Here is a 55428-nt window from a genome sequence, read left to right as displayed (position 1 = left end):
GTGGGATTCCTGACCGGCGCCGTTCCCGGCAGACTGACGGCGTGACGCGCCTGAGGAAGCATTGGCTCTGGCCGCTCGTGATCAGCGTGCTCGCGCTCGGCGCCTTCGCCGGACTCGGCCTGCTGACCCGGGCGGTGCTCGGCTCGCGAGGCAACCGGGCGCTGGCCGACACCGGCGGGTTCGGTGTGTGGTCGATGCTCATCGGGGCGTCGGTGGTGTTGTTCGCCTTCCTGTTCGCGCATTCGATCCACCTCACGGCCTGGCGTCGCCTTGCCGGGGTCGCGGTCTGGAAACCGGCGCTGGCGTACGGGATCTTCGCGGCGATCCTTTTCGCTTTCCAGTGGAAGGCCGGTTCGCCGATCGGCGAACTCAAACCCACGACGGCGATCGGGGTGTCGCGGACCCTGCTCGCCCTCGGCCTGATCGCGGCGGCGCCCGCGGTGCTGGGCCTGTGGCTCAACCACACACGCCTCCGCCGCATCTCGCGGGTGTTCGACGGCGAGACCAGGGAGCAGGCCGTCGACGTGCTCGGCGAACTCCTCGAATGCAAGCGCGCCAACGGTGCCTGTCTCGCGGTGCTGGCGCTCATCGTGTCCACGGCGGTCATCGACGCCGGGGCCCAGCGCCGGGCGTTCCTCGCGACAGGCACCCCGAAAGAGGCGTTCCCACCGGAAAGCGTGCTGCTCTACGGCGCGTTGTTCACCGCGATCTCGCTCCTGCTCTACGTCCCGGTGTTCCTCGCGTGGAAGACCCGGTGCCTGCGGCTGGTCGACGAGATCTACCCGCTGCCGCCCGACGCGCGGCCCGGCGAGGACTGGCTCGCCGGACGCGCCCGGCTGACGCAGGTTCTCGGCACCGACACCACGGTGGGCAAGACCGTCACGGCGGCGTTCGGGATCCTCGCGCCGCTGGCGGCGAGCGTCCTCAGCATCGTGCTGCCCGGGCTCAAGTAGGGGCGTTGATCGGCCGCAGCCGTCGCGGCCCGGTGTCGGGACGGGAAGGCGGCGGGCCAAGCACGATGCGGGCGTTGGCGACGAACGCGCCGCCTGGCGAGGCCAGGATCGGGTCGAGCGTCATCGAACGGACCTCGGGGTTGTCCTCCGCGAGCGCCGCGACACGCAGCACGATGTCCTGGAGCGCGGCCAGATCCGCCGGTTCGTCGCCGCGGTACCCGGTGAGCAGCGGTGACGTCCGCGGCTCACGCAGCAACGTGGCGGCGTCGACGTCGGTGAGCGGGACCGCGCGGTAGGCCCTGTCCCCCAGCAGCGTGCTGACCAGCCCGGAGAGACCGAACGACACGAGCGTGCCGAACGACGGATCGTCCTGCAGCCCGACCACACACGAAATGCCCTTGGGCGCCATCCGCTGGACGTAGACCTCGTCGTCATGGGAGATCTCGCGCAGATCGGCGTACGCCCGGCGCACTCCGTCCACAGAGGACAGATCGAGCCGCACACCCGCGAGGTCCGGCCTGCCGCGCAGCCGTTCGTCGACGGCCTTGAGGGTGACCGGGAAGCCCAGCTCCTCAGCCGCCTTCACCGCCTCGTCCGCGGACGAGGCGACCCGGAACGGGACGACGTCGATGCCGTAGCAGCCCAGGAACCGGACCACGTCGTCGTCGGACAGCAGCGTCGTCTTGCCTTCCTCGTCCGCCAGCAGTTCGGAGACGATCACCTGCGCCTGCTCGGCGTGCAGGCCCGCGGGGCGCACCAGATTGCCCTGCGGCCGCTGCCGCCAGGCGGCATAGCGCACGACCCGCGCGAGCGCGTTCACCGCCCGTTCGGGGCTGGGGTACGACGGGACCGAACCTCGCGTCGGCACGCCGTCCTCGGACAACACGGCCAGCTCGTCCGGCACCCCCTCGACGGCGAGGAAGGTCGACACGATCGGCTTGTTCTTGTCCAGCTCGACGACGGCCTCCCGCAGCGCGCGGGCGTAGGCCGTACCCGGGATCGCGAGCGGCGGCACGAAGACCACGACGAGCGCGTCGGTCTCCGGCGAGTTGAGTGCTTCGCGCACGGCGTCGGCGAATTCCTCCGGGCTCGCCTGCGGTCCGACGTCGACCGGATCGACGGCCAGCCGGAGCCCGTGCGCCCGGGCGGTGTCGGCGGCGAGCAGCCCGATGGCGCTGGAGTTGCCCACGATGGCGACCCGCGGCCCGGCGGGCAACGGCTGATGCGCGAAGACCAGCGCGGTATCGAAGAGTTGCGCGAGCGTGTCGACGCGGACGACGCCAGCCTGCTCGAACAGGGCCTGGACACTGGACTCGTCGACCTCCGCCGAAGTCGCGGCGAGCTGCGGGCGGACGGCGTGCCTGCCGGATTTCACCGCCACCACCGGCTTCGTCCGCGCCAACCGCCGCGCGAGCCGGGCGAACTTGCGCGGGTTGCCGAACGATTCCAGGTACAGCAGGACGAGGTCGGTCGCCGGATCGGTCTCCCAGTACTGGAGCAGGTCGTTGCCGGAGACGTCGGCCCGGTTCCCCGCCGAGACGAACGTCGAAAGCCCGAGACCGCGCGCTTCCGCGTCGGCGAGGATGGCGGTGCCCAGCGCGCCGGACTGGCAGAAGAACCCGGTGCGGCCGCGCGCGGGCAGGCGGGGCGCGAGGGTGGCGTTGAGCCGGACCGAGGAGTCGGTGTTGAGCACGCCCAGCGCGTTCGGGCCGACGACCCGCATACCGTGCGCCCTGGCCTCCCCGACCAGTCTCAGTTCGGCGTGCAGCCCGTGCGGACCGGCCTCGGCGAACCCGCCCGAGACGATCAGGAGGGTCTTGACCCCCTTGGCCAGCGCACCGTCCAAAACGGACTCGACGGCTTCGGCGGGCACGGCGACCACCGCGAGGTCGACGTCCTCGGGAATGTCCACGACGGACGGATAGGCCCGCACGCCGCGGACGGACTTGTGCTCCGGGTTGACCGGGTAGACCGTGCCGGCGAAGTCGGCGCTGAGCAGGTTCGTGAGGGCGACGTAGCCGATCTTCGTCGGATCGGTGGACGCGCCGATCACCGCGACCGACTTCGGATGCAGCAGGTTGTGCACGCTGCGCGCCTCGGCGGCCTGCTCACGGGAGCGGGCGACCGCGAGCGACTCCTCGGTCGGGTCGATGTCGAACTCCAAGTGCAGCACGCCTTCTTCGATCTCGCGGCTGACCTGGTAGCCCGCGTCGCGGAACACGCGGACCATCGCCGCGTTCTCGGCGAGCACTTCGGCGACGAAGCGGCGAAGCCCGCATTCCTTGGCGGCGGCGGCCAGATGCTCCAGGAGGATCGACCCGAGCCCGCGGCCCTGATGGGCGTCGTCGACGACGAACGCGACCTCGGCCGACGGTCCGTGTTCGAGCCGTTCGTAGCGGCCGACCGCGACGATGTCGTCGCCCAGCAGCGCGACGAAGGCGACCCTGTCGTGGTGGTCGACGACGGAGAACCGTTCGAGGTCCCGCTGCGGGATCCGCGGATAGGCGCCGAAGTACCGGAAGTACCGGGTGCGTTCGGACAACCGCCCGTGGAAGGCGACGAGCCCGTCGGCGTCACTCGGGATCACCGGGCGCAGGTGCACGGTGCCGCCGTCGGAGAGCAGGACGTCGGCCTCCCACTCCCTCGGGAAGTCGTAGGGGTCGCGTTTGGTGTCCTCACTGGCCATGTCAGTCCCTCGGATCGTCCGGATCGAGGCCGTGCAGCGGGAAGATCGCCCGGCGGGTGTCGCGGATGGCGATGTCGACCGGCTCGTCCGCCCCGTCTCCCCACGGGACGTACGCGGTGTCGCGGTCGTCGGACATGCCGGGCGGGATCTCGGCTTTCGGCGCCGCCCTGGAGATCGACGCGACCCAGTTCGGCGGCAGGGCCGTCGCCGGATCGACGTCGCGGTCGAGCACGGTGGCGAGCAGATGGGTCCAGGACCGCGGCACCACCCGGATCAGCTGGTAGCCACCGCCGCCCACGGCGAGCCAGCGGCCGCCCGCGTGCGCTTCGGACAGTTCACGCAGCCGCCGGTAGATGGCGCGATGGCCGTCCACGGAGAGCGAGAGGTCCGCCAGCGGGTCTTCCTCGTGGGAGTCGACGCCGCATTGGGTGACGAGGATCTGCGGCCGGAACTGTTCCAGCAGCGACGGCACCACCGCCTCGAACGCCCGCAGCCAGCCGCCGTCGCGGGTGCCCGGCGGCAGCGGCAGGTTGACCGCGGTGCCCTCGGCCCCGCCCTTGCCGATCTCCGCCGAGTAGCCCGTGCCAGGCCACAACGTGAACGGATGCTGGTGCAGGGAAACGGTCAGCACCCGGGGGTCGTCGTAGAACGCCTCCTGTACGCCGTCGCCGTGGTGGACATCGGTGTCGACGTAGGCGATGCGGTCGAATCCGTGGTCCAGCAGCCACGAGATCGCCACCGAACAGTCGTTGTAGACGCAGAAACCCGACGCCTTGCCGGGCATCGCGTGATGCAGGCCGCCTGCGATGTTCACCGCCCTGGTGGCCTCGCCCTCGGCGATCTTGCGCGCCGCCAGCAGCGTCGAGCCGACGACGAGCGCGGAAGCCTCGTGCATACCGGTGAACACCGGGTTGTCCTCGGTACCGAGCCCGTGCGCGAAATCGGCTCCGGTCATCGGCGCCTGCCGGACGGCCTCGATGTACTCGCCGAGGTGCACCCGGCGGAGCTCGTCTTCGCCCGCCGGGCCGGGGACGAGCAGTTCGACCCCGTCGAGCACGCCGAGTTCGGTGGCGAGCCGGATGGTCAGTTCGAGCCGGACCGGGTTGAACGGATGCTCGCCGCCGAGGTCGTAACCCAGCAGCGAGGAGTCCCATACGACGGCCGGTGCTCGCATGGTCGGAACTCTAGTGCCCTGACGCGGCTCACGCGTCGTTCCGGACCCGCCCGCGGGTCAGCCGGGCAGATCGCCGGTGGCCACCGGACGCTCCGGATCGCGTGACCAATGCGACCACGAACCCGCGTACAGCGCCGCGGGCTCCGGGTGACCGGCGACCTCGAGCGCGAGTACGACGGACGAGGCGGTGACCCCCGATCCACAGTAGACACCGACCGGGTTCTCCGGGGCCACGCCGAGACCTTCGAACCGCTCGGCCAGTTCCGAGGCATCACGCCAGCGGCCGTCCTCCGCGAGATGCCCGGAGAAGGGCGCGTTGACCGCGCCGGGGATGTGCCCGGCGCGCGGGTCGATCGGCTCGGTCTCCCCCGCGTACCTCGGCCTCGCCCGCGCGTCGAAGAGCAGCCCGTCCCTGGCGAGGGCGGCGGCCTCGTCGGCGTCGAGCACCGGCATGCCACCGGGCTTCACGACGATGTCGCCCCCCGCGGGCGAGGGGACCTCGCCGGTGAGCGGGCGCTCTTCCTCGGCCCAGGCGGCGAACCCGCCGTCGAGCACGGCGACCTCGGTGTGTCCGGCCCAGCGCAGCAGCCACCACGCCCTGGCCGCGACCGAACCGTCGGAGTCGTCGTAGACCACGACCGGGTGCCCGGCGCGGACCCCGGCCGCCCGCAGGTGCCGTTGCAGTGTCGCCGGTTCCGGCAGCGGATGGCGGCCGCCGTCACCCGGCTCCCCGGCGAGCGCCGTGTCGAGGTCGACGTACACCGCGCCCGGGAGATGCGCCTCACGGTAGGAATCGGCACCGGGCGGGCCGGCGAGCCGCCAGCGGACGTCGAGGATCACGGAACGTGCCGGTTCCGGCCCGGAGAGCTGCGCGGCTAGTTCGCCGGTGGTGATCATGGGGCGCATACGACCATCTTTCCGTGCCTCACGGCTCCACGCCCAGCTTGGGGGGACTTTTCCCGCCTCGGCGCTTGTTCTCCCCACGCCTGCGTCGCTGTCGGTGCCAGCGACTACGATGAGCAACGCGGACGAAGGGGACAGCGTGAACGATCTCATCGACACCACAGAGATGTACTTGCGTACGATCTACGAGCTCGAAGAAGAAGGTGTCGTCCCGCTGCGGGCCCGGATCGCGGAGCGGCTGCAGCAGAGCGGCCCGACCGTGAGCCAGACCGTCGCCAGGATGGAGCGCGACGGACTGGTCGTGGTCGCGGACGACAGGCACCTGCAGCTGACCGAACACGGTCGCGAGCTCGCCATCGCGGTCATGCGCAAGCATCGCCTGGCCGAGCGCCTCCTGGTCGATGTCATCGGCCTGGAGTGGGAGCACGTCCACAACGAGGCCTGCCGCTGGGAACACGTGATGAGCGAGGCCGTCGAGCGCAAGCTGGTCAAGCTGCTCGACCACCCCACCACGTCGCCCTACGGCAACCCGATCCCGGGGCTGGACAAGCTCGGCGACGGTGATCCCGCCCCGCCCGCCGAGGCCGACCTGGTGCGGCTCGACGAGTTCGCCCGCATGGGTGGCGGCGAGGTCGAGATCCGCCGTATCGCCGAGCACGTGCAGCTGGACGAGGCGCTGATGACGGAGCTCAAATCCGTCGGCATCGTGCCCGGCAGCCGGGTCAAGGTCGGCAAGGCGGCACCCGGCGGGACCATAGAGGTCACCGGCGGGGACAACACCGCGCAGGTTCCCGTGTCGGCGCTGCACGCCGTGCTGGCGCAGGCCAGGTGAGCGCCGCGTCCGACGCCGCGGAGACCTTCCAGGCCCTCCACGGCCGGGCTCCGGCGGGCGTCTGGTCCGCACCCGGCCGGGTGAACCTGATCGGTGAGCACACCGACTACAACGACGGTTTCGTGCTGCCCTTCGCCCTCCCGCACCGGCTCGCCGCCGCGGCGGCCCCGCGCGAGGACGGCGTGCTGACCGTGGCCACCCTCGGCTCGGACGGCAGGGTTCAGGAATCCGGCCCGCTCACGATCGCCGATCTGCGGCCCGGCTCGGTCGACGGGTGGGCCGCGTACCCGGCGGGAGTCGCGTGGGTGCTGCGTGACCAGGGCCTCGGCGGCGGCGCGGACGTGGCGATCGCGGGGGACGTGCCCTCGGGGGCGGGCCTGTCTTCCTCCCACGCGCTCGAATGCGCGGTGGCGCTCGCCCTCCTGGGGCTGGCGGGCATCACTCCCGGGGCAGGCGCGGGTTCGCCGAGCCTGCACGAGGTGGCCCGCTGGGTGCAACGTTCGGAGAACGACTTCGTCGGTGCGCCGACCGGTCTGCTCGACCAGACCGCTTCCCTGTGCTGCACCGAATCGAACGTGCTGTTCCTCGACGTCCGCTCCGGTGAGATGGAGCAGGTGCCGTTCCCGCTGGAGGAATCCGGCGTCCGAATCCTGATCATGGACACCCGCACGAAGCACTCGCACGCCGAGGGCGGCTACGGCGAACGCCGGCGGGGCTGCGAGCGCGCCGCGGAACTGCTCGAGGTGAAGGCCCTCAGGGACATCGACGTGGACGGGCTGGACGCCGCCCTCGACAAGCTGCCGTCCGAACTCGTGCCGCTGGTGCGCCACGTGGTGACGGAGAACCAGCGCGTCCTCGACACCGTGGAGCTCCTGCGGGCGGGCCGGATCACCGAGATCGGTCCTCAGCTGGACGCCTCGCACGTCAGCATGCGCGACGACTACCGGATCTCCACCCGGGAACTCGACCTCGCCGTCGATTCGGCCCGTGAAGCCGGGGCGCTCGGCGCGCGGATGACCGGCGGCGGCTTCGGCGGCTCGGCGATCGCACTGGTCCGCGAGTCCGATGTGGACTCGGTGGGCCGGGCGGTGAAGGCCGCGTACGAAGCGGCGGATCTGCGCCACCCCAGGCTGTTCACCGCGGTGCCGTCGCGCGGCGCCGGCCGCGACGAGCTCTAGCCCGGGGTCGGCCCCGGGAAAGCCGCTTCGGCGTGATTCGCGTGCTTGAAGGCGGAACACGGTGAGGCCGGATTTCGTCGAGCACACCCGTACCCCCGGGCGAACCTCGTCGCCGGGGGCGAGGACACTGGGCCGCGACCGCATCCGCAGCAGAAAGGCGCGAACGTGACCGACGAACCGACCAAGACCCTGAAGCTGATGGTGACGGGCGGAGCCGGTTATGTGGGCAGTGTCTGCGCGGCCCGCCTCATCGAGGCCGGGCACGACGTCACCGTGGTCGACGACCTCTCCACCGGGCACGCCGACGCGGTGCACCCGGACGCCACCTTCGTCGAGGGCGACGCCGCCGAGGTCGCTCAGCGCCTTCTCGGCGACGGCTTCGACGGTGTCCTCCACTTCGCCGCCAAGTCGCTGGTCGGCGAGTCGATGACGGATCCGGCGAAGTACTGGGAAGGCAACGTCCTGACCTCGCTTCGCCTGCTGGAAGCGATGCGCGACCACGGCACGAAGCGGCTGGTGTTCTCCTCCACCGCGGCCACCTACGGCGAACCGGAGTCCTCCCCCATCCCGGAGACGGCGCCGACGCGGCCGACCAACACCTACGGCGCGACGAAGCTGGCCATCGACCACGCGATCACGTCGTTCTCGCGCGCCCACGGCATCGCCGCCGTCAGCCTGCGCTACTTCAACGTCGCCGGCGCCTACGGCTCCTTCGGCGAGCGGCACGCCACCGAAACCCATCTGATCCCCCTCGTGCTCCAGGTCGCCACCGGGGACCGCGAGCGGATCCAGATCTTCGGTGACGACTACCCGACCGCCGACGGCACCGCCATCCGCGACTACATCCACGTGGTCGACCTCGCCGACGCGCACCTGCTGGCCCTGCGCCACGCGGCCGACGGCGAGCACCGCGTCTACAACCTCGGCAGCGGCACCGGTTTCTCCGTGCTCGAGGTGATCGAGGCGTGCCGCCGCACCACCGGTCACGAGATCCCCGCCGCGGTCGCGCCGCGCCGGGCGGGCGATCCGTCGGTGCTGGTGGCCTCCAGCGAGCGGGCGAACGACGAACTCGGCTGGAAGCCCGAGCGCACCGACCTCGACGGCATCGTGGCCGATGCCTGGGCGTTCACCCGGTCCCGCCAGACCGCCTGAGGCGGATCTCGGGAGTTCCGTCGTCCCGCTGTCGCAGGACCACCCTGGCCACTTCGGACGGCTGCACCATCGCGTGCAGAGCCCTGGTCAGCAACTTCGTCAGCCCGTGTTCGGGGTCGGTTTCGCCGGCCCTGACCAGGGCGATCCCGGCGGTCGCCAGGTCGCCGCGGGCGTAGGCGGCGTGCGCTTTCAGCGCCAGCGCCTCGGCGGCTTCCGGCGCCGGGAGTTCCCGGGCCAGCGTGAGCCAGAGCTCCTCCGCCGTGCGGGCTAGGGGTGACTCCGCGGGGGCGGCGGTGAGCATGCAGGCGCCCCGGACCTCGACCAGGGAAAGGGCCCAGGCCAGCCGGACGGCCTGGTCGTCGGTGATCGTGAGGTCGCCGTCGTCGGCGCGGGCGAGCGCGGCGTTCACCTCGCCGACTCCCGCCCCGACGAGATCTCCGCCTCGCCATGGCGGATCGGCCATTCTCGTGAGGAGATCGGCACGTCTGGCGAGTGTCTCCGGCGCGACGGGGTCGAAGAGGCGCTCGACTTCTTCCCGGCTCGCGTGCGTGATCTGCCCGGCACCGGTGACGATCGCGGCGGCCACCGAGTCGCGCGGATCCGGCAGGCGACCGCCACAGGTTCTGTCCCGGTAACAGCCCCACCGCACGTCGGCGGCGATACGCGGAGCCCACACCGAATGCTTCAGCGAGATGTCGTACTCGGCCAGCGAAGCTTCCAGGCGCCGGATGAACCGGCGTCGCGGTGGCCGGCCCGCCTTGTTCAAGGTGCCACCGCCGACCACCGCCACGGTGGCACCGGTGTGGCGGGTCACGGCGAGCCTGATCGCCAGGTCACGCGCCTGGTCGTGTTCCAGGCCCGGGGGTGGCAGGTCCACGCGCATGACGAGGCCTTGTTGCTTGCGTCCCGGGCCGCGCAGGCCGAAGACGACGACGGAATCCTCGGGATGGAAGCCGAGGAGGTACGGGATCGCGGCGAGCAGGTCCGCCGGATCCGTCAGATCGACCGTGGTACTGCCGGTCGGGGTGGATGTGGTCATGCCCCCACCCTGCGGCGGGAATGGGGCCGCTGGGTGGGGGCGGGACACATCTGTGGACAGCCGGGGCCGTTGTGGACAACCGCCGCGGGACGGGGTCGCGGGGACGCCGATCCTGTCGGTGGGATGGTCTACAGTGCCCGGCCCCGCGGGGTCAGCCGCAGTGTTCGAACGGGCTCTCGTAGGCGTTCGACCCGACCGAGCCGCCCCACTTGACGCAGGTCGAGGCGGCCGTCTTCTTCACCGGTCCGGCGTAGTAGGTGAAGCTGCCGGAGTCGGTCACGCGAGCGGACCCCTGGACTTCGAGGAACGCCGACACCGGCGACGCGGTGCCGAGGGAAACCGCCTTCAACGTGGTGACGCAGTTGGCCTTGGTAGAGGCGTTGTAGAGCAGGTACGCCGTTCCCGCGCTGTTCGCGAGCCCTTGCGAATCGACGACCGAGAATCCGCTGCCGCACACCTCGGTGGCGTCGTACGGGTTGCCGCCGCACGAGTTCTTGCTGGTGAAGTTGGTGTGGCCGTAGTACGGCACCGCGACCCCGTGCAGCACCGCCTTCTGCGCCACCCCGTTGAGCCGCTGTTCGAAGTGCAGGTGCGGACCGGTCACCCCGCCGGTCGCCCCGGCCGTGCCGATCTGCTTGCCGACGCTGACGGCCTGGCCGACCGAGACGGACTGGGTCGACAGGTGGGCGTACCGGGTCCGCCAGCCGCCACCGTGGTCGATCTCGACCCAGCGCCCGTAGCTCGTGCTGCCTTCGTTGGCGACCCTGGTGATGGTGCCGCCCGCCGACGCCAGCACCGGCATCCCGGTGATCCCCGACTTCTGGAAGTCGACCGAGTTCGCCGGGCTGTGCCCGCTGAACGTCGCCGCCGTGACCGTGACACCGCATTTGAAGGGGACCTGGAAGTTCGGGGCGGCCGACGCCTGCGTCGTACCGGCGAGGGTCAGGCCGAGCGCGGGCAGAACGGCGGCCGCGGCGAGCACTGCGAAACGGCGCAACCTGGACATGGAGACCTCCATCAGGTGGGGAAGCCGGACAGGCCGAAGCAAAGCCGGGAGAAATACATTTTCCGTACAAGCCCGAGGTCGGGTGGGTGTTTTCCACCCGGAACGCCGGATGCCACGTCCCGCCGGCCCTCCATCGCGGCGTCACCACGGCACATCGATGACGTAGTGAAGGCCTCCTTCCCTACCCTCAGGGTAAGGAAGGAGGCCTTCACGGAAGTGGGCTCGCTCAGCCGAAAGCGGCTCGCAGCGCGGGCTTGCCCCCCGCCACCGGCAGCACCAGCGAGGTCCGGTTCAGCTCGACCGAGACACCGGCGCCGGGCTTGGGCCGGAGCGTGTAGTCGTGGTCGCTGGAGGCCACCAGGAACTCGATCTTGTGCCCGGCAGCGAGCAGGTAGTCCTTCGCGACCAGCTCGACCTCGACCTTGTAGTTCTCACCAGGGGTGATCGGCTCGGTGCGGGCGGGGTCGCGCCGGTTCTGCGGGTCGGTCCAGCCGCGGGTGATCACCTTCGCCGTCCCGTCCGGAGCGCGGTCGAGGAGCACCGCGGTCACGTTCGCGGCCGGCTTGTCGAAGGACAGCGACAGGTCGGTCTTCACAGTTCCGGAGAGACGCACGGGCTGCTTCGCCGCGGTGGTCGCGTAGAGCAGCCGGTTGCCCGACGACGTCGCGGCGGCGAGCTGCTCGATGGTCTTGCTCGCGTCGTCCGCCAGCGTCTCGACCGCGGCCTTGCCCGGAACGGGGTTGCGCGTGTCGAGCTTGCCCTTCGAGGAACCACCGGGCCACGGGTAGAGCTTCACGTCCTGGGTGCCGGGCAGCGGCCACTCCGGCTCGTCCACCCACGTCTTGTCCTCACGCTGGATGGTGGCCTTCGGCTCGCGCTCGATGCCGTTGTCCACGTCGTAGAGGTAGTGCGACATCCACTTGTTCAGGGTGGCGAGCCAGACGTCGCGGCGAAGGCTGTACGGGTCGGCGTGCCCGGCCTGGTGCAGCCAGATCTTGTGCTCGACCCCGTGCCGCTTGAGCATTTCGTACCAGCGGGTGCCCTGGTCGGTCTTGACGTTCCAGTCGCCGAAGCCGTGCACCACGAGCACCGAAGCGCGCACCTTGTTCACGTCGTTGCGGTAGTTGCGCACGTCCCAGAAGCGGCTGTAGTCACCGGTCACCCGGTCCTGGTCGACCGCGATGCTGTCGATCAGCGGGCGGCAGACGGCGCGATCCTGGCGGGTGTAGACGTAATCCGCGAGCACGTCCGCGTCCTCGCCCTGGAAACCGCCGGCCGCGACGACGGCGCCGTCGTTGCGGTAGTAGTCGTACCAGCTGGAGATCGCCGCGATCGGGACGATCGTCTCCAGCCCCTCGACGCCCGTGCTGGCCACGGCGTTGGGCAGCGTCCCGTTGTAGGAGACGCCCATCATGCCGGTCTTGCCGGTGCTCCAGTCCGCGACGGCGGCCTTGCCCGCCGCGTCACGGGCCGTCGCACGGCCGTTCAGCCAGTCCACAATGGACTTCGCGCCGATGGTCTCGTTGACGTCGCCGGTGCTCGGGCAGCCGGTGGACTGGCCGCTGCCGAGCGACTCCCCGTACACCACGGCGAAACCGCGGGCGGTGAAGTAGTCCTGGTACCGCCAGCCGATCGGCGCCGGGTTCGGGCCGACGGTCTTGGTCGCGATCCGCGGGCCCGCGGCGGGCCGCTTCGCGCCGGGCACGTACAGCTCGACGTCGACGTTGTGGTTCGCGACGTCGTTTCCGCCCGCGTAATACGGGCTGGCCTGGTAGACGACCGGGACCTTCATGCCCTGCTGTGTCGCACGGGGCCGCACCACCTCCGCGTGCACGAGGTCGTCCTTGCCGTCGCCGTCGCTGTCGACCGGCGCGGTGACCCAGACGTTCTCCCGGATGACGTCGGCCGGGTCGAACACCGGTTGCGCCTGGCCGCCGGAGAAGACCGGCGCCGGTGGCGCGTCGGCTTGGGCAGGCAGCGCGGTCGCCGGAAGAACCAGGACGGCGGTGAACAAGGCGGCGAGTCTGGCGACTCTCACGTGACCCCCAAGGGCGGGCGGGCAAGACGCAGCTGAGGTTTCCGGCCACCCGAACGGGTGTCAAGAGACTAACGTCGGGGGCATGCCGAGCACCCTGGAAGCACCGATCGTCGCCGTCACCGTCTACCCGCACCACGCCCGGATCACGAGGCGGGCTTCGGCGGGCCTGGACGGGGAAACGCGCTTCGCTTTCGCGGGCCTGCCGTGGAACCTGGACACCGATTCGGTCCGTGTCACCGGGACCGGTCCGGCGGTCATCGCCGGGGTCGACGTCGCCGTCGAGCGTCATCCCGCCCCCGCGGACGTTTCCCTGCGCGCGCTGACCGAGCGACGGCGGGCCGATCAGGCGGTGGTGGACGAGGTCGCGGACGCTGTCGCCGCGGAGACCACGAAGGTCGATCTGCTGACCGGGGTGGCGAAGCGGAGTGGCGGCAGTTTCGCGAAGGCGCTCGCGGCGGGTACGGCGGAGCCGCCCCGGGTCGCCGAAGTCACCGAGGCGCTCGGCGCGCAACTCGCCGAGGCACTGGGGAAGCGCCGCGAACTCGGCATCCGCCTCGCCCGGCTCCGTGACGACCTCAAGGCGCTGGACCGGGAGATCGAGGCGAAACAAGGCATGTCCGAAGTGGACAGTGCGACGGTCACGGTCGAAGTCGAGAGCCAGGAGGACGGCGCGGAGATCGGCCTCGAACTGTCCTATGTGGTCGCGAACGCGAGCTGGGAGCCCGGCTACGACGTCCGCGTCCGCGGTGAAGACGTCTCGGTGACCTGGTACGGGCGGATCACCCAGCACACCGGGGAGGACTGGCCGGAATGCGAGCTGGCCCTGTCCACCGCGCGGCCGGCGAACACGGTGGAGGTACCGGAACTCGAACCGTGGTTCCTCGACCGCGTCCGGCCGGTCCAGCCGTTGATGGCGCGCGCCGCGTACGGCAGTGCCTCGCCCGCGGGCGGTGGGATCCCGGAGTCGGTGGGCATGGCCGCCCCCGCGGCGCCGCCGATGGCGATGCGGACCGCGTCCGTCGAACAGGGCACCACCGCGGTCACCTACCGGCCGGGACGTCCGGTGGCGGTGCCGTCGGGAGCGCAGGGTCACCGCACGACGCTCGCGCAGCTGGAGCTGACGGCGAAACTGGGTTATGTCACCGCTCCGGCGGTGTCAGGCGAGGCGTACCTGCGGGCGGCCGTGGTCAACACCTCGGAGCACACGCTGCGGCCTGGGAAGGCGTCGGTTTTCCACGAGACGGAGTTCGTCGGCACCACACGGCTGGACGTCTGGGCGCCGGGTGAGGAACTCGAACTCGCCCTCGGCGTGGACGACCGGATCCGGGTCGACCGGGAACTCGCGCACCGCTCGGCGAGCAAGGCGACGCTGTCCGGCGCCCGGAAACGGGAGGCCGCCTACACCACGACGATCGTCAACCACAGCCCGCGCGAAGCCGTCGTGACCGTGCTGGACCAGGCACCGGTCTCCCGGGACGACGCGATCACCGTCCGCGACGTGCGCACCGTGCCGGAGCCGGTGGAGCGGACCGAACTGGGCGAGTTCACCTGGCGGCTGACGCTCGCTCCGGGCGCGAAGGGTGTCGTGACGCTCGGGTACCGGGTGGACGTCGCGAAGGGTGTCGAGCTGTCGGGGTGGCGAGAGTAGCCGTCCCCGCTGCAATGAAGGGGCCTTTCATAGCAAAATTTGCTATGAAAGGCCCCTTCATTGCGCTTGGCAAGCCCGGCTCAGCCCTGCGAGATGTACGCCTCCAGCTGTTCCTGACTCTTCTCCAGCTGTTCCATCCGGGTCTTCACGACGTCGCCGATGCTCACGATCCCCGCCAGCCTGCCGTCCACCACGACCGGGACGTGCCGGATGCGGCGTTCGGTCATCAGGACGGACAGCTGATCGACCGAGTCCTCGGGAGTGCAGCTGGCGACCATCTTCGTCATGATCGCGGCGACCGATCCGTCGAGCAGCTGGGGTCCGCGCTCGTTGAGCCGCCGCACCACGTCCCGTTCGGAGACGATGCCGACGATCCCGCCCTCGGCGTCGACGACCACGAGGGCGCCGACGTTGTGCTCCGCGAGTCTCTCGAGCAGTTCGGTTACGTTCGTCTCCGGCGAGACGGTCGCGACGGCCGCCCCCTTGTTCCGCAACAGATCGGAAATCCGCATACGCGCTCCTCCCGGATGGGTGACCTGAGTCACTCCAGGTTATGGCCTCACCGCCCTGCGCGAAAGTCCGGAGAGTCCGGTTCCATCCCCAATCTGGTCGCGAGCGCGGCGTAGGCCTGGACGATCCCGGCGCCGTACGGGTCGTCGCCGAGCGCGCCGAGGGTGCCCCGCCCGAGCTCCCACTGGGCCTTCGCGGACTCGTGATCACCGAGTTTGCGGTAGTCCTCGGCGAGGTTCAGGTGCAGCGACGGGTAGAAACCGCGCACGGCCAGCGTCGCGTGGTACTCCTTGGCGCGTTCGTCGGTGAGCGAATCGGCCGCCGCGAGCGCGCGGAGATCCCAGGCGAGTTCGTCGGCAGGGTCGTCGCAGACGTCGGCCATGTAGTGCGCGAGCGCGCACCGGTGCAGCGGGTCGCCGTCCTCGCCGATCCGCTCCCACAGCGCCGCGAACCTCTCGCGCGCGCCGACGCGATCACCGGAGATGTGCAGCTGGAGGCCGGTGTTGATCTCCGCCATCACGTCGTCGGTCATTTGACGTCCGAGGCCGGGGCCGCCCAGGTGTTGCACGCCGACGTCGTCTTCCCGGAGAAGCCTGCCTTCGCCCATTTCAGCTGGTTACGGCGGCTGCCGTGGGTGTCGCTGTCGTCGGCGCGGCCGTAGTCGTCGAGGGCCGCGTTGGCCAGCGACCTGCTGATCGAACCGCGTCCGGCGGCCGCCGCGAGGGCGAGCGCGCCGAAGCAGTTCGCCTGCAGTTCGATGCGGCGGACCAGTTCCTTGTCCGCCGGCGCGTTCTCCTCCGGCGACGACATCTTCTCCGCGGCCGCCGACAGGATCCCGCTGGACCGCTGGACGTGGTGCCCGTACTCGTGGGCCATCGTCGCGAGGTGACGGGACCGTTCGAGGCCCGCGTCGCCCAGCATCCACTCGGTCGGCGCGTAGATCGTGGTGTCGCCGCCGCAGTAGTAGGCGACGGCCTCGTTCTCGCCCGGCGCCTTCCCGCAGGCGCTGGTCTCGGGCAGCGTCACCTGCACGGTCACCGTCAGCGCGGGCTCGTTCGCCTGGTCCAAGGCGGGTTTCCAGGCTTCGGCCAAGCACGTCACGAATGTCTTGTAATAGGTCTCCAGCTTCGCGGGCTCGCGGCTGATCCCGGGCAGGCGGCAGGTGACCGCGCCGAGCGCGACACCGTCGGCCAGCAGCGGGTTCGTCTCCAGTTCCCGGACCTCCTTGGGCGCGGGTTTCGCGTTCCCTGCCGGAGCCTTGGCGCCTTCCGAGGTGTACTGGCCGGACACCGGGAAGGCCTGGCCGTCGATCTTCCGCGGCCCGCCCGCCATCGCCATCCCGGTGGTGGTCAGGGCGGCGACGATGAGCAGACCGACCACGGCGGCCCCCGTGTTGCGGGGGCTTTCGGGACGACCCGGCGAGGGCGCGAACGGTCTGGGTACCTCGTCGGTGCCGGTCATGGTGTCCCCCAAACGTGCGAGCCCACAGCATACGGAATGCCACACCTGGTGGCGCCGGGACGGAACACCCGGCGAGACTGTCAGCATGAGTGACGAGGACCCGTACCTGTGGCTGGAAGACGTGACCGGCGAAGAAGCGCTGGACTGGGTGCGAGCCCACAACGCCGAAGCTCTGGAGGAACTGGCGGGCGGCGAACGGTTCGCCGGGATCCGTGACGAGGTCCGCGAGGTCCTCGACGCCGACGACCGGATTCCCTACATCCGGCGCCGCGGCGAATACCTGTACAACTTCTGGCAGGACTCGGCCAACCCCCGCGGCCTGTGGCGCCGCACCACCCTGGAGCAGTACCGGCTCGACACGCCGGAGTGGGAGCTCCTGCTCGACGTCGACGCGCTGGCCGAGGCCGACGGCGAGAACTGGGTGTGGCAGGGCGCGGCCGTCCTCCGGCCGGGTTACCAGCGCGCGCTGGTCGAACTGTCGCGGGGCGGCGCCGACGCGACCGTGGTCCGCGAGTTCGACCTCGCCGAGCGACGCTTCGTCGAAGACGGGTTCTTCGTGCCCGAGGCCAAGACCCGGATCGGCTGGATCGACCGCGACCGCGTCTACATCGGCACCGACTTCGGGACCGGGACGCTGACCAGTTCGGGCTATCCGAGGCTGGCGAAGGAATGGCGGCGCGGCACCCCGCTCGAAGAGGCGACGGTGGTCTTCGAGGGCAAGCCCGACGACGTCTCGGTGTCCGCCCACCACGACCCGACCGAGGGCTGGGAACGCGACTTCGTCTACCGCTCGATCGACTTCTACCGCACGGAAAGGTATCTCCGGACGCCTGGCGGGCTCGAACGCATCGAGGTCCCCGAAGACGCGCAGACGTCTTCACACCGCGAGTGGCTGCTGATCCGGCTTCGCTCGGACTGGACCGTCGAGGGCACGACGTACCCCTCCGGCACCCTGCTCGCCTCCGGGTTCGACGCGTTCATGGCGGGTGAGCGCACCTTCACAACCCTTTTCACCCCGGACGCGCACACGTCGCTGGAGTACTGGGCCTGGACGCACAACCACCTGTTGCTCTCGACGCTGTCTGACGTCCGGACGGAACTGCGCGTGCTCACGCCGTCCGACGGCTGGAGCTCGCAGCCGCTCGCCGGCGCCCCGGAACTGGGCACCGCGCAGATCACCGGCACGGACCCCGACGTCAGCGACGAATACCTGCTCGACTCCAGCGGCTACACCCAGCCGTCGACACTGAACTACGGGCACGTCGGTGGCGAGGTCGAGGTCCTCAAGCGCGCCCCCTCGTTCTTCGACAGCGAGGGCATGACGGTCTCGCAGTACTTCGCGACCTCCGAAGACGGCACGAAGATCCCGTACTTCGTCGTACGCCCCTCCGGCGCTGAAGGCGGCCCGACGCTGCTGACCGGCTACGGCGGCTTCGAGGTCTCGCTGACCCCCGGCTACAGCGGTGTCATCGGCCGCGGCTGGCTCTCGCGCGGCGGCACCTACGTCGTCGCGAACATCCGAGGCGGCGGCGAGTACGGGCCGGACTGGCACACCTCGGTGACCAAAGCCAAGCGGTACAAGGTCTACGAAGACTTTTCGGCCGTCGCCGCCGACCTCGTCGAACGCGGCATCAGCGAGCCTGCCCGCCTCGGCATCCAGGGCGGCAGCAACGGCGGGCTGCTGATGGGCGTCATGCTGACGCGCTACCCGCGGCTGTTCGGCGCGATCGTGAGCCAAGTGCCGCTGCTGGACATGAAGCGCTATCACAAACTCCTCGCGGGCGCGTCGTGGATGGCCGAGTACGGCGACCCCGACGACCCGGCGGAATGGGACTTCATCGGGAAGTACTCGCCGTACCAGAACGTGCGCGGCGAAGGCGAGTACCCGCCGGTCCTGTTCGTCACGTCCACCCGGGACGACCGGGTGCATCCCGCCCACGCGCGCAAGATGGTCGCGCGGATGCGGGAGCAGGGACACGACGTGCGGTACCACGAGAACATCGAGGGCGGTCACGGCGCGGCGGCCGACAACGAGCAACTGGCGTTCAAATGGGCGCTGATGCTCGAATTCCTGTGGGAGAAGCTGGCCTGACCCGCCGGGAAGGGGACTTCCCGGCGAGAAAGTCCCCTTCCCGAGGTCACTCCGCCACCTTCGCCAGCACCACCCCTCCGACGATCAGCGCCATCGCCGCGAACCGCCCGAAGCTGAGCGGGTCCTTGTGGATCACGATGCCGAACACGATCGCGCCCACCGCGCCGATGCCGGTGAACACGGCGTACGCGGTCCCCACCGGGAGCGAGTCCATCGCCTTCGACAGCAGGTAGACCGCGGCGACGCCGAGCACGAAGCACAGCACGGTCGGCCAGAACCGGGTGAAGTTCTCCGTCGGCTTGATGCTCTGCGACCAGGCGACCTCGACGACTCCGGCCAGGAGCAGGATTCCCCAGCCCATCAAGCTTCCCTTCCGGCCGAGGCCAGCTTTTCGGCGCCAAGGAGCGCCTGTTCCCGCGACGCGATCCGGTCGGGATCACGCGGGCTCAGCCGCGGGTCGACGAGAGCGTTCGTGAGTTCGGAATGCAGGAACGTGACGTCGCGGACGTCGTAGTGACCGGCGAAGAAGTCACGCAGGTAGCGCTCGTGATGGTCGACCGGCTCCCGCGGAGTGCCGGGCAGGTACGTGCCACCACGCGCTCCCGCGACCACGAAAGCCTTGCCCGCCAAGGACATCTTCGGGAACGTCACCTGGTCGATCCACAGTTTGAGCGTCGCGGGGACCGAGAAGTTGTACATCGGCGCCCCGATCAGCACGACGGCGACGACGAGCAGTTCGGCCAGGAGCGGCTCGATGATCGCCCAGGCCTCGCGCTGCTCCGGTGTCTTCACCACCGAGGCGTAGCCGTCCGGATCGGTGATCCCGTTCCGGAGGAGCGCGTCGCAGATCTCGGTCCATGCCTGGCCGATCGGCGGCACCGGATCGGCGGCCACGTCGCGATAGGTGTAGCCGGCGCCCGGGTTCGCGGCAAGCCAGGTCTCGGCGAAACGAGCACTCAGCTCGCGGGAGAACGACGCGCTGCGGGCACTGGAGTCGAGGTGGAGAAGGTGGCTCATCGGGGCCTCCCGGACCAGGAAGTGGACACGACGTCCACTTGCTTCGACGGGTACAAGTGGACGCCGTGTCCGGATATTCCCTAGGCTGCGGACATGCCGACGGAAGACCTGCTCGCGGACAACTCGGGACGGGAACGCTCGGACGCCGCCCGCAACCGCGCGAAGATCCTGAAGGCCGCCGAAGAGCTCTTCGCCGCACGTCCGGCCTCGGACGTCACCATGGAGGACATCGCCAAAGCGGCCGGAGTCGGCCGGGCGACGCTGTACCGCCGCTATCCGGACCGCTCGGCGATCGCCGTCGCCCTGCTGGACGAACACGAGCGGGAGCTCCAGGAGCGACTGCTCACCGGCCCTCCCCCGCTGGGCCCTGGCGCGCCGCCCGCCGAGCGGCTGGCCGCGTTCTACGCGGCGATGATCGGACTACTCGCGCGGCACGCGCATCTCGTCCTCGGCACCGAGGTCGGGCATTCGCGGTTCACCAGCGGGCCGTACCGGCTGTGGCGCACGCACGTCCGTCTCCTCGCCGAGGAGGCGAACTCGAAGGATCCCGACGCGCTCGCCGACATCCTGCTGGCACCGCTGGCCGCGGACGTGTTCCTCCACCAAACAGGCGAACTCGGCCTGAGCGCCGAACGGATCACCGACGCACTGGCCGAGCAGGCACGGCGAGCGCTGGCCTGATCAGCCGGCGAGGCCGTCGGCGACGAGCTTCATCACGGCCTGCCAGTGCTCACGCTGAGCGGCGCGTTCTTCCGGCCCGGCGAGCCGCTCCTGATGGAAGACCACGACCGTCTTGTCCGGCCCCGCCGGACGGAGCCCCACCTGGACCGTGCTCTCGTGGTCCCAGTCCTTCGGCCGCCAGGTGAGGCGGATCTTCTCCTGCTCGCGGTAGCCGCGAACCTCACCGACAGTGCCCTCCGCCGTCTCGTACGGCGCACCCTTCTCCGACCCCAGCCGCACGTCGCCCAGCCAGGCCGCGAGGCCCGGACCCGAGAGGTACTCCCAAACCTGCGCCAGCGGATACGCCATCGTCTTGGACACGCCGATCTCCCAGCCCGCGTCCTTCGTCTTCCCGATCATCACGCCTCCGCCGTAACCATCTTACCTGGTTTCCGAAACCGACTATAGTGGTTACATGACTCCGGGAACAAGACTGCTCGTCAGCGCCCAGGGTGAGCGCTATCGGTTCGATCCGGGCAGCCTCAGCCTCGAACTCATGCTGACCGGCGGTCCCGGCCCGTACGAGCGCTACGAGAGCGCGCATACTCCGTCCGATCTGGCCGAGTGGTTCACCGGCTCCCGGCTGGCACTGACCGCTCCCCTGACCGACGTCCGGATCAAGCCCGCCGAACTCGCCGCGCTCAAGGAACTCCGCGACACGCTCTACCGCGTCGCGCCCGCCCTCGCCCGTGGCGAAACGCCGTCGGACGAAGACCTCGCCTTGCTGAACAGCGCGACCGAGGCGACCCCGAGGCCTCTCGTCGACCCGAAGACCCGGCGGCTCGCCTGGGCGCCACCCGTCACCGGGAAGCAACTCCTCGGCGCCGTCGCCCGCGACGCCATCGGACTCGTCGCGGGCGAACGGTCCGGCCGGGTCCGCGAATGTTCCGCGGACGACTGCCACCTGCTGTTCTTCGACACCTCGCGCTCGGGCAACCGCCGCTGGTGCTCGATGGAACGCTGCGGCAACCGCGCCAAGATCCGGGCCTACCGCGCGCGGACCGAGACCGCCTGATCGCTAGGATTCCCGGCGATGCAAGGTGAGGCGAAACTGGAACAGCGCGTCGTGGAGACGGCGGAGAAACTGCTGTCCAAACGGAAATCGGTGACCGCGCTCGACATCCTGAGCGGCATCGGCTGGCTGCCGGAGAACGTGCTCAAAAGCTGGCAGCAGGGACGGATCCCCGATCTGTCCACGGCCTTGCCGGTGAGCGCGGAGAAACTGAACTTCGCCCTCGGCGCACTTCAAGGATGGGCGAAGGAAAAGGCCCTCGAAAGCTCCGAGATCGAGCATGTCGGCGCGACCCGCGACCGAGCTGTCCTCCGGGTGACTTCGGGCGAACTGGCCGGCCTCGAACCGCTGTTCCGGACGCAGTGGCTCATGCCGGGACTGTCCGAAGCGAAACGTGCGCAAGTCCTCGCCCGCCAACAGAAGGCGCCGGATCTCGTCGTCTCCGTGGCGCTGAAGGACTGGACGTGCGCCGACTGCGGCGGCACCGGCGACCTGCTGTTCATGGAGAACGAGAAGCCGCTCTGCCTCGACTGCGCCGACCTCGGTCACCTGGTCTTCCTGCCCTCGGGGGACACCGCGCTGACCCGCCGGGCCAAGAAGGCGAGCCGGCTTTCCGCCGTCGTCGTCCGTTTCAACCGGTCGAGGAAGCGGAGTGAGCGGCAAGGGCTCCTGGTCGAAGACGCGGCGTTGCGCGCCGCCGAAGAACAGTGCCTCGCGGACGAGGACGTCCGGGAACGACGCCGCGGACGGGATCGTGAGCGGCGCGCCGAGGAAGACGTCGAGTTCACCGCCCGGTTCCACACCGCGATCACGGAGATGTTCCCCTGCTGCCCGCCGGAACGAGCGCGCGCCATCGCCGAACACGCAGGCCGGCGCGGCAGCGGCCGGGTGGGCCGCTCCGCCGCCGGCCGGGAACTGGCCGAACGAGCGGTGTTCCTCGCCGTCGTCGCCTCGATCCGGCACCTGGACACCGAGTACGACGACCTCCTCATGGCAGGCGTGGAACGGCAGACCGCCCGCGACCGCATCCACTCCGCCATCGAAGCCGTGCTGGAACGCTGGCGAGCCTGACCGCTGTCACGTTCCGGGCGCGGGCCTCGTCCAGTGGGCATGTCCACCGCATATCTCACCCTCGCCATCCTGACGATCGTGATCAACGCCGGGATCGCCGCCGCCGACTTCGCGCGGATCCCGTTCGTCCTGAAGAACTCCGCCGAGGTCAACGTGCCTCAGTCCTGGATCCCGCCACTGGCTTCGCTGAAAGCCGCGGGCGCGGCCGGGCTGCTGCTCGGCCTGCTCGGGGTGCCGTACATCGGGACCGCGGCGGCCGCCGGGCTCGTGCTGTTCTACGTCGGCGCCGTCCTCACCCATGTGCGCGCCCGCGTCCTCTACAACATCGCCTTCCCCGCCGGGTTCCTCGCGCTGGCGGTGGCGACCTTCGTCCTCGATCTCGCTCAGACCAGGTAGGGAGCGAAGTGTTCGGCGACGACGTCCGCGACCGCCTCGGCGTCTGCTGAGCCGTCGATTTCCAGCACCCGGACGCCGAGGCTCTTCGCCGCGCGGACGGCGTCTTCGGCGACAAGACGGTCTCGCTCGATTCGGTTGCGTTGCGCGCGCTCGGGATCGCTGACCCGGTGCGCCACCGCGACGGCCCGCGGCAGCACGCGAAGCTGATGCTCGCGGAAACCGTCGGTGGGCACCATCACGATCATCCGCCGCGGTGAATCCAGGAGGGGCGTGACCAGTTCCGGGCGCAAACCCCAGCCCTCGGCGAGGATCGGGCGACCGGAGACCAACGCGCGCAGATCGTCCAGAGCCCATTCGAACCGCAACGGGAAGCCGGCGATCGTGTCGGCGGCCATCCGTTCGGGAGTGGGGTCGACCCAGACGGCGTCCGGGTCGGGATCCGCCGCGGGCAAACCGTTGCGGAGGCGGTGGGCCACGCGCCGGTCCTCGTGCGCGCGGGCGTCGTGGAAGTCGTAGTGATACACGGTGATGCCGTGACGACGCGCGAGAAGCCGGGACACGGTGGACTTTCCCGCCCACTGGCCGCCGCAGATCCAGAGCGCCCGTTTGAGCGTGCCGAACGGGTCGACGATTCCACTATCAGCTGTCATCAGAGCCTCCGGGCGTCGACGGCGAGTAAGGACCCCTTCGTGAGCAGAACGAACCTTGAAGGCGCTTGCTCGCGAAGGCCTCGGATCCGCTGGGTTATCCGGACGCGCTCGCTCACCGTTCCGGCCAAGTCGATCCGGAACAACAACCCGCCCTCGTCGGCGATCACGAACCCTCCGTCCGCGGAAGCGACCGAGGGGACGAACCGCCGATCGTGCCGGATCCTCCACTGCTCGGCGCCGTCCGACGCGTCGACCACTGTGTAGCCACCACGCCGCTCGGCCAGCCAGAGCAAGCCGCCACACAGGTCCACCGCTCTGGACGCGAGAGCGCGCTCGGAACGGACCACTGTCTCGGCTTTCGTCTCGGACAGGGCGATACGAACGACCAAGCGGTCACCGCACCGCACGAGGACGCCACCGTCGTCGTCCACACGAAAGGCCGGCCCGGTGTCGGGCCCGACCAATGGCTCCGGCAAGGGCCAGGTGACCAGTTCCCGGCCGTCACCTCGATCGATCAAACGTACGGAGTCGCCGCTCGGCTTTCCGAGGAGGAAACCGGCCTCGGTCGCTGCCGGACGGACCGTGCTTCCGCACTCTCTCGCCCGCCAACGCAAAGCACCGGTGCGGAGGTCCACCGCGGACAGTGGCGTATAGCCGCGCCAGCCGCCCACGAGCACGAGCTCTTCGTCTACGACGACATGACCGGCGAACGAGCCCGGCTCCGCCTGCCAGACGTCTTCGCCGGTTTCGACGTCCAGGCAGACCAGCCTGCTGCTGTTCTGCGGAACCACCAAGCAATACGGTTCGTCGATCACGATCGCACGCGGCCATGTCCCGACCGGGACATCCCAACGCACCGAGCCGCCGGCAGGCTCCAGGCCGACCAATCGCGTACTTCGCTCGTGCACGACCAGGTGGCGTGCGGTGGCCGCCATCGCGGACGGCGAACCGGCTTGATGCAGCGGCCGTTCCCAGCGGACATCGAACACGAGACCAGTTCAGCAGCGGACGGGCCACCGCACAACCGGGTTCACCGGCGCCTGCTCCGGCGAACGACGTCGGTCGTCCGCCGAAGCAGGCATCGGGATCAGCTACAGCCGGAGGTCGCTCCGCAGCCTTCACAGGCGTAGCAGGAACCGGCGGGCCGCATCTTGGTGCCGCAGGTCATGCAGAGCGGCGCGTCGGAAGCGGTGCCGAGGTTCAGCTCCACCAGTTCCGCCGTCGAATGCGCCACCTTGGCGGGAGCGCCGGTCGACGAGTCCACAGTGGACCGAAGGGCGTCGAGGTCGACGTTCTCCTGTTCCGCGGCAGGAGCGGCGCCGTAGCTCGCCTCGACCTGTGCCGAACGCTCGTCGGCGGTGAAGATGCCGAGCTGCGAACGCTTCTCGTACGGCAGGTAGTCCAGCGCCAGCCTGCGGAACAGGTAGTCCATGACACTGGTGGCGATCCGGATGTCCGGGTCGTCGGTCATGCCAGCGGGCTCGAAGCGCAGGTTGGAGAACTTCGAAACGTAGAACTCCAGAGGGATCCCGTGCTGAAGGCCGACCGAGATCGACATCGAGAACGCGTCCATCACGCCCGACAGTGTCGAACCCTGCTTGCCGAGCTTCACGAAGATCTCGCCGAGCCCGTCGTCCGGATACGAACCGGCGTGCAGGTAGCCCTCGGCGCCACCGACGGTGAACGACACCGTCTGGCTCGGACGCTTCTTCGGCAGGCGCTTGCGGACCGGCCGGTACTCGACGACCTTTTCGGCCTCGGGGGCGGCCTTCTCCTTCTTACCGGTGGACAGCGGCTGGCCGACCTTGCAGTTGTCGCGGTAGATCGCGAGCGCCTTGAGGCCGTACTTCCAGCCCTGGAAGTAGATCTCCTCGACCTCTTCGACGGTCGCCGACTCCGGCATGTTGACCGTCTTGGAGATCGCGCCGGACAGGAACGGCTGCACCGCGGCCATCATCCGGACGTGCCCCATCGGCGCGATGGACCGCTCCCCCACCGCGCAGTCGAACACCTCGTAGTGCTCCTGGCGGAGGCCGGGAGCGTCGACGACGTGGCCGTGCTGGGCGATGTACTCGACGATCGCTTCGATCTGTTCGCCCTGGTAGCCGAGCGCGGAAAGAGCGCGCGGGACGGTCTGGTTGACGATCTGCATCGAACCGCCGCCGACCAGCTTCTTGAACTTGACCAGCGAGAAGTCCGGCTCGATGCCGGTCGTGTCGCAGTCCATCATGAAGCCGATGGTGCCGGTGGGGGCGAGCACCGAGGCCTGCGCGTTGCGCCAGCCGCCTGCCTCGCCCAGTTCGATGCCGCGCTTCCATTCCTGGGTCGCGAGCGCGCGGACCGCGGCGTCGTTCGCGTGGTAGGTCCGCACCAGTTCGTTGGCGGCGGCATGCTTGCGCATGACCCGCTGGTGCGCCTCGGCGTTGCGCGCGTAGCCCTCGTACGGCCCGACGACCGCGGCGAGTTCGGCGGAACGGCGGTACGAAACGCCGGTCATCAGCGAGGTGATCGCGGCGGCGAGCGCGCGGCCGCCGTCGGAGTCGTACGCGTGCCCGAGCGCCATCAGCAGCGCGCCGAGGTTCGCGTAGCCGATGCCCAGCTGACGGAACTTACGGGTGGTGTCGCCGATCGCCTCGGTCGGGAAGTCGGCGAAGCAGATCGAGATGTCCATGGCGGTGATGACCAGCTCGACGGCCTTCGCGAACAGCGGCGCGTCGAAACCGCCGTCCTCGGTGGCGAACTTGAGCAGGTTCAGCGAGGCCAGGTTGCAGCTGGAGTTGTCCAGGTGCATGTACTCCGAACACGGGTTGGACGCGGTGATCCGGCCTGATTCGGGGCAGGTGTGCCAGTCGTTGATCGTGTCGTCGTACTGCAGCCCCGGATCGGCGCATTCCCAAGCGGCCTGCGCGATGGTGCGGAACAGCTTCTTGGCGTCGACGCGGTCGATGACCTCACCGCTCGTCCTGGACCGCAGGCCGAAGTCGCCCTGGGTCTCGACGGCCTGCATGAACTCGTCGGAGACACGGACCGAGTTGTTCGCGTTCTGGTACTGCACGGAGGTGATGTCCGAACCGGAGAGGTCCATGTCGAACCCGGCGTCGCGGAGGACCTTGATCTTCTCCTCTTCGCGGGCCTTGGTCTGCACGAACTCCTCGACGTCCGGGTGGTCGACGTCGAGGACGACCATCTTCGCCGCGCGACGGGTGGCCCCACCGGATTTGATGGTGCCCGCGGACGCGTCGGCGCCGCGCATGAAGGAGACCGGACCGGACGCGGTGCCGCCGGAGGACAGCAGCTCACGCGAAGAACGGATGCGGGAGAGGTTCAGCCCGGCACCGGAGCCACCCTTGAAGATCAGGCCCTCTTCGCGGTACCAGTTGAGGATCGACTCCATGGTGTCGTCGACCGAAAGGATGAAACACGCCGAGACCTGCTGCTTCGACGTCGTGCCGACGTTGAACCACACCGGCGAGTTGAAGCTGAACACCTGGTGCAGCAGCATCCAGGTCAGCTCGTGCTCGAAGACCTCGGCGTCGGCGGAGGTCGCGAAGTAGCCGTGTTCGCGACCCGCGTTGACGTAGGAGTGGACGACGCGGTCGATCAGCTGCTTGAGGCTCTGCTCGCGCTGGGCCGAGCCGACGGCGCCACGGAAGTACTTGCTGGTGACGATGTTCGTCGCGTTGACCGACCAGAAGCCGGGGAACTCGACACCGCGTTGCTCGAAGTTGACCGTGCCGTCGCGCCAGTTCGTCATCACGACGTCCCGGTTCTCCCAGGTGACCTGGTCGTACGGGTGGACGCCCTCGGTGGTGAAGACCCGGCGCACGGTGAGCCCGCCCGCCTGCTTCTTCTTCCCACTCGTCCGCGCTGTGGCCGGGTTGCCTGTTCCCACGGTCTCGGTCATGGGTTTTTCCCTCACTCCCACGCGGGAGGCGGCTTCAGCCGTCTTTCGCGTCTTGATCGCTCTCGTCCGGTGTGGCAGCCATGGCCTCACGGAGGTCCGAGATCTCCTTCTCGAAGTCCTCGACCGAGGAGAAGGAGCGGTAGACACTGGCGAACCGGAGATAGGCGACGCCGTCGAGTTCGCGCAGGGGGCCCAGGATCGCCAGGCCGACCTCGTGACTCGGGATCTCCGCCAGCCCCGCCGACCGGATCGATTCCTCGACCCGCTGCGCCAGCTGCTGCAGCGCGTCGTCGTCGACCGGCCTGCCCTGACAGGCGCGGCGCACCCCCCGGACCACCTTGTCCCGGCTGAACTGCTCGGTGACCCCGGATCGTTTGACGACGGCGAGCACCATCGTCTCCGAGGTGGTGAAGCGACGACCGCAGGCGGCGCACGAGCGCCTCCGCCGGATCGCTTGACCCTCATCCACCTCTCGGGAGTCGACGACCCGAGAGTCCGCATGCCGGCAGAACGGGCACCTCATCCGCCGATCACCTTCCCCTCCGCGCCGGCCGGTCCCGAGTGGACATCCGCCCCCGTCGCCACGCAACGACGGGAAAGATCGACATGTGGATCGATCTGTGGACATCCGGTGGGTGAACACCGGCCAGCTGTGGACAACTGGTACCGAGTCTACCCCAAGCTATGGACCAACTACAGCCATGTAACTACTACATATAGCGGTGGAGACTAGATCGCAGGTCGGACGCACGCAAGCGCGGCGGCCAGGTCGATCAGACACGAACGGGGAGCTCACCCACAGCGGGTGAGAGCGGCCCTCCTGATCACCTCCCACCCTCCGCGACCTCGGCCGCGACCGGGACCGCGCGCGGCAGCCCGGGCACGAGAACAGCGTTTTCCAGGGAGTTGAGCTCCTTGATCTTGGCCACGACCGCGCCGGTGTCACTGCCTGGCGCGAATCGCGTCGCGAGATCCGTCAGCGTCTCCCCCGTCGAAACGGACACCGTGATGGTCCGTTCGGGTACCGCGGCCCCCGGAACACCGGCCAAGAACAGACCCGATCCGGTGATGACGCCGGCGACGAGCAAGGCCATCGCGACGAGCGACGGCCACCTGAGCGGAAGCCGCCTCGGCGCCGGGCACGCCGGGGAGGCGGTGGCGACGCCGGGGCGACGGCCCGCCACGACCCGCGCCCTGGTTGGCGGACGCAAAGGTTCGGCACGCCTGCCCCGAACCACCCGAACGGGCCTGGTCAACCCTGCCGGAACGGGCCCGGGGGAACTGGGCCGCGCCAGTCCTCGATCGGCCAGAATCGACATAGGAACCTCCTCGCAAGTCCTGCTGCGCTCGGCGCCGGGCCGCGACCCGGCGATCAAGGTCGAACAGGCGTTCTATCGAACGCCCGTGCGAATGTGTACCACCTCCCACCGACAAAAATCGAGCGACACGGCGTGTCCATCGAACAGATGTTTGAAATCGTCGTCCCGGCGGGCTAACGTCGTTGACCAGGGCGTCTGCTGCGCGGACGCCGCCGGTGCCGTGGGCGGGAAGATCGTCCGCCACCGGCGAAGACACGCGAAGTCGGTCCGGGCGACCGGACGTACTGGGAGGCGACGCAGGAGATGAAGGAGCGATACGGTGGCTAAGGAGAGCAAGGCAGGGAACGCGCCTAGGGGCTCGGGTAAGGTGCGCGCCTTGCCCGAGGTCTACGAGGTGGACGAGACCCTGACCGTGCGGCAGCAGCAGGTGCTCGACGTGATCAAGCTGTGGGTGAGCCGGTTCGGCTACCCGCCGAGTGTGCGTGAGATCGGCGAGGCGGTCGGTTTGACCTCCACCTCTTCGGTGTCGCACCAGTTGCAGGCCCTGCAGCGCAAGGGTTATCTGCGACGCGACCCGAACCGTCCGCGTGCGGTGGGCGTGCTCGCCGCGACGGACGACAACCCGATGGGCATCGACGTCGAGCAGCCGCAGGCGGCCGCGAAGGCCGCGTACGTGCCGCTCGTCGGCCGGATCGCCGCCGGTGGGCCGGTGCTGGCGGAGCAGGCGATCGAAGACGTCTTCCCGCTGCCTCGGGAAATCGTCGGTGAGGGTGAGCTCTTCCTGCTCAGCGTCACCGGCGACTCGATGATCAACGCCGCCATCACCGACGGGGACTGGGTCGTCGTACGCCAGCAGCCCACGGCCGACCCCGGCGAGATCGTGGCCGCGATGATCGACGGCGAGGCGACGGTCAAGACGTTCAAGCGCAAGGACGGCCACATCTGGCTGATGCCGCACAACGAGGCGTACGAACCCATCCCGGGTGACGACGCCACGATCCTCGGCAAGGTCGTCGCCGTTCTTCGCAGGCTGTAGCCCGGAGCCGGAGCAAGTCGGGATCCCGGGTCGCGGAGACCCGGGTCAGGCTCGGCAAGCTTCGGTCAGGCTCGCCGTTTGCGGAGCCTGCCGACCAGCAGGAAGCCGCCGATCACGACGATCGCGGCGATACCGACCTGCACGTAGGGGAAGTCGGTTCCCTGGCCCGTGCCACCGGCCGTCCCACCCGACGTGCTGCCCTCGGATTTGGCCGCGTCCACGGCGAGCGCAGCCGCGCCCTTCACCGCACGGATCTGCTCTCCGACGCCCTCCCCGCCGGACAACAAGGTCCCGTCCGGATCGAAGGTGAGCGCCTCCCCCTGTTTCTCGTTCGGCAGCGGCACCCGCACGGGCTCGCGCTGCAGCGCGCTCTTCAGGTCTCCGTCGGTGACGGCGTAGAGATAGGCGTCGGTGTAGGTGCGCAACGCGACCACCGAGCCGTCGGCCATCGACGCCGCGCCGGTCACCGTCATCGAACCGATCGATCCGGCCGGCCCGCCCTGCGTCGAGGTCTCCTTGATCTGCAGCGAGCCCACGTTCTCCAGCGGAGTCGGACCGGGACTGGCGAGCGGCCCTGTCGGCCGGTACACCTTGGAGCTGCCGAAGAGGTCCTTGGTGATCAGGTACGGCGTGCCCGAACGGTCCATGATCAGCGCTTCGACGTCGTGCTGCCCGTCGGGATAGGTGAGCCGGTGCAACGTCGCCTTGCCTTGCGGGGTCAGCGAGATCAGCGCGACCGTGTCCCGCCGCTTGCGGTTGTCGCCAGTGTCGGAAAGCCAGAAGGTGCCGTCCGCGGTGCGGGCGAGATCCTCGGGGTCGTACGGGTCCGTGGCGGCCGAGATGACCTTCTGGACCTTGCAATCGCGGCCGAGGACGAAAACCTGCGTCTTGGTGCCGCCGTCGTTGAGGGCGTAGAGGTGCTCGCCGTCGGAAACGAGGCCGGAAAGCTCGCTGAGCCGGGAATCGCTGTTCTTGCACACCGGCTGCGGAGCCGGAACCTCCTGCGCCACGGCGGGTGTCGTCCCGCCGATGAACGCCGCCAGCACGGCCACCGCCGCGACAATCCCCCGCACATCCACCTCCGTACCGTGGAACCCCTGAAGCCCCACAGTACGGAGACGTCCGGGACGGCGCGCAGTTCGGTCGGAACGCCGAGATAGGGCGGAATGTCGCGAAGGCCACTTTCAGGGGCGAGCGCGGTGCCCCGTGGTCTTGGACCCCCACAAGTACATGAAGGGGTCCTTCACGGACCGCCCTAACCGTCCTCACTACTCGCGAGCATCGAACTCGTCCAGCCATGCCCGGAAGTCGGCCGGGCCGTGCAGGTGGCTCGACGGTGAGGTCATCAGGTCGGCGCCGAACAACCGGTCGAGTGTTCGCCGAACCAGATCGTCCTCGACCGGAAAGCCGTCGTCAACGAGCCAGGGACGCGCCCAGTCGTTGGCTTGTGCCCGCGTGATCGCACCATCGACGAGGGCCTGGAGCACGTCGCGAACCTCAGCACGGGTCGGCACAGACACGGATCCACCACCAGCGTCAGAAGTCAAAGTGAAGGCCCCCTTCACCGCGCCCTAACGCAATGAAGGAGGCCTTCACGTACCTGCTTGCTTACAGAGCCGAGCCGTTCGTCTGGAAGTCGCTCAGTGCCGCGGCCAGTTCGGGCCTGCCGCGGACGACCAGGCGCGTACCGGTCTCGACGTGCTCTTCCTCCAGCACCTCGCCGTCGGCGTGGGCGCGGGAGACGAGTTCGCCTCGCGAGTACGGGATCAGCACCTCGACCACGATCTCCGGCCTCGGCAGCCGCTCCGCGATCACCTCGGCCAGCTCCGTGATCCCGGTGCCGGTCCGCGCCGACACCTGCACCGATCCGGCCATCTGGTGCCGCAACCGGGCCAGCGACACCTCGTCGGCGGCATCGGCCTTGTTGATCACCAGCAGCTCCGGCGGGAGCGGCTCGGAACGGCGCTTCGTGATCTCGGCGAGCACTTCGCGCACCGCGTTGACCTGCTCTTCCGGCGTCGGGTCGGCACCGTCCACGACGTGGACGAGCAGATCGGCGCCGGCCGCCTCTTCCAGCGTCGACCGGAACGCGTCCACCAGCTGGTGCGGCAGGTGCCGGACGAAACCGACGGTGTCGGTCAGCGTGTAGGTGCGGCCGTCAGGGGTCTGCGCCCGCCGGGTCGTCGGATCCAGCGTGGCGAACAGCGCGTCCTCGACCAGCACCCCGGCGCCGGTCAGCGCGTTGAGCAGGCTCGACTTGCCGGCGTTGGTGTAGCCGACGATCGCGACACTCGGCACCTCGTTGGCCACCCGGCGACCGCGTTTGGTCTCGCGGATGGTGTCCATCGCGGCGATCTCGCGGCGCAGCTTCGACACGCGCTTGCTGATCCGCCGTCGGTCGGTTTCGAGCTTCGTCTCACCAGGACCGCGCAGACCGACACCACCGTTGGCGCCGCCCGCCCGGCCACCGGCCTGCCGGGACAGCGCCGCACCCCACCCGCGAAGCCGCGGGATCAGGTACTGCAGCTGGGCCAGCTCGACCTGTGCCTTGCCCTCCTTGGAGCGGGCGTGCTGCGCGAAGATGTCGAGGATCAGGGCGGTGCGGTCGATGACCTTCACCTTGACCTTCTCCTCCAGCTGGCGCAGCTGGCCTGGCGAAAGCTCGCCGTCGCAGATCACCGTGTCGGCGCCGGTGGCCGCCACGATCTCACGCAGTTCCTTGACCTTGCCCGAGCCGATGTAGGTGGCGGGATCCGGGCGGATCCGCCGCTGCACCAGGCCTTCCAGCACCTCGGAGCCCGCCGTTTCGGCGAGCCGGGCGAGTTCGGCGAGCGAGGCCTCGGACTGGAGGGCGCTGCCCTCGGTCCACACACCGACCAGAACGACGCGCTCCAGGCGCAACTGCCGGTATTCGACCTCGGTGACGTCCGCGAGTTCGGTGGACAGGCCCGCTACCCGGCGGAGCGAGGCGCGGTCCTCGAGCTCCAGTTCGCCGGTCGATGGGTCCATGTCGTCGTTCAGATCGTTGTGTGTCAGTTCTGTCATCGTGCCTCCATGGTCCCACGTTTCGGCGGCGGGACCGAATTCATTACCTGCTGGGATACTTCGACAAGTAGATGGCCGTGCGTTTCGCTTCCGGGTCGGCCGGCCGGGAGATGAAGTCGTCGACAAGCGCCATGAGCCGGGCTTCGAACTCCGCGATCTGCTCGTCCGGCACCTGGACGACCAGGCGCGTCTGCTGCACCTCGTCGAATCCCACGTCGGCGATCTCGGCCAGGTAGGCCTCGAAGATCGCCTGATCGATCCCCCTGTCGCGGGAATCAAGATGCCAGGACAACCCGGTCGAGCGATACGGAATTTCTTTCGCGCCTCGCGTGCCTCGTCTCGGCGCGAGCGCTTCGAGGAACCCGGTGTCGACGAGCTTGCGCACGTGGTGCAGCGTCGTCGCGGGGTCGCGATCGAGCCGTTCGGCGAGTTCCTTGTTGGTCAGCGCCTCTGAATATGTCAACCGGATGATGCGCAGCCTTATTCCGGAGGCCATGGCGGCGATCTCGGCCTCGGTGGCGGCGCGTCGTGGAGTGGGCACGGAGACAGCCTAGAGCCGAAAGTGATTGACACTTTCCAATCACTCGGGCCAAGGTGGCGTCGTGCGCAGAGATTCCCTCTTCTTCCATGCGGATTTCCGGCGGCTCTGGGCGGGCGATACGGCCAGCCAAGTGGGCGCCTTCGCCGGTCACACCGTGATTCCCCTGCTCGCGGCCACCGTGCTGGCCGCGACGCCGTTCCAGATGGGGCTGCTGACCGCGGCCGAGACGATCGCGTTCCTGATCATCGGACTGCCTGCCGGGGTGTGGGTGGATCGCCTGCGGCGGCGGGCGCTGATGCTGCGGGCCGATTTCGTCCGCGCCGCGCTGCTGCTCACGATTCCGCTCGCCTGGTGGGCGGGGGTCCTGTCGCTGACGCAACTGATCGTGGTCGCCACGCTCGTCGGCGTCGCGACGGTGTTCTTCGACGTCGCGTACCAGTCGTATCTGCCGTCACTGGTCGGCCGGGAACATCTGCTGGAAGGCAACGCGAAACTCCAGGCCAGCCAGTCGGTGGCGTTCCTGACCGGACCCGGCATCGGCGGTGGGCTGGTCCAGCTCGCGGGCGCCGCGAACGCCGTGCTGATGACCGGGGTGGGCTTCCTGACCTCCGCGCTGTGCCTGCTGCGGATCCGCACCGTCGAAGAGGTTCCCGAGCAGCATGAAGACGCGAAGCTGCTCCCCCAGATCGTCGAAGGGCTGCGGTTCGTGTTCACCGACGCGGCCCTGCGCTCGATCGTCGCCTGCACCGCGACCGCCAATCTGTTCAACGGTGCCTTCACCGCGGTGGAGATCCTGTTCCTGAACCGGGAATTGGGCCTGTCGCCGGCGGCCGTCGGTCTCGTCCTGGCGACCGGCGGCGTTGGCGGGATCCTCGGGGCGATCCTGGCCGGGGCCATCACCCGGCGGATCGGGCAGGCGCGGTCGATCTGGCTCGTCCCGCTGCTGACCTGGCCGTTCCAGCTGCTGCTCCCGCTCGCCGCGCCGGGCTGGCGGATCGTGTTGTTCCCCCTCGCGCTGGCGATCGCCGGATTCGGGATCATCGTCTACAACGTCGCGCAGGTGTCCTACCGGCAAGCCGTGTGCCCGGACCGGCTGCTCGGCCGGATGAACGCCAGTGTGCGGTTCGTCGTCTGGGGGATGCTGCCGCTCGGTGCGCTGATCGGCGGCGTACTCGGTGAGGCGATCGGGATCCGCGGCACGCTCTGGTTCGTCGCGGTCGGCGAAGCGGCCGCGGTGTTGTGGGTGGTCTTCTCGCCGATCCGGAAGCTTCGTGATCTGCCACGCGAACCGATCGCGGTGGGCTAGACGAGCCCGGCCCACCAAGCTTCGTCGAGTTCGCCACGCGCGACGATCTCCGCCGGTCCGGTCAGTGTGGACCCGCCGCGGCGCACCTCGACCACCACGCGGCCGCCGGGGATGTCGACGCTCGCTTCGCCGGTGTCGGTGCCAGCGAGGTGCAGGGCGGCGGCGACCGCGGCGACCGTGCCGGTGCCGCAGGACCGTGTCTCGCCGACGCCGCGTTCGTGGACGCGCATCTTCAGCGCGTCCTCGCCCAGCAGGTTGATGAACTCGAGGTTCACGCCTTCCGGGAACACGTCGGAGTCGAAGTCGGGCTGGTCGCGCAGGTCGAGCAGGTCGACGTCGTCCTCGACGACCGACACCAGATGCGGGTTGCCGACGTTCACCGCGACACCGGAGAACGGCTTCCCGGCGACCACGGTGACCGAGGTGCCGGTGATGGTCGCCGGCCCCATCTGCACGGTCACCGAACCGTCCGCGTGCATCCGGACCGGCCTGTCGCCGGCGCGGGTGCCGATGACGAAGTCGCGCTCGGTCACCAGCCCGGAGTCGACCAGGTGGCGCACGAAGACCCGGACGCCGTTGCCGCACATCTCCGCGATGGAACCGTCGGCGTTGCGGTAGTCCATGAACCATTCGCCGCCGGACTCGACATCCAGTGCGGACGAACGCACGATCCGGAGCACACCGTCGGCCCCGAGACCGCGCTGACGGTCGCACAGCGCAGCCACTCGCGCTTCGGTCAGCTCGAGGCGGCCGTCGGGGTCGGGAAGCAGCACGAAATCGTTCTGTGTGCCGTGTCCCTTAAGGAATTCGATGCCGCCCATGGCCCCAAGGCTACTGGGCCGTCACCTCGAGGACGCGTTCGGCCAGCCGCTCCGAACCGCCGTCGAACCACTGGATGCGCTTGTCCCGCCGGAACCAGGACCGTTGCCTGCGCACGAACCTCCGGGTGGCCTGCGCGGTGGCCTCGACGGCGGCCTGGAAGTCGCCGTCGCCGTCGATCGCGGCGATCACCTGCTGGTAGCCCAACGCCCTCGAAGCGGTGAGCCCGTCACGGAGTCCTTGGCCCAGCAACGTCCGGACCTCGTCGACGAGCCCGGTTTCGAACATGATCTCCACGCGGCGGTCGACGCGGGCGTCGAGTTCGGCGGGTTCGCGGTCGATGCCGATCAGGACCGTGTCGTAGCGGGCGGGCCCGGGTTTCGGCAGGTTCGCCGAGAACGGTTCCCCGGTGATCTCGATGACCTCCAGCGCGCGCACGATCCGGCGGGTGTTGGTCGGCAGGATGGCCGTGGCGGCGACGGGATCGAGTCCGCTGAGCCGGGCGTGCATCGCGGCGACGCCGATTTCGTCGGCTTCGGCGGTCAGCCGGGCACGCACGTCCGGATCGGTGCCCGGGAACTTGAGGTCGTCGAGCACGGCTTGGACGTAGAGACCGGACCCGCCGGTGAGGATCGGCACGCGTCCGGCGTCGAGCAGTTCTTCGACGCGGGCGCGCGCGTCGCGCTGGTACGCGGCGACGGACGCCGTCTCGGTGACGTCGAGGACGTCCAGCAGATGGTGCGGCACACCTCGACGCTCCTCGAGGGTCGCCTTGGCGGTCCCGATGTCCATCCCGCGATACAGCTGCAGCGCGTCCGCGTTGACCACCTCACCCCCGAGGGTGAGGGCCAGTTCGACCGCCAGCGCGGTCTTCCCGGTCGCCGTTGGCCCGACGACCGCGACCGGCCGGATCACGCGTGCTCCCAGACCGCGACGTGGTAGGCGACGCCGAACGGCGCGGCCGAATAGAGGACCTCGGCGGTCCAATCGTCGTCCGCCGCGAGACCGGCGAGGACCTGCCACGGCGCGCGGCCGCCCGCCCCGAGTTCCGCGGCGAAGTCCGGATCGAGCCCGGCCAGCGACTCGGCATCGGCCTTGGCCAGCGCGTCGCGGATGCCTGCGTCGAAGCCTTCCGCCCGCTCGTCCTCGCCACCGGGGGAACGCGGGCCGTGCCTGCTCGAACCGTCGCCGAGGACGAGCACCGCGGCGTGCTCCCGCAGCTCACGGCCCAGCTGTTCGCACTGGCCGGACGGGGCGGCGGGATCGACGAGGTGGACCCGGACGGACGACGCGCCGCCCTGCTCGCGCAGCCAGCCGGCCACGAGCGCGGGCAACGGCAACTCGGTTTCGGACGCTGTCACCCGGCTGAGTGACACTCCGACGTCGACGCCGAATCCGCGGAAGGAGCCACTCGCGTGTTCCGGCACTTCGGACGCGCCCGAGGCCGCACCGATGACGACCCAGTCCGGCGAAGCGCTGGTCAGCCGCCTCGCGGCCTCAAGACAGGCTTCGCGCAGCTCGGCGCATTCGTCCGCCGCTCCGGCGGCCAGTTCGGGAATGAGCAGTGGGGGTTGCGGGAGCACGGCGACACGGCGGATCACGGCCGCCGACGTTACCTTCCCCGCCTTCGGGGACCGGCAACCGACCGACACGGAGGGTCCACCGGAAGTAGGATCACTGCCCTCTGGTGGTTCATCCGGTTCCACGGTGGCCGCTGAACTGCTTGAATGCCGCAAGGGGTTGATGCCCCCGAAGCAAGACGGCAACGCATTACCCGGCCCCGTCGCTAGACGGGGCGCCCGCGCCAGCGGGCGTACAGGCGATAAGGAGCCTGCGATGGCCCAGGAGAACACGTCCACCGGTACCCCGGCACCGCACCCGGTACCGCACGCGCTCGGTGGCGGGCACCCCGCACCCCCCGTGCCGCCCGCCGAGCCCAGCCCGTCCGCTTGGGGCAGGGTCGACGACGAAGGAACGGTGTACGTCAACACGCCCGACGGCGAACGCGCGGTCGGGGTCTGGCAGGCCGGGAGCCCGGACGAGGGTCTGCTCCACTACGCGCGCCGCTTCGACGACCTGCGCACCGAGGTCGAGCTGCTGGAGACGCGACTGGAGTCCGGCGCGGGCGATCCGAAGCACGCGCTGGCCACGGCCACCCAGCTGCGCGACGGTCTCGCCGAAGCCGCCGTCGTCGGCGACATCGCCGCGCTGGGCGGCCGCATCGAGCAGGTCATCGCGCACGCCGAAAAAGCACTGGCCGCGGCCAAGCAGGAGCGTGAAGAGGCCCGCGCGGCCGCCGTCCTGCGCAAGCAGGCCCTCGCCGACGAAGCCGAGAAACTCGCCGCGGAGTCGACCCAGTGGAAGGCCGCCGGCGACCGGCTGCGCGCCATCCTGGACGAGTGGAAGACCGTCAAGGGCGTCGACCGCAAGACCGACGACGAGCTGTGGAAGCGGTTCTCCAAGGCCCGTGAGGCGTTCAACCGCCGCCGTGGCTCGCACTTCGCCGAGCTCGACAAGCAGCGCGCGGGCGCCAAGAACCGCAAGGAAGAGCTGATCGCGGAGGCCGAGGCGCTCTCGGAATCCTCGGACTGGGGCGAGACGGCGGGCCGCTACAAGGACCTGATGACCGAGTGGAAGGCCGCCGGCCGCGCGCCCAAGGACAGCGACGAGGCGCTCTGGCAGCGTTTCCGCGCGGCGCAGGACAAGTTCTTCGCACGGCGGTCCTCGGTGTTCTCCGAGCGGGACGCCGAGTTCGCGACCAACGCGCAGCAGAAGGAACAGCTGCTCGTCGAGGCCGAGAAGATCGACCCCGCGGCGAACCTCGAAGCGGCGAAGCAGCACATGCGGCGCATCCAGGACCAGTGGGACGAGATCGGCAAGGTCCCGCGCGAGCGGATCCGCGAGCTGGACGGCCGCCTGAAGGCCGTGCAAGACGCGATCAAGTCGGCCGAGGACAGCAAGTGGCGGCGGACCGACCCCGAGGCGCAGGCCAGGGCGGCGCAGTTCCGCGAACGGGTCGAGCAGTTCGAGTCGCAGGCGGCGAAGGCCCGTGCGGCCGGCGACGAGCGTCGCGCGAAGAAGGCGGACGAGCAGGCCGCGCAATGGCGTGAGTGGCTCGAAGCGGCGGAAGCGGCTATCGCGGACCGGTAGGCAGGTCCCGCTAGGGAGCCTTCGCCGACCCCCACCGCACACGCGTGCAATGAAGGGGCCTTTCATAGCAAAATTTGCTATGAAAGGCCCCTTCATTGCACTGGATGTCCCGAGCGCGTCGCAGGGGCCTTCGCGCATCACTCCACTGTGGAGGGACATATCGCTCGTTAGTGCGTATTCGGGCGCTCTCCGCGCCCAGCCGTGGTCGACTTCGATCATGAACCAGACACTGATTCCCCCAGTACGCCGGGCGTTCGCCGCCCTGGCGATCAGTTGTGCTCTGGTGGCCGGGCTCGCCCCGGCCGCATCGGCGATCGGCTCTCCCGCACCGGTCCCTGCCTCTTCCGAAGCAGGCAAGAAGAAGGTCAAGCTCGACGCCTCGCTCAGCAAGAAGCAGGTCAAGGTCAACGAAAAGGTCACCCTCAAGGGAAAGCTGCAGGTCGACGGTGCCCGTACGGACGGGACCGACAGCCTCGAAGCGATCATCGTGCAGCAGCTTCAAGGAAGTGTCTGGGTGAACATCGCCGACACGACCTGCCGGCCCAACTCGACGTTCTCCCTGAAGCTGAGCTTCTCTTTCAGCGCGGTGATCACGCTGCGGGCGTACCACCCCGAAACGACGCTTTACGCGAGCGCGTACACGTCCAGCAACCTCACCTTGCGCGTCGGCTAGCTCCGCGAGAAGGCGGCACGCATCCAGTAGACGGCCAGCGCGACGGTGGCGAACCAGGCGAGGATCATCCCGAAGCCCGGGCCGCCACCGGCCGCGCCGGTCGCGTGCGAGGACTGCTGGGACCAGATCGCGAGCATCCCGTCGACGGAGGCGAACCAGCCGCCCGCGGCGCAGACCCAGGCCAGCCACCAGCGCCGGGTCACCAGCGTGACGGCGGAGGCGAACACGCCGATCCCGGTGGACGTCGCGGCGAACAGCTGCGGGATCCCGCCGCCCTTGCCGAGCAGCACCTCCCAGCCGGCGTGCTCGCCGACCCAGGGCAGCAGCTGGGCGACCAGCAGCACGAACGCGAGCACGGCGATGGAGAATCCGCGCCTGCCCAGCTCGATCGTCTTGGCGGCCCGCTCGCCGACCTCGTCGATTTCGGCCGCGAGTTCGTCGATCTTCGGTTCGGTCACAGCGCACACCCGCTCACCGGTTCCGGCGTGACGGCCGGGGCACCGAAACCCGGCAGGCCCAGCGTCACGCCGTTGGTCTTCGGCCGGAGCCCGGCCTCGGAGTTGTCGCCCGCCTTGGTGCGGCGGTGCGACAGCAGATCGCCGTCGGCGACGAGGTGGTGCGGAGCGCCGTAGGTCACCACGGTCTCGACGACGTCGCCGGGACGCACGGAGCGGTCCACCAGCGGTCCCGTCGGCGCGAAGTGGACGAGCCTGCCGTCACGGGCACGGCCGCTCATCCGGTGCGTTTCGGAGTCCTTGCGTCCCTCACCGGAGGCGACCAGCAACTCGACGCGGCGGCCGACGATCTTCTTGTTCTCTTCCCAGGAGATGTCGTTCTGCAGCTTCACGAGCCGTTCGTAGCGCTCCTGCACGACCTCCTTCGGCAGCTGCCCGTCCATCTCGGCGGCGGGCGTGCCCGGCCGGATCGAGTACTGGAAGGTGAACGCGCTGGAGAACCGCGCCTGCGCGACGACGTCGAGCGTGGCCTGGAAGTCTTCCTCGGTCTCGCCGGGGAAACCGACGATGATGTCGGTGGTGATCGCGGCGTCGGGCATCGACTCGCGCACGCGGTCGAGGATCTTGAGGTAGCGCGCCGAACGGTAGGACCGCTTCATTTCGCGCAGCACCTTGTCCGAACCGGACTGGAGCGGCATGTGCAGCTGGTGGCACACGTTCGGCGTCTCGGCCATCGCGTCGATGACGTCCTCGGTGAACGCGGCGGGATGCGGCGAGGTGAAGCGGACGCGCTCCAGGCCCTCCACCGAACCGCAGGCGCGCAACAGCTTCCCGAACGCGAGCCGGTCGCCGAATTCGACGCCGTAGGAGTTCACGTTCTGGCCGAGCAAGGTCACTTCGAGCACGCCTTCGGCGACGAGCGCCTCGACCTCGGCCAGGATCTCGCCGGGACGGCGGTCGCGTTCCTTGCCGCGCAGCGCCGGGACGATGCAGAAGGTGCAGGTGTTGTTGCAGCCGACCGAAATCGACACCCAGCCCGCGTACGCCGAGTCGCGCTTCGCCGGGAGCGTCGAAGGGAAGGTCTCGAGCGATTCGAGGATCTCGACCTCGGCCTCGGCGTTGTGCCGCGCGCGCTCCAGCAGCGTCGGCAGCGCGCCGATGTTGTGCGTGCCGAACACGACGTCGACCCAGGGCGCGCGTTTGACGATCTCGCCGCGGTCCTTCTGCGCTAGGCAGCCGCCGACGGCGATCTGCATGCCCGGCTTCGCGGTCTTCTGCGGCCGGATATGCCCCAGGGTGCCGTACAGCTTGTTGTCCGCGTTCTCCCGCACCGCGCAGGTGTTGAACACGATCAGGTCGGGTGTGGCTTCGCCGTCACCCGGAACGTAGCCGGCGTCCTCGAGCTGCCCGGCAAGACGTTCGGAGTCATGCACGTTCATCTGGCAGCCGAAGGTGCGGATCTGGTAAGTGCGCGCGCTCATCTCGCCTTCGAGGGTACGCGGGCGGGGTTCCATGGCACGATCGACCCTCATGAGGAGACCAGGGGTGCTGGCGGCGGTGATCGCCGTGGTCTGCGCCCTGGTCGCCGGGTGCGGACCGGATCTGTCCGGGACGCGGGTGCGGATCGCCGCGGGGCTCAACGGCGGCGTGTACGACAAGCTCGCCGAGGCGCTGGCCGACGCGTGGGCCGCTCAGCTGGACACCGAACGGCCCGAGATCCTGGAGACCGAGGGGTCCCCGGACAACATCGGCCGGATCCGCGCGGGGAAGGCCGACGTCGCGTTCGTGGCCGCCGACGTCGCCACCGAGAACACGGCCGGGGTGGCCGCGCTGGCCCGCGTGCACGACGACTACCTGCACGTCATCGTCCGCGCCGACTCGTCGGTCAAGTCGTTCGCCCAGCTGCGCGGGCGCAAGGTCGCGATCGGTTCGCCGGACTCCGGTGTCGAGTTCCTTTCGAAGCAGTTGCTGAAGGCCTCGGGCCTGACCGGCGCGATCGACCAGCGCAACCTCGGCATCAACGAAGCGCTGCCCGCCCTGGAGACCGGTCAGATCGACGCCGTCATCTGGTCCGGCGGGGTGCCGACACCGTCGATCACGGAGCGGGTGCGGACGGTCGGCCTGCGGCTGCTCGACATCACCGACCTCGCGGACGCCCTGCGGGCCACCAGTCCCGTGTACCGCACGGCGACCATCCCGGTGACGGCCTACAACCTGTCGGAGCCGGTGACCACGCTGGTGCTGCCGAACTTCCTCGTGGTGCCCGCTTCGATGTCCGACGACGTCGCCGAGGCGCTGGTGCGTGGGCTGTTCGACGCACGGGATCAGCTGGTCAAGGCGGCCGGTGCGGCGCTGTCGATCGACGTCCATCCCGCCATCGAGACCTCTCCCCTGCCACTGCACCCCGGCGCGCTGCGCTATTTCAGAGCACTCAAGGATTAGCGACCGGCAGGGTCACGGTCACTTCGAGACCACCGCCGTCGGGTGAGCCCAGCCGCAGCGAGCCGTCCGAGCGGGCCATGATCTCGGTGACGATCGCCAGGCCGAGACCGGAGCCGGGCACGTTCTGATGCGCGGTGCTGCGCCAGAACCGGTCCGCCGCGCGTTCCAGTTCGTCGTCGCGCAGGCCGGGCCCGTGGTCGCGGACGGCGATGTCGACCTTCCCGTCCGTGACGGTGACGGTGACGCGGACCTCCGTACCCGGCTCGGTGAACTTGAGCGCGTTGTCCAGCAGCGCGTCCAGCACCACTTCGAGCCCCCGCGCGGGGGTGAGCACCCGCAAGCCGCCGCCCAGCCCGGAGGCGGCCAGCGACACGTCCCGCGTCGCGCCGACCACGGCCCAGTCGGCGACCCGGGCCCCCACGACCTCGTCGAGGCCGACCGGCACCAGTTCGCCGCCCGAAGCCTCGGCACGGGCCAGCGAAAGGAGTTCGTCGAGGATCTGGTTGAGCCGCCGCGCGTCCACGACGGCGGCTTCGAGGTCCGCCGCGGCCAGGTCGTCGTCGACGTGGCCGTCGAGGTTGCCGAGCCTGATCTTCAACGCCGTCAACGGGTTCCGCAGCTGGTGGGAGGCGTCGGCGACGAACGCGCGCTGCGCCGTGAGCGCCTCGTCGACACTGGCGGCCATCCGGTCGAAGGACCGTTCGAGCTGGCGCAGTTCCGGCGGCCCTCCCGACTCCCCCACCCGCTCGACCTCGCGGCCGCTGACCACCGCGGCGACCAGCGCGCCGGTGGCATCGTCGAGCCGCCGCACCGGGCGCAGGATCCAGCGCACCACCGGTACCGCGACCAGCAGCGCGAGCCCGAACGCCAGCACCGCGCCCGCCGCGATGAGCAGCCACCACCACACCAGTTCGGTCCGCGCCTTCTCGGTCGAGGACAGGGTGATCACCGCACCCCGCACCTCGCCGTCGATCAGGATCGGCTCGGCCAGCACCAGCGGTTCGGTGTTCCACGGCATCAGCAGCGCCCCTGGCTCGGAACGCCGCCCCGCCAGCGCCTGCTGCAGATGCGAGGCGATCACGGGATCCCTGAGGTCGATCCGGGCGGCCTGCCCGGGGGCGCCGAGCGCGCTGGCCACGGACTCGCCGTCCTGATCGGCGATAACCACCGGCACCTCGTAGACCTCGGTGTAGCGGCGGAGTTCGTCCTCGATCAGGTCCGGCCGGTTCTCCACCAGCGGACGCTGGGCCAGCGACGCGAACCGGGAGGTGTCGGTGAGCCGGTCGAGGAAGAGGTCGAGCTGCACACTGGCCGCCACGCTGAGCGCGAGCGGGATGCCGAGGCCGAACACGAGTGCCGCGACCAGCGTCAGCACGATCGCCTGGAGCCGGACGCGCACCGGCTCAGGCCTCTTCGGCCGGGCCGTAGGCGCCGCCGAGGCGGTACCCGACGCCGCGCACGGTCTCGATCAGCGCGGGCCTGCCCAGTTTGGTCCGCAGCGTGGCGACGTGGACGTCGAGCGAGCGGCTCTCCGCCGGGCCTCGATGGCCCCAGACCTCGGTCAGCACGTGCTCGCGCGAGCACACCGCGCCACGAGCGGAGACGACCAGCGCTAGTACCTGGAACTCCTTGCGGGACAAGGAAACCGGCTGCCCGTCGACCTGCACCTCATGGCGCCCGATATCCACCGAGACATCACCCGCCCGGATGACGCCGGGCGGTTCGGCCGCGGCAGGCCGTTCACCGCGGCGACGGCGCACGGCCTCGACACGGGCGACCAGTTCGTCGACGTCGTAGGGCTTCACCAGATAGTCGTCCGCGCCGGACCGCAGACCCTGGATCCGGTCGTCGACCTCACCCCGCGCCGAAACCACGATCACCGCCACGTCGCTGACCGCGCGGATCCGGCGGCACAGGACGATCCCGTCGACGTCGGGGAGCCCGAGGTCGAGCAGCACGACGTCGACCTCGTGCACCAGATCGAGCACCCCGGCGCCGGAGGCCAGGCGTTTGATCGTCAGGCCGCGCCGGGTCAGTGCGGGCGTCAAGGCACCCGCGACCCGGTCGTCGTCCTCCACCAGCAGTACCCGCACCCGTGTTTCCCTTTCACGCCGTCACCGCCACCGCGACGACTGAAGAACGACTCTATGGGGTGAGTCACGTTCCGCGCTGCCCGTGTCACTGCGCCGTCCGGCCCAGTGAGCACACCGACGCGGGCGGTAATGGTCACGATGCGTCACAGATCTGTTGTGACCCCGGTTACGAGCCATCCCTGCCTTGTCTAGGCTGATCAGGGCCGGACGGCGGCGGACCGGGGCCGTCCGGTGGCTTGGGAACGATACGGACTTGAAACCCTAAGTATTGGTCAAGCCGCCTTTACAAGCGGTCCGACGGGAGTAGGTTTCCGCCATCGCGTGGTGCCTGACCCCGCAGTCCCCTGCAAACGAACGCTCCTGGAGGCCAGATGACCGCGGAGGTGGCGGCGCCGATGATCAAGGCGGCCGCCGTTAACAAGTACTTCGGCGACCTGCACGTGCTCAAGGAGATCAACCTCGAGGTGCCGCGTGGGCAGGTCGTGGTCGTGCTCGGGCCGTCCGGGTCTGGCAAGTCGACACTGTGCCGGGCGATCAACCGGCTGGAACCCATCAACTCCGGCGAGATCGCGGTGGACGGCGTTCCGCTGCCCGCCGAAGGAAAGGCGCTGGCCGCACTGCGCGCCGACGTCGGCATGGTGTTCCAGTCGTTCAACCTGTTCGCGCACAAGACGATCGTCGAGAACGTCATGCTCGCGCCGATGAAGGTCCGCAAGGTCAACTCGGCGGAGGCCCGCAAGACCGCGATGGAACTGCTCGAACGCGTCGGCATCGCGAACCAGGCCGACAAGTACCCGGCGCAGCTTTCCGGCGGGCAGCAGCAGCGGGTGGCGATCGCCCGCGCGCTGGCCATGCGCCCCAAGGTGATGCTGTTCGACGAGCCGACCTCGGCGCTGGACCCGGAGATGGTCCAGGAGGTCCTCGACGTGATGACCACGCTCGCGAAGGACGGGATGACGATGCTCGTCGTCACCCACGAGATGGGCTTCGCGCGGCGTGCCGCGAACAGGGTGGTGTTCATGTCCGACGGCGAGATCGTCGAAGACTCCACCCCGGACGAGTTCTTCACCAAGCCCAAGACCGACCGGGCGAAGGACTTCCTCGGCAAGATCCTTACCCACTAAGGACTTCCCCGCCGGCCGGTATCGGCTGGACAAGATTCGGAAGGAAACTGAGAACAATGCGGTTGAACCGAGTTCTGCGAATGAGCGCGGCCGTCGTGGCGGCCGGTCTCGCCCTCTCCGCCTGTGGCGGCGGTGGGTCGGACGCCGGCAGCGGCTCCAGCGGCGCCAAGAACGTGGTGGCGAAGGCCAAGAGCGACAAGAAGCTGACCATCGGCATCAAGTTCGACCAGCCCGGCCTCGGCCAGAAGCAGGGCGACGGCACCTACGCCGGATTCGACGTCGACGTGGCGAAGTACATCGCCAAGGAGCTCGGCGTCGAAGAGTCGGGGATCACCTGGAAGGAAGCGCAGTCCGCGCAGCGCGAGGACCTGATCAAGAAGGGTGAGGTCGACTTCATCGTCGCCACCTACTCGATCACCGACAAGCGCAAGAACGAGGTCTCCTTCGCGGGCCCGTACTTCATCGCCCACCAGGACTTGCTGGTCCGGGCGGACAACACCGACATCACCGGCCCGGAGTCGCTGACCGGCAACAAGAAGCTCTGCTCGGTCAAGGGTTCGACCCCGGCGCAGAACGTCAAGGAGAAGTACGCCAAGGAAGTTCAGCTCGAAGAGCGCGGAAAGTACACCGACTGCGTGACCTCGCTGCTCAACAAGACCGTCGACGCGATGACCACCGACGACGTCATCCTCGGCGGCTACGCCGCGCAGCAGCCCGGCAAGCTGAAGCTGGTCGGCAAGGGCTTCACCGACGAGAAGTACGGCGTCGGCCTGAAGAAGGACGACGCCGAGAGCATCACCGCGATCAACAACGCGATCAAGAAGATGCAGCAGGACGGCGCGTGGAAGGCCGCTCTGGAGAAGAACGTCGGCCCGTCGGGCTACAAGATCCCCGAGCCCCCGGCCATCTCCTGACACCCGGCTCGCTGAGCCGCTGAACCAAAGGAATCGAACGGTGCGCCGTGTACCGCGGCGCACCGTTCCCATACCGAGGCTGGGTTGAGCACCTTGTTCGATTTCCTCGACAATCCCAATTACGACTTGCTCGGCGCCTTCTGGATGACGATCAAGCTCACCTTCTTCTCCGCGATCGGTTCCCTGATCTGGGGCACCATCCTGGTGGGGATGCGGGTGAGCCCCGTTCCGATCATGCGGGCGTTCGGCACCGCCTACGTCAACATCTTCCGGAACACCCCGCTGACGGTGATCATCGTCTTCACATCGCTGGGACTGTCCTCCACCCTGGGACTCAACCTGGCCTCGTCGGAGTCGACGACGTCGTTGGAGGACAACGCCTTCCGGCTCGCGATCCTCGGCTTCGTCGCCTACACCGCCACGTTCGTCTGTGAATCACTGCGGTCCGGCATCAACACCGTTCCGGTCGGCCAGGCGGAAGCGGCCCGTGCGCTGGGGCTCGGCTTCGTCCAGGTGCTGACACTGATCGTGCTGCCACAGGCATTCCGGTCGGTGATCGCGCCGCTGGCGAACGTCATGATCGCACTGCTGAAGAACACCACGGTCGCGGCGATCATCGGTGTCGCCGAGGCGTCGCTGCTGATGTCGGACATGATCGAGAACGAGTCCGACTCGCTGCTCCTGGTCTTCCTGGTCTTCGCCGTCGGTTTCGTCGTCCTGGTCCTCCCCCTCGGCCTGCTGCTGGGCTGGGTCGCCAAGAAGGTCGAGGTCAAGCGATGAGCACGCAGACCGTTCTCTATGACATCCCCGGACCGAAGGCGCGGGCACGGAACTGGCTCTACAGCGTCCTTTTCGTCCTCGTCCTGGCGTTGGTCCTCTATTACATCTACGTAGGCTTCGACGAGAAGAACCAGTGGGCCGGCGCGCTGTGGGAGCCCTTCGTCAAGGGCTCGACCTGGACCGAATTCATCCTGCCCGGTCTGCTCAACACCCTGAAGGCCGCGGCGCTGTCGATTGTGATCGCGCTGCCGATCGGTGCGCTGCTGGGCATCGGCCGGCTGTCGGAGCACAAGTGGATCCGGGTCCCGGTCGGCGCGGTCGTCGAGTTCTTCCGGGCGATCCCGGTGCTGCTGCTGATGGTCTTCGCCGCGGCGTTCTATGCTTTCTACACCGACATCGACGCCGAGATCCGCCCTCTCTTCGCCGCGGTGACCGGTCTGGTGCTCTACAACGGTTCGGTCATGGCCGAGGTCTTCCGTGCGGGCATCCTGTCGCTGCCCAAGGGCCAAGGCGAGGCCGCGTCCGCGCTGGGCATGCGCAAGACCCAGATCATGATGACCGTCCTGCTGCCGCAGGCGGTCACCCTGATGCTGCCCGCGCTGGTGAGCCAGCTGGTGGTCATCCTCAAGGACACCGCGCTGGCTGGTCAGCTGACCATCGGCTTCAACGAGCTGATCCGGAGTACCGGGCCGCTCACCGGTCTCTACGGCAACACGATCCCGACGCTGATCATCGTCGCGATCATCTTCATCGTGCTGAACCTGGTCTTGAGCTGGTTCGCGTCGTGGCTGGAGAACAAGCTGGCACGACGGAAGAAGGCCCCCAAGGGCGCCAAGCCGGTGCACTCCGCGCCGTCCAGCGTTGTCATGCAGCGCGACGACGCGAGCGGTGGAGCGCTGTAGCGGCAATAAGTAGGTGAAGGCCCCCTTTCTCGCGTTAGACGCGAGAAAGGGGGCCTTCACGTTTTAGGCACCTGATCACCCTTCAACCATTGAGTGACAGTTGATCACTCGCTTGGAGGTAGGGCCGCGGACAACAGGTGACCACATTCCGAAGATCAGTGATTTTCCATCGCTTGACCTTAGGCGAAATCTCTTCACTGAAGGGAGGAAAACTGTCCGTACTGTCGGCCGTCGTGCTTACGTTGACCGGCGCGCTTCCGGCGAATGCCACAGCGGCCGACAGCGTCTCCGTGCAAGGCGGGCTGTCACTGGTCTGCGATCGAGGCACTGTGGAAGAGCTATCGCGTAGGCGGCTACTGCGCGGAAGCCACCGGATCGGCGACCGGCACGGTCGCGATCGAGAACATCGACGGAAGCATCCTCACGTTCGCCGTGAAATCGCAACCGAACACCATTACCGGCACCGAGTGGGTCAGCGGATTGGTTCCGATCCGGGGCGTGTTCAACGGCAACGGGGCCACGACGGTGACACCGTGGCACAGCAGCGTCCAGGAACTACCTCGGCAGGACGTCGACGCGGGATAGGCCTCTTGGTCCTGTCAGGACGGTGCCGCGTCGGCTAGCGTCGGCCGTATGGCGGACCAGGCCGCGACACTGCTCGAAGCACTGCCGGACCTGGCGGGCAGGTCGGTCCTGGTCGTCGGGTGCGGCGATGGCCGCTATCCGCGCTTGTTCCGCGGGAAGGGCGCGCGCCGCGTGGTCGGCGTCGACGCGGACCAGGTCCTGATCGCTGCCGCCCAGCGCGAAGAGGAACGCGACCCCGTCGGGATCTCCTACGAAGTCCACCAGCTCTCCCGACTGCCGGTGATGGGTGCCTTCGACATCGTCCTGGCTTTCCTGGACTCTTCCGATCATCTCGGCCGCCTCGCCGCCGGCTTGGCGATGGGCGGGCTGCTCGTGGCCGTCGCCACCAACGGGCTCACCTTGGAAGAAGGCTTGCGCGACAACGGCTTCCAGGACATCGTGCTGCATCGCCACGAAAGCGGCGACGTGTACAGCGCCCGCAAGGTGACCTGAGTCGCGCACCCTGGTGTCGAGCCAGGCTGGCCGGGGCTATGAATCCCGGCCGGTCGCCGGACCGTGCGCGTCTGGCGGTATGGGACACACGGACCCCACACCGCCGCACCGGTACGACGGAACAGGTTTCCCCGCCGTGCCGGGGCGTAGCGCGTGTGGGAGTCGAACCCACGTCACCGGGGTGAAAACCCGGTATCCATTCCGCTGGACCAACGCGCCTTGGCCTGGAACACAGTCCGGCACGCACGCGCACCGGACTGCTTCGTTCCAGAAATCAGGGTTCACCGAAAGAAAAGCCGCCCGGTTCGGTTTCCCGAAGGGCGGCTCCGCAGCTGCGACGTCCTGCTAGGACGACGGCGGGGAGCCGTGTTTCTCTTCCATACCAAGGGCCATGGCGTAACAACGTCGCGTCATGCGTCCTCCTTGGTGGTGTGCGGTAAGTGTGCGACAAGCGGGTGAGTGGGGGCAAACAAATTAAGGCTCGTGAGTGGTAAGGAGGGTTAGAGTGAACCTACATTTGTTGACCTACTTGTGACCTGCGGGGTTCTGGTTGGATCGCTGGTCAGCTCCGCCCACGTGGGCGGAGCTGTACCCCTTCAGCAAGTAGGATCCTGCGGGTTTGGTTGTAGCTCATGCCGTGTTTCGCGGCTAGCTGCCGGATCGAGCGACCATCGCGGTAAGCATTAGCCAAACCGGGCGGGGCCGGTGGTAGGAGAATCTTCGGAGGTCGCAAGATCACTTCGGAGTTCAGCAGCAGAGTACGGACCTTCCGATAGCCGAGGGTGTAGATCCTCGCCGGGGTCGGTGTCCTGCTGGTCATGTTCGTGGTGTGGCGGTTCAGCGCCCGGAAGGCACGGCGAGCTGCTGACGCGGCCAGGGCAGGCGCCCGGGTGGTCTCGCTCGCCGGACGCGTCCTGTTCACGGGCGCCGCGTTTGTGGGCGTTCAGTGGCTGGTGATCACCCACCCCGGCAATCCGACGCTGCTGCTCGTGGTGCTCGCAGTGCCGGACTTGATCGCGGCACACGTGCTGATTCGGGCGCTCACGGTGACGTCGCTGGACACCTCACCCCGTGGCGGTGGTCGCCGATGAACGCTGACGACAAGACCATGAACGGCACGTCTGCCTTAGCTCGCAAGGATTCACGGGAGATCGAACATGTCGGTCCAGTGCTCGACGCTGAACTGATCGATGACACGTTGCCGCAGCCTCGCGGCCGGACGGTCCGGCGCCGGTTGGTGCGGTGGTGGCTGCATTCGCCTCGGGTGCCGTTGTGGCTGAAGAGCAAGCCGCAGGCGGTACAGGCTGCGAAGGACGCGGTTGTGGCGGTGCTGAAGTCGCCGTGGCGGTACCTCCGCGCGGTCGTACGCGGTCTCGTGGCCGGTGCCCGGTGGTGGCGCACCTGGGTCACGGTGCGGGACTACCGCACGGCGGCAGAAGAGTCGGACAAGCTCGCCGACAAGTTCACGGATATCCGTGAACTGACCTTGTTCCGCTGGAAGGTCACCGGCGCCGTGCTCGCCGTGGCGGCCGTCGCGGTCGCGATCGTCCATCTCGTGTACGGGAGCGATCCACTGTGGATAGCCGGGGCCGCCGCATCGGTGGCGCTGGCGATCCTCGGTCGCCGTAAGGACGGCAGCCCGGGCCGTAAACCGGCGCTGGCGGGGCCGCGCGCTGACCTGGACGATGGACCCGCAAGTCCTGGTGGACGCGTTCCGGGACGCGAAGCTGATCGGGAAGGACGAGAGCCTGCGCTTGGTCGAGCGAGCGCACCGGATCGGCGACGGCTGGGCGATCACCGTTGATCTCCCGGCCACGCGCAAGGCGGCCGACGTGGTGAAGAACCGCGAAGCGCTCGCCTCCGCGCTGGCGGTCGATGAGGTACAGCTCATCGTGGAACGTGTCCGGGGCAACGGCGGGCACGCCGGGCGAGTGTCCATGTGGGTCGCGGATGAGGACCCGTACGCGTCCCCTCCGTTGCGGACACCCCTTCTCGGTGCGACGCGGTGGGATGCGTGGCGGGCGGTGCCGTTCGGTCGTGACGCACGGGATCGACGGATTGATCTGCCGTTGGTGTGGACGTCGCTTCTGATCGGTGCCATTCCTAGGCAGGGCAAGACATTCGCGGCACGCCTCGCCGCAGCAGGCTTGATCCTGGACGCATGGGTCCGGCTGTATGTGGCGGACTTCAAGGGAGGAAAGGACTGGGACGCCGCCGGTCAATTGGCATATCGGTTCATGTCAGGCGACGAACCCGAACACGTCCTGTCGCTAGTGGACTGGCTCGTCGAGCTGGTCGCGGAGGTCCAAGGCCGATACCGGCGGATGCGGGATCTTGACGACCTGACATGCCCGGAATCCAAGGTCACCCCGGACATGTCCCGGGACAAAGCCCTGAACATGCCGATCACAGCGATCATCATCGATGAAGTTCAGCTACCACTAGAGGACCGGACACCTGTTGTCGTGCAAGGAAAGAAGGTTCCTGCGGGCGAGTACATCGGCGAGTTGCTGACCTGGCTGGCGAAGAAAGGACCAGCCGCCGGAATCGTACTTATACTCGCCACTCAACGGCCGGACTCCAAAACCATCCCGTCCGGTCTACGAGCGGTACTCGGCTCACGGTTCGCCCTGCGGGTGATGGACTGGCGCGACTCCAACATCGTGCTCGGAGAGCAGATGAACACCCGGGGCTACGACTCCAGCCGTCTCCTCCCGTCACACAAAGGCGTAGGCATCCTCCGGCCGGACGGAGACACCGCCGCCGGGGCCGACGTGCTCGCAATGACGGTCCGCACCTACTACATGCCGAACGAGGATTGGCAGGCCATCTGCCAGCAAGGCCGCGCCCTGCGCGAAGCAGCCGGGACGCTGACCGGACACGCGACAGGGCAGGACACCACACCCGCGCTCGATCACGCCGCCGTCGTTCGCGCGATCGGCGCAGGGGCCACCACCACGCGGACGCCGGAACAGGCCGACGTCACGGAGGTGCCGGAACCGCTCGCGTCCGTCGTCGCCTACCTGGGTGACGACCTGGACGACGGCGGCAGGGACTTCGTGCCCACGTCAGAACTAGCCGATGCCCTGACCGTGGAACCCGCCACGTTTGGACAACAGATGGGCGAGTTCGGGTGCCGACCGGAACGTAGCCGGGTGCCGGGGCAGGACGGAAAGGTCAGGCAGGTACGCGGCTACTTTACCGCTGATATCCGCGCCGCCGTTAGCCGTATGCAAGTGGGCGAGGTGGCGCCAGATGACGGCTGATAGGGCACCCGAGACAACCTCGACTGATGATGAATCAGCCACCTACTGGCAGGAAGTGTGTGCGGCCATGCCACCAATGTCTGCCGCCGATATTGCGGCAGTCGCACATATTCTTCGAGAGATTTCGGACCGTCGCCAACAGGGCACAACTCCTCGACCTAGCCGTCGGATAAATTTGGTTTCACGGCAAGATAGAAGTCTTAGTCTGTCATATGAGAATGGATACCCCTTGACGAAAGCCGCATATTCGACTATTCCTTCGGAATAGAAAGCACTCTTTCAATGAAATCTTTCAGGTATTCATCGACTGGAGCTGATCGATTGGATATGCTAATTGATTGACTACCAGACTCCTTCCCGTCGACATTAGTTGCAGTTGCAGTCCATTGAACTTCGATTTCGCGCACCTCGGGATCGGTGACAAAAAGTACCAGTGGATCAAGGGTTACAGAACTGTCAGGCCTCAAAGTTATTGGCGAAAATGAGACTTCGCAAGTTTCGCCGACTTCAATCAATACATCTGCATCTTGGATGAATAGAGATTTGGGCACACCTGCGTATTTGTGAGGCGAGGCAAGAAGGTCGAAGCTGGAGAGACGTTTGACCCGATACGGGCCATATGGTCGCGGACGCCTGGGGGGCACCGGGTCCGGCTTGCGAAAGTCTGACTCAACCCCAGCGTTTGCCCCTCGAATAGTCAGGGTTACCGCAACGTTCTCGAACACTTTTTCCGTATCGTTCTTTAATGTAAAATGCACACTTCCTAGCGAGTGTTCGACAAATTCCCAGATCAGGTGATTCTGGGCCGCCTCCAGAAGGCCTGAATAGTATATCGCTACTTCTTGGCGAAACGCTTCGGGGCTTCGCTCTTCTGGTTCCACGCTATAGCCGAACGAGAATGCTGACGAAATAGTTTCACGCAGAGACGTGAGCGCCTCGTCTGCCTCGGCGAGTTTCTCAAGCTCGCCAGCGGTCATTTCTTCTCCGGAGGCGCGTTTGGCAAGTAGGCGCTCAGCCTCCCTGACCGTTAGGCCTTTTCCTCTCGCCTTGAAATCGCTAATTTTGCGGACTCTCGTACCTGACCTCAATTCACCAGGCGTTGGCGAGGCGAGAGTATGTCGCATTGAATCTAGTAGCTTTACTACCTCCCTGCGAGCCATTGACTCAATTACGCTTTTGGAATCAATTAACCGAGTGATGCCCGCGTCGGGCACAAGGGGGTCAATTGATACCTTGATTCGACTTTTTTGCGAGGTTTGCCACTGTTGAAATTGAGGGATTGCAATCGCGGTTGCGGCAAATACAACTCCGACTACAATGAAGACCACAAGAGGAATGCCCGAAAGCGACTTGCTCATTGCGGTTACAAAGAAGACCCCGCCTGCCGATAAGCACGCGGTCGTGACAAGGAGCCATCTGGGCACCTTCAGGGCAATGTCCTTCATAGCTATCGAGAGTACGTGACTCAGCTCACGACAGCGAAGGGCGCCGCTCGACCGGGTTCTGGCGTGACGCATGAGGGCGCATAGCCGTAATCTGACGCAGCACCCACCGTTGCGATCAAGTGGATACGCAGTGTTACATGAGGAGGGCCCCTTGTTCGCTCAGAATCCTGTGGAACTTTCTGCGTTTGGCTCGATTGGGCGCAGCCGCGTACGATCGAACGTCCTACGGCCGGTCGTTATCGCAGGATTGAGGACCAGCTTCCAGTCACCTACCGCACGGTGAAGCATGGCTCGCCGCTCGGGTACACCGCCTGCGTCCCATTCAGCGCCGACAGAGGCTTTACTCTGGACTGCCACTGGCCCGTCCAACTGCCCGCCAGAGAGTTGTTCACGTTCGGCGGCGTACTTCGCAGGGTCGGCCACTAAAGGTGCATTTGCTCGGTCGAATGCTGTCAAGCTCATTTCTCGTCGTCCCAACCGCTCCGACAATGCTTCTTGAACCTTGTCGCACTCAGCGATCAACGCGTCGAGTTCCGCCAGGCGTGAGCCGACCTAGGCATAGGCGGCACTGATCGCCGCCGCGAACCGGGGATCAGACAACCGTGTCATCACGAATTGGCGTAGCTCGATATCGATCAGTCGCGCGTCTGCCGCAACCTTCCCGCAGCCTCGGCGCGACGTCAGGCAAGCATATTGCCGCCGCTTCTCTTCGGTGCCTTTGTACACGCCCGAATGCGGGCGACCATAGAGCAGGTTGCCGCACCGGCCGCATCTCACGATCCCCGAGCCCACGTAGCGGTCACCCGCGATCCGCCCGCGCCGACGCCCGGCGAACAAAGCCCGCAGTCGTTCAAAGTCGTCCGGCTCAATGACCGGTTCGCCGTCCATGCGCCCCACGATGTCGCCGTCGTGCTCGATCAGCCCGGCATTGCGCGGCCGTAGCATCACCTCTTTGACCGTCTGGCCGATGAAATCCCGGCCGGTCGAAGTATGCAGTCCATCCGCGTTCCACTTACGTGCAAGTTTCGCGCAATCAGTCGCTCCTGCCAGCAACGGCGCTACTGCGTGTGCGATCGCCGCTCGCTCCGCCACTACCTGCGCCGCCGGGACCTCTACCCTGTCACCCTTCACAGGGCTACCGCCGAGCGCGCGACGTTCCAGCCCAGGAAACCCAAACGGCCTCGGTCCGGGATGAGCCACGCCCTTCCTGCGAAGCACGTCGAACCGACGCTGAGTGCGACGCTGAGTATCGTCCGACGAACGGGCTGCATGTGCGACCTCAATCCGCAGAATGAACCGGTCGTTCGGATCCGACAGGTCCCGTGCTCCGTGCGCAGACGCGACCGTGTATCCGGAGTCGCCGAGTTCGATCAGTCGTTCAAGGTCCTTCGGCTGGCGGAACAACCGGTCGACGTGCCATACGCAAACTCCGTCCGATTCGCCAGATTCTAGCCGTGCTAGCAGCCGTTCCCAGCCTGGCCGCCTGGCGCCCTTACGCCAGGCCGACATACCGTCGTCAAGGTCGAGACCCAGCACGCCACCCATACGTTCGATCACCTTGCCGTTGTCGGCATGCTGGGTCTCGATCTTCTCTAGTTC

The 55428-nt window shown here is 68.3% G+C and carries 54 protein-coding genes, 1 tRNA gene and 1 pseudogene (2 of these 56 only partly in view); 24 read left to right on the top strand and 32 right to left on the bottom strand.

Annotated elements, in window-relative coordinates; genetic code table 11:
* Positions 1-13 carry the 3' portion of an SgcJ/EcaC family oxidoreductase gene (locus tag DL990_RS23200; RefSeq protein WP_125785402.1) on the top strand. The gene continues 413 nt to the left of window position 1, outside the view, so the window shows 13 of its 426 coding nt (coding positions 414-426); its start codon lies off the left edge, out of view; the stop codon is at positions 11-13.
* 28 nt (positions 14-41) lie between these two features.
* Positions 42-953 (top strand): hypothetical protein, encoded by a 912-nt coding sequence (locus DL990_RS23195; RefSeq protein WP_125799873.1) that lies wholly within the window; start codon positions 42-44, stop codon positions 951-953.
* Here the strand turns inward: DL990_RS23195 and DL990_RS23190 are convergent.
* From DL990_RS23190 to DL990_RS23180, 3 genes are read right to left on the bottom strand one after another with little or no spacing between them, the layout of a single operon-like run.
* Complete coding sequence (locus DL990_RS23190; protein WP_125799872.1) at positions 946-3639, bottom strand: bifunctional GNAT family N-acetyltransferase/acetate--CoA ligase family protein; 2694 nt, start codon at positions 3637-3639, stop codon at positions 946-948. The genes DL990_RS23195 and DL990_RS23190 overlap by 8 nt on opposite strands.
* A 1-nt stretch (position 3640) precedes the next feature.
* Complete coding sequence (locus tag DL990_RS23185) at positions 3641-4813, bottom strand: acetoin utilization protein AcuC (RefSeq protein ID WP_125799871.1); 1173 nt, start codon at positions 4811-4813, stop codon at positions 3641-3643.
* 57 nt (positions 4814-4870) lie between these two features.
* Positions 4871-5719: a sulfurtransferase gene (locus DL990_RS23180; protein ID WP_125785398.1), complete on the bottom strand. Its 849-nt coding sequence runs from the start codon at positions 5717-5719 to the stop codon at positions 4871-4873.
* Positions 5720-5828: 109 nt separating this feature from the next.
* On the opposite strand from DL990_RS23180, the gene DL990_RS23175 reads away from it, so the two are divergent.
* The 3 genes from DL990_RS23175 (at position 5829) to galE (ending at position 8878) form a co-directional block, all read left to right on the top strand.
* A complete protein-coding gene (locus tag DL990_RS23175) occupies positions 5829-6548 on the top strand; it encodes a metal-dependent transcriptional regulator (protein WP_125785397.1) in 720 nt (239 codons plus the stop codon).
* Positions 6545-7726: a galactokinase gene (gene galK, locus DL990_RS23170; RefSeq protein ID WP_125785396.1), complete on the top strand. Its 1182-nt coding sequence runs from the start codon at positions 6545-6547 to the stop codon at positions 7724-7726. Before DL990_RS23175 ends, galK begins: the two co-directional genes overlap by 4 nt.
* A 198-nt stretch (positions 7727-7924) precedes the next feature.
* Entirely contained in the window at positions 7925-8878 is a 954-nt protein-coding gene (gene galE / locus DL990_RS23165; protein WP_125785518.1) for a UDP-glucose 4-epimerase GalE, read from the top strand.
* Here galE and DL990_RS23160 read toward each other — a convergent pair.
* The 3 genes from DL990_RS23160 to DL990_RS23150 form a co-directional block, all read right to left on the bottom strand.
* Positions 8853-9917 carry a DUF4192 domain-containing protein gene (locus DL990_RS23160; RefSeq protein WP_125799870.1) on the bottom strand — a complete coding sequence of 355 codons (1065 nt, stop codon included), beginning with the start codon at positions 9915-9917 and terminating at the stop codon, positions 8853-8855. The two genes, galE and DL990_RS23160, sit on opposite strands and share 26 nt — an antisense overlap.
* 151 nt (positions 9918-10068) lie before the next feature.
* Positions 10069-10923, bottom strand: coding sequence for a M23 family metallopeptidase (locus DL990_RS23155; protein WP_125785394.1), 855 nt, complete (start codon positions 10921-10923; stop codon positions 10069-10071).
* A 226-nt stretch (positions 10924-11149) separates the two neighbouring features.
* Positions 11150-12961 carry a Xaa-Pro dipeptidyl-peptidase gene (locus tag DL990_RS23150; protein ID WP_125799869.1) on the bottom strand — a complete coding sequence of 604 codons (1812 nt, stop codon included), beginning with the start codon at positions 12959-12961 and terminating at the stop codon, positions 11150-11152.
* An 82-nt stretch (positions 12962-13043) separates the two neighbouring features.
* On the opposite strand from DL990_RS23150, the gene DL990_RS23145 reads away from it, so the two are divergent.
* Positions 13044-14609: a DUF4139 domain-containing protein gene (locus tag DL990_RS23145; protein WP_125785392.1), complete on the top strand. Its 1566-nt coding sequence runs from the start codon at positions 13044-13046 to the stop codon at positions 14607-14609.
* An 80-nt stretch (positions 14610-14689) separates the two neighbouring features.
* Here the strand turns inward: DL990_RS23145 and DL990_RS23140 are convergent, their stop codons facing one another.
* From DL990_RS23140 to DL990_RS23130, 3 genes are read right to left on the bottom strand one after another with little or no spacing between them, the layout of a single operon-like run.
* Entirely contained in the window at positions 14690-15121 is a 432-nt protein-coding gene (locus DL990_RS23140; RefSeq protein WP_125785391.1) for a CBS domain-containing protein, read from the bottom strand.
* 47 nt (positions 15122-15168) lie between these two features.
* The gene (locus DL990_RS23135) at positions 15169-15651 is read right to left on the bottom strand and encodes a hypothetical protein (protein ID WP_125785390.1); all 483 of its coding nucleotides are present in this window, start codon (positions 15649-15651) and stop codon (positions 15169-15171) included.
* The gene (locus tag DL990_RS23130) at positions 15648-16580 is read right to left on the bottom strand and encodes a neutral zinc metallopeptidase (protein ID WP_125785389.1); all 933 of its coding nucleotides are present in this window, start codon (positions 16578-16580) and stop codon (positions 15648-15650) included. Before DL990_RS23130 ends, DL990_RS23135 begins: the two co-directional genes overlap by 4 nt.
* Before the next feature lie 85 nt (positions 16581-16665).
* Here DL990_RS23130 and DL990_RS23125 point away from each other — a divergent pair, with 85 nt between their 5' ends.
* Positions 16666-18672 carry a prolyl oligopeptidase family protein gene (locus DL990_RS23125; protein WP_125799868.1) on the top strand — a complete coding sequence of 669 codons (2007 nt, stop codon included), beginning with the start codon at positions 16666-16668 and terminating at the stop codon, positions 18670-18672.
* A 46-nt stretch (positions 18673-18718) separates the two neighbouring features.
* Here the strand turns inward: DL990_RS23125 and DL990_RS23120 are convergent, their stop codons facing one another.
* Together DL990_RS23120 and DL990_RS23115 are read right to left on the bottom strand one after the other, a co-directional pair.
* Complete coding sequence (locus DL990_RS23120; protein ID WP_125785387.1) at positions 18719-19033, bottom strand: multidrug efflux SMR transporter; 315 nt, start codon at positions 19031-19033, stop codon at positions 18719-18721.
* Positions 19033-19689 carry an FMN-dependent NADH-azoreductase gene (locus DL990_RS23115; RefSeq protein ID WP_125799867.1) on the bottom strand — a complete coding sequence of 219 codons (657 nt, stop codon included), beginning with the start codon at positions 19687-19689 and terminating at the stop codon, positions 19033-19035. The genes DL990_RS23120 and DL990_RS23115 overlap by 1 nt, the downstream gene beginning before the upstream one ends.
* Before the next feature lie 93 nt (positions 19690-19782).
* Here DL990_RS23115 and DL990_RS23110 point away from each other — a divergent pair, with 93 nt between their 5' ends.
* Positions 19783-20370 (top strand): TetR/AcrR family transcriptional regulator, encoded by a 588-nt coding sequence (locus DL990_RS23110; RefSeq protein WP_125799866.1) that lies wholly within the window; start codon positions 19783-19785, stop codon positions 20368-20370.
* On the opposite strand, the gene DL990_RS23105 is transcribed toward DL990_RS23110, so the two are convergent.
* Positions 20371-20769 carry an SRPBCC domain-containing protein gene (locus DL990_RS23105; protein WP_125785384.1) on the bottom strand — a complete coding sequence of 133 codons (399 nt, stop codon included), beginning with the start codon at positions 20767-20769 and terminating at the stop codon, positions 20371-20373. It lies immediately after the preceding gene.
* A gap of 55 nt (positions 20770-20824) precedes the next feature.
* On the opposite strand from DL990_RS23105, the gene DL990_RS23100 reads away from it, so the two are divergent.
* Genes DL990_RS23100 through DL990_RS23090 form a run of 3 tightly spaced genes read left to right on the top strand, consistent with a single transcriptional unit; the run spans position 20825 to position 22888 of the window.
* Positions 20825-21424: an ABATE domain-containing protein gene (locus tag DL990_RS23100; protein ID WP_125799865.1), complete on the top strand. Its 600-nt coding sequence runs from the start codon at positions 20825-20827 to the stop codon at positions 21422-21424.
* 18 nt (positions 21425-21442) lie between these two features.
* The gene (locus DL990_RS23095; RefSeq protein WP_125799864.1) at positions 21443-22492 is read left to right on the top strand and encodes a DUF2293 domain-containing protein; all 1050 of its coding nucleotides are present in this window, start codon (positions 21443-21445) and stop codon (positions 22490-22492) included.
* A 39-nt stretch (positions 22493-22531) separates the two neighbouring features.
* A complete protein-coding gene (locus DL990_RS23090) occupies positions 22532-22888 on the top strand; it encodes a DoxX family protein (RefSeq protein ID WP_125785381.1) in 357 nt (118 codons plus the stop codon).
* Here the strand turns inward: DL990_RS23090 and DL990_RS23085 are convergent.
* The 5 genes from DL990_RS23085 to DL990_RS23065 all read right to left on the bottom strand — a co-directional run bounded on the left by DL990_RS23085 (position 22876) and on the right by DL990_RS23065 (position 28626).
* Positions 22876-23538, bottom strand: a complete 663-nt coding sequence (locus DL990_RS23085; RefSeq protein WP_125799863.1) for a hypothetical protein — start codon at positions 23536-23538, stop codon at positions 22876-22878. The genes DL990_RS23090 and DL990_RS23085 overlap by 13 nt on opposite strands.
* The gene (locus tag DL990_RS23080) at positions 23538-24527 is read right to left on the bottom strand and encodes a PQQ-binding-like beta-propeller repeat protein (RefSeq protein WP_125799862.1); all 990 of its coding nucleotides are present in this window, start codon (positions 24525-24527) and stop codon (positions 23538-23540) included. Before DL990_RS23080 ends, DL990_RS23085 begins: the two co-directional genes overlap by 1 nt.
* Positions 24528-24625: 98 nt before the next feature.
* Entirely contained in the window at positions 24626-27442 is a 2817-nt protein-coding gene (locus tag DL990_RS23075; protein WP_125785378.1) for a vitamin B12-dependent ribonucleotide reductase, read from the bottom strand.
* Positions 27443-27476: 34 nt separating this feature from the next.
* Entirely contained in the window at positions 27477-27965 is a 489-nt protein-coding gene (nrdR, locus tag DL990_RS23070) for a transcriptional regulator NrdR (protein ID WP_034311932.1), read from the bottom strand.
* A 301-nt stretch (positions 27966-28266) separates the two neighbouring features.
* Positions 28267-28626 (bottom strand): hypothetical protein, encoded by a 360-nt coding sequence (locus DL990_RS23065; protein ID WP_233620545.1) that lies wholly within the window; start codon positions 28624-28626, stop codon positions 28267-28269.
* A 454-nt stretch (positions 28627-29080) separates the two neighbouring features.
* Between DL990_RS23065 and lexA the strand changes: the two genes are divergently transcribed.
* Positions 29081-29797, top strand: coding sequence for a transcriptional repressor LexA (gene lexA / locus DL990_RS23060; protein ID WP_125799861.1), 717 nt, complete (start codon positions 29081-29083; stop codon positions 29795-29797).
* A gap of 65 nt (positions 29798-29862) precedes the next feature.
* Here lexA and DL990_RS23055 read toward each other — a convergent pair whose 3' ends face one another.
* The 4 genes from DL990_RS23055 to DL990_RS23040 all read right to left on the bottom strand — a co-directional run bounded on the left by DL990_RS23055 (position 29863) and on the right by DL990_RS23040 (position 33383).
* On the bottom strand, positions 29863-30870 hold the full coding sequence (locus DL990_RS23055; RefSeq protein WP_125799860.1) for a hypothetical protein: 1008 nt from the start codon (positions 30868-30870) through the stop codon (positions 29863-29865).
* Between the two features lie 195 nt (positions 30871-31065).
* Positions 31066-31317: a hypothetical protein gene (locus DL990_RS23050; RefSeq protein WP_125799859.1), complete on the bottom strand. Its 252-nt coding sequence runs from the start codon at positions 31315-31317 to the stop codon at positions 31066-31068.
* Between the two features lie 88 nt (positions 31318-31405).
* Positions 31406-32842 carry a GTPase HflX gene (gene hflX, locus DL990_RS23045; protein ID WP_125785374.1) on the bottom strand — a complete coding sequence of 479 codons (1437 nt, stop codon included), beginning with the start codon at positions 32840-32842 and terminating at the stop codon, positions 31406-31408.
* Between the two features lie 43 nt (positions 32843-32885).
* The gene (locus DL990_RS23040) at positions 32886-33383 is read right to left on the bottom strand and encodes a transcriptional regulator (RefSeq protein WP_125799858.1); all 498 of its coding nucleotides are present in this window, start codon (positions 33381-33383) and stop codon (positions 32886-32888) included.
* A gap of 61 nt (positions 33384-33444) precedes the next feature.
* On the opposite strand from DL990_RS23040, the gene DL990_RS23035 reads away from it, so the two are divergent.
* Positions 33445-34689, top strand: a complete 1245-nt coding sequence (locus DL990_RS23035; protein WP_125799857.1) for an MFS transporter — start codon at positions 33445-33447, stop codon at positions 34687-34689.
* Here the strand turns inward: DL990_RS23035 and dapF are convergent.
* From dapF to DL990_RS23020, 3 genes are read right to left on the bottom strand one after another with little or no spacing between them, the layout of a single operon-like run.
* Entirely contained in the window at positions 34686-35510 is an 825-nt protein-coding gene (gene dapF / locus DL990_RS23030) for a diaminopimelate epimerase (protein WP_125799856.1), read from the bottom strand. The two genes, DL990_RS23035 and dapF, sit on opposite strands and share 4 nt — an antisense overlap.
* 10 nt (positions 35511-35520) lie before the next feature.
* Positions 35521-36423: a tRNA (adenosine(37)-N6)-dimethylallyltransferase MiaA gene (miaA, locus tag DL990_RS23025; RefSeq protein WP_199746547.1), complete on the bottom strand. Its 903-nt coding sequence runs from the start codon at positions 36421-36423 to the stop codon at positions 35521-35523.
* Complete coding sequence (locus DL990_RS23020; RefSeq protein ID WP_125799855.1) at positions 36420-37109, bottom strand: class III extradiol dioxygenase subunit B-like domain-containing protein; 690 nt, start codon at positions 37107-37109, stop codon at positions 36420-36422. Before DL990_RS23020 ends, miaA begins: the two co-directional genes overlap by 4 nt.
* Positions 37110-37344: 235 nt before the next feature.
* Between DL990_RS23020 and DL990_RS23015 the strand changes: the two genes are divergently transcribed.
* Positions 37345-38658, top strand: a complete 1314-nt coding sequence (locus DL990_RS23015) for a DUF349 domain-containing protein (protein WP_125799854.1) — start codon at positions 37345-37347, stop codon at positions 38656-38658.
* Between the two features lie 217 nt (positions 38659-38875).
* Complete coding sequence (locus DL990_RS23010; RefSeq protein WP_125799853.1) at positions 38876-39331, top strand: hypothetical protein; 456 nt, start codon at positions 38876-38878, stop codon at positions 39329-39331.
* On the opposite strand, the gene DL990_RS23005 is transcribed toward DL990_RS23010, so the two are convergent.
* Together DL990_RS23005 and miaB are read right to left on the bottom strand one after the other, a co-directional pair.
* Positions 39328-39789: a hypothetical protein gene (locus tag DL990_RS23005; protein WP_125785367.1), complete on the bottom strand. Its 462-nt coding sequence runs from the start codon at positions 39787-39789 to the stop codon at positions 39328-39330. The genes DL990_RS23010 and DL990_RS23005 overlap by 4 nt on opposite strands.
* Positions 39786-41300, bottom strand: a complete 1515-nt coding sequence (gene miaB / locus DL990_RS23000; protein ID WP_199746566.1) for a tRNA (N6-isopentenyl adenosine(37)-C2)-methylthiotransferase MiaB — start codon at positions 41298-41300, stop codon at positions 39786-39788. The genes DL990_RS23005 and miaB overlap by 4 nt, the downstream gene beginning before the upstream one ends.
* Before the next feature lie 16 nt (positions 41301-41316).
* Between miaB and DL990_RS22995 the strand changes: the two genes are divergently transcribed.
* Positions 41317-42228 (top strand): TAXI family TRAP transporter solute-binding subunit, encoded by a 912-nt coding sequence (locus tag DL990_RS22995; protein WP_125799851.1) that lies wholly within the window; start codon positions 41317-41319, stop codon positions 42226-42228.
* Here DL990_RS22995 and DL990_RS22990 read toward each other — a convergent pair.
* Positions 42218-43627 (bottom strand): HAMP domain-containing sensor histidine kinase, encoded by a 1410-nt coding sequence (locus DL990_RS22990; protein WP_125785364.1) that lies wholly within the window; start codon positions 43625-43627, stop codon positions 42218-42220. The genes DL990_RS22995 and DL990_RS22990 overlap by 11 nt on opposite strands.
* A 4-nt stretch (positions 43628-43631) precedes the next feature.
* A complete protein-coding gene (locus DL990_RS22985; RefSeq protein ID WP_125785363.1) occupies positions 43632-44321 on the bottom strand; it encodes a response regulator transcription factor in 690 nt (229 codons plus the stop codon).
* A gap of 395 nt (positions 44322-44716) precedes the next feature.
* Here DL990_RS22985 and DL990_RS22980 point away from each other — a divergent pair, with 395 nt between their 5' ends.
* From DL990_RS22980 to DL990_RS22955, 6 genes are all read left to right on the top strand, one after another.
* On the top strand, positions 44717-45445 hold the full coding sequence (locus tag DL990_RS22980) for an amino acid ABC transporter ATP-binding protein (protein WP_199746565.1): 729 nt from the start codon (positions 44717-44719) through the stop codon (positions 45443-45445).
* 56 nt (positions 45446-45501) lie between these two features.
* Entirely contained in the window at positions 45502-46359 is an 858-nt protein-coding gene (locus tag DL990_RS22975) for a glutamate ABC transporter substrate-binding protein (RefSeq protein WP_199746546.1), read from the top strand.
* Between the two features lie 84 nt (positions 46360-46443).
* Positions 46444-47139 carry an amino acid ABC transporter permease gene (locus DL990_RS22970; RefSeq protein ID WP_233598882.1) on the top strand — a complete coding sequence of 232 codons (696 nt, stop codon included), beginning with the start codon at positions 46444-46446 and terminating at the stop codon, positions 47137-47139.
* Positions 47136-48041, top strand: a complete 906-nt coding sequence (locus tag DL990_RS22965; RefSeq protein ID WP_125799850.1) for an amino acid ABC transporter permease — start codon at positions 47136-47138, stop codon at positions 48039-48041. The genes DL990_RS22970 and DL990_RS22965 overlap by 4 nt, the downstream gene beginning before the upstream one ends.
* A 264-nt stretch (positions 48042-48305) precedes the next feature.
* A complete protein-coding gene (locus DL990_RS22960) occupies positions 48306-48626 on the top strand; it encodes a hypothetical protein (protein ID WP_125799849.1) in 321 nt (106 codons plus the stop codon).
* Between the two features lie 48 nt (positions 48627-48674).
* Positions 48675-49118: a bifunctional 2-polyprenyl-6-hydroxyphenol methylase/3-demethylubiquinol 3-O-methyltransferase UbiG gene (locus tag DL990_RS22955; protein WP_125799848.1), complete on the top strand. Its 444-nt coding sequence runs from the start codon at positions 48675-48677 to the stop codon at positions 49116-49118.
* Positions 49119-49265: 147 nt separating this feature from the next.
* On the opposite strand, the gene DL990_RS22950 is transcribed toward DL990_RS22955, so the two are convergent.
* Positions 49266-49337 (bottom strand) — tRNA-Glu (locus DL990_RS22950).
* A 343-nt stretch (positions 49338-49680) separates the two neighbouring features.
* A complete protein-coding gene (locus tag DL990_RS42445; protein WP_370451369.1) occupies positions 49681-49938 on the bottom strand; it encodes a helix-turn-helix domain-containing protein in 258 nt (85 codons plus the stop codon).
* On the opposite strand from DL990_RS42445, the gene DL990_RS22945 reads away from it, so the two are divergent.
* Together DL990_RS22945 and DL990_RS22940 are read left to right on the top strand one after the other, a co-directional pair.
* The gene (locus tag DL990_RS22945) at positions 49937-50209 is read left to right on the top strand and encodes a hypothetical protein (RefSeq protein ID WP_125799847.1); all 273 of its coding nucleotides are present in this window, start codon (positions 49937-49939) and stop codon (positions 50207-50209) included. The two genes, DL990_RS42445 and DL990_RS22945, sit on opposite strands and share 2 nt — an antisense overlap.
* Positions 50210-50226: 17 nt before the next feature.
* Positions 50227-52384 (top strand): annotated as a pseudogene (locus DL990_RS22940) (cell division protein FtsK).
* Between the two features lie 251 nt (positions 52385-52635).
* On the opposite strand, the gene DL990_RS22935 reads toward DL990_RS22940, so the two are convergent.
* Positions 52636-53829: a hypothetical protein gene (locus DL990_RS22935; protein WP_125799846.1), complete on the bottom strand. Its 1194-nt coding sequence runs from the start codon at positions 53827-53829 to the stop codon at positions 52636-52638.
* Positions 53830-54381: 552 nt separating this feature from the next.
* A protein-coding gene (locus DL990_RS22930) for a recombinase family protein (protein ID WP_233620544.1) crosses the window boundary here: on the bottom strand, positions 54382-55428 show its 3' portion. Its footprint extends 93 nt past the window's final position; 1047 of the gene's 1140 nt are visible here — the last part of the coding sequence; its start codon lies beyond the right edge, outside the window; the stop codon is at positions 54382-54384.

Source organism: Amycolatopsis sp. WAC 01416, from assembly GCF_003947485.1.
Classification (GTDB): domain Bacteria; phylum Actinomycetota; class Actinomycetes; order Mycobacteriales; family Pseudonocardiaceae; genus Amycolatopsis.
This window is presented reverse-complemented; position numbering and strand designations above follow the sequence as displayed.

Bases quoted from the DNA above. Each gene is read 5' to 3' on its own strand.
- nrdR (WP_034311932.1), bottom strand. From the start codon at position 27,965: ATGAGGTGCCCGTTCTGCCGGCATGCGGACTCTCGGGTCGTCGACTCC.
- DL990_RS23110 (WP_125799866.1), top strand. From the start codon at position 19,783: ATGCCGACGGAAGACCTGCTCGCGGACAACTCGGGACGGGAACGCTCG.
- DL990_RS23115 (WP_125799867.1), bottom strand. From the start codon at position 19,689: ATGAGCCACCTTCTCCACCTCGACTCCAGTGCCCGCAGCGCGTCGTTC.
- DL990_RS23125 (WP_125799868.1), top strand. From the start codon at position 16,666: ATGAGTGACGAGGACCCGTACCTGTGGCTGGAAGACGTGACCGGCGAA.
- DL990_RS23180 (WP_125785398.1), bottom strand. From the start codon at position 5,719: ATGCGCCCCATGATCACCACCGGCGAACTAGCCGCGCAGCTCTCCGGG.
- DL990_RS23185 (WP_125799871.1), bottom strand. From the start codon at position 4,813: ATGCGAGCACCGGCCGTCGTATGGGACTCCTCGCTGCTGGGTTACGAC.
- DL990_RS23015 (WP_125799854.1), top strand. From the start codon at position 37,345: ATGGCCCAGGAGAACACGTCCACCGGTACCCCGGCACCGCACCCGGTA.
- DL990_RS23135 (WP_125785390.1), bottom strand. From the start codon at position 15,651: ATGACCGACGACGTGATGGCGGAGATCAACACCGGCCTCCAGCTGCAC.
- DL990_RS23140 (WP_125785391.1), bottom strand. From the start codon at position 15,121: ATGCGGATTTCCGATCTGTTGCGGAACAAGGGGGCGGCCGTCGCGACC.
- DL990_RS22995 (WP_125799851.1), top strand. From the start codon at position 41,317: ATGAGGAGACCAGGGGTGCTGGCGGCGGTGATCGCCGTGGTCTGCGCC.
- DL990_RS22975 (WP_199746546.1), top strand. From the start codon at position 45,502: ATGCGGTTGAACCGAGTTCTGCGAATGAGCGCGGCCGTCGTGGCGGCC.
- DL990_RS23095 (WP_125799864.1), top strand. From the start codon at position 21,443: ATGCAAGGTGAGGCGAAACTGGAACAGCGCGTCGTGGAGACGGCGGAG.
- DL990_RS22935 (WP_125799846.1), bottom strand. From the start codon at position 53,829: ATGAAGGACATTGCCCTGAAGGTGCCCAGATGGCTCCTTGTCACGACC.
- DL990_RS22960 (WP_125799849.1), top strand. From the start codon at position 48,306: ATGCCACAGCGGCCGACAGCGTCTCCGTGCAAGGCGGGCTGTCACTGG.
- DL990_RS23010 (WP_125799853.1), top strand. From the start codon at position 38,876: ATGAACCAGACACTGATTCCCCCAGTACGCCGGGCGTTCGCCGCCCTG.
- DL990_RS23155 (WP_125785394.1), bottom strand. From the start codon at position 10,923: ATGTCCAGGTTGCGCCGTTTCGCAGTGCTCGCCGCGGCCGCCGTTCTG.
- DL990_RS22945 (WP_125799847.1), top strand. From the start codon at position 49,937: ATGTTCGTGGTGTGGCGGTTCAGCGCCCGGAAGGCACGGCGAGCTGCT.
- DL990_RS23190 (WP_125799872.1), bottom strand. From the start codon at position 3,639: ATGGCCAGTGAGGACACCAAACGCGACCCCTACGACTTCCCGAGGGAG.
- DL990_RS22965 (WP_125799850.1), top strand. From the start codon at position 47,136: ATGAGCACGCAGACCGTTCTCTATGACATCCCCGGACCGAAGGCGCGG.
- dapF (WP_125799856.1), bottom strand. From the start codon at position 35,510: ATGGGCGGCATCGAATTCCTTAAGGGACACGGCACACAGAACGATTTC.
- DL990_RS23090 (WP_125785381.1), top strand. From the start codon at position 22,532: ATGTCCACCGCATATCTCACCCTCGCCATCCTGACGATCGTGATCAAC.
- hflX (WP_125785374.1), bottom strand. From the start codon at position 32,842: ATGACAGAACTGACACACAACGATCTGAACGACGACATGGACCCATCG.
- DL990_RS23175 (WP_125785397.1), top strand. From the start codon at position 5,829: ATGAGCAACGCGGACGAAGGGGACAGCGTGAACGATCTCATCGACACC.
- DL990_RS23160 (WP_125799870.1), bottom strand. From the start codon at position 9,917: ATGACCACATCCACCCCGACCGGCAGTACCACGGTCGATCTGACGGAT.
- DL990_RS23145 (WP_125785392.1), top strand. From the start codon at position 13,044: ATGCCGAGCACCCTGGAAGCACCGATCGTCGCCGTCACCGTCTACCCG.
- DL990_RS23130 (WP_125785389.1), bottom strand. From the start codon at position 16,580: ATGACCGGCACCGACGAGGTACCCAGACCGTTCGCGCCCTCGCCGGGT.
- DL990_RS23085 (WP_125799863.1), bottom strand. From the start codon at position 23,538: ATGACAGCTGATAGTGGAATCGTCGACCCGTTCGGCACGCTCAAACGG.
- miaB (WP_199746566.1), bottom strand. From the start codon at position 41,300: ATGGAACCCCGCCCGCGTACCCTCGAAGGCGAGATGAGCGCGCGCACT.
- DL990_RS23075 (WP_125785378.1), bottom strand. From the start codon at position 27,442: ATGACCGAGACCGTGGGAACAGGCAACCCGGCCACAGCGCGGACGAGT.
- DL990_RS42445 (WP_370451369.1), bottom strand. From the start codon at position 49,938: ATGACCAGCAGGACACCGACCCCGGCGAGGATCTACACCCTCGGCTAT.
- DL990_RS22980 (WP_199746565.1), top strand. From the start codon at position 44,717: ATGATCAAGGCGGCCGCCGTTAACAAGTACTTCGGCGACCTGCACGTG.
- DL990_RS23100 (WP_125799865.1), top strand. From the start codon at position 20,825: ATGACTCCGGGAACAAGACTGCTCGTCAGCGCCCAGGGTGAGCGCTAT.
- DL990_RS22955 (WP_125799848.1), top strand. From the start codon at position 48,675: ATGGCGGACCAGGCCGCGACACTGCTCGAAGCACTGCCGGACCTGGCG.
- DL990_RS23105 (WP_125785384.1), bottom strand. From the start codon at position 20,769: ATGATCGGGAAGACGAAGGACGCGGGCTGGGAGATCGGCGTGTCCAAG.
- DL990_RS23120 (WP_125785387.1), bottom strand. From the start codon at position 19,033: ATGGGCTGGGGAATCCTGCTCCTGGCCGGAGTCGTCGAGGTCGCCTGG.
- galE (WP_125785518.1), top strand. From the start codon at position 7,925: ATGGTGACGGGCGGAGCCGGTTATGTGGGCAGTGTCTGCGCGGCCCGC.